This window comes from Trichococcus alkaliphilus, assembly GCF_003008695.1.
Taxonomy (GTDB): domain Bacteria; phylum Bacillota; class Bacilli; order Lactobacillales; family Aerococcaceae; genus Trichococcus; species Trichococcus alkaliphilus.
This window is the reverse complement of the sequence record NZ_PXZT01000009.1, coordinates 1-57,671: the sequence shown is the minus strand read 5'-3', so window position 1 is coordinate 57,671 and position 57,671 is coordinate 1. Positions and strand designations below refer to the sequence as shown.

At 45.7% G+C, this 57,671-nt stretch carries 40 protein-coding genes (1 of these 40 running past the window's edge); 13 read left to right on the top strand and 27 right to left on the bottom strand.

Annotation, left to right across the window (positions count from 1 at the left end):
- The 8 genes from pglZ to C7R73_RS08625 form a co-directional block, all read right to left on the bottom strand.
- On the bottom strand, window positions 1–686 hold the 5' end (the start) of the coding sequence (gene pglZ, locus C7R73_RS08660) for a BREX-3 system phosphatase PglZ (protein ID WP_106450122.1). It extends 1,201 nt beyond the left edge of the window; 686 of the gene's 1,887 nt are visible here — the first part of the coding sequence; it begins with the start codon at window positions 684–686; its stop codon lies off the left edge, out of view.
- 19 nt (window positions 687–705) lie between these two features.
- Window positions 706–3,510: a DNA methyltransferase gene (locus C7R73_RS08655; protein ID WP_106450121.1), complete on the bottom strand. Its 2,805-nt coding sequence runs from the start codon at window positions 3,508–3,510 to the stop codon at window positions 706–708.
- 15 nt (window positions 3,511–3,525) lie between these two features.
- Window positions 3,526–7,230, bottom strand: coding sequence for a DUF6079 family protein (locus C7R73_RS08650; protein ID WP_106450120.1), 3,705 nt, complete (start codon window positions 7,228–7,230; stop codon window positions 3,526–3,528).
- 15 nt (window positions 7,231–7,245) lie between these two features.
- Window positions 7,246–7,737, bottom strand: coding sequence for a BREX-3 system P-loop-containing protein BrxF (gene brxF / locus C7R73_RS08645; protein ID WP_106450119.1), 492 nt, complete (start codon window positions 7,735–7,737; stop codon window positions 7,246–7,248).
- A gap of 450 nt (window positions 7,738–8,187) precedes the next feature.
- Window positions 8,188–9,204 (bottom strand): LacI family DNA-binding transcriptional regulator, encoded by a 1,017-nt coding sequence (locus C7R73_RS08640; RefSeq protein WP_106450118.1) that lies wholly within the window; start codon window positions 9,202–9,204, stop codon window positions 8,188–8,190.
- 37 nt (window positions 9,205–9,241) lie between these two features.
- A complete protein-coding gene (locus tag C7R73_RS08635) occupies window positions 9,242–10,261 on the bottom strand; it encodes an aldose epimerase family protein (protein ID WP_161525909.1) in 1,020 nt (339 codons plus the stop codon).
- Between the two features lies 1 nt (window position 10,262).
- Window positions 10,263–10,928 carry a beta-phosphoglucomutase gene (gene pgmB, locus C7R73_RS08630; protein WP_106450116.1) on the bottom strand — a complete coding sequence of 222 codons (666 nt, stop codon included), beginning with the start codon at window positions 10,926–10,928 and terminating at the stop codon, window positions 10,263–10,265.
- A gap of 23 nt (window positions 10,929–10,951) precedes the next feature.
- Window positions 10,952–13,228: a glycoside hydrolase family 65 protein gene (locus C7R73_RS08625; RefSeq protein WP_106450115.1), complete on the bottom strand. Its 2,277-nt coding sequence runs from the start codon at window positions 13,226–13,228 to the stop codon at window positions 10,952–10,954.
- Window positions 13,229–13,483: 255 nt separating this feature from the next.
- Here C7R73_RS08625 and C7R73_RS08620 point away from each other — a divergent pair, with 255 nt between their 5' ends.
- Window positions 13,484–15,154 carry a PTS transporter subunit IIBC gene (locus tag C7R73_RS08620; RefSeq protein WP_106450114.1) on the top strand — a complete coding sequence of 557 codons (1,671 nt, stop codon included), beginning with the start codon at window positions 13,484–13,486 and terminating at the stop codon, window positions 15,152–15,154.
- Between the two features lie 15 nt (window positions 15,155–15,169).
- Window positions 15,170–15,988, top strand: coding sequence for an endonuclease/exonuclease/phosphatase family protein (locus C7R73_RS08615; protein WP_106450113.1), 819 nt, complete (start codon window positions 15,170–15,172; stop codon window positions 15,986–15,988).
- A 264-nt stretch (window positions 15,989–16,252) separates the two neighbouring features.
- On the opposite strand, the gene C7R73_RS08610 is transcribed toward C7R73_RS08615, so the two are convergent.
- The 6 genes from C7R73_RS08610 to C7R73_RS08585 form a co-directional block, all read right to left on the bottom strand.
- Window positions 16,253–17,020 carry a MurR/RpiR family transcriptional regulator gene (locus C7R73_RS08610; protein WP_106450112.1) on the bottom strand — a complete coding sequence of 256 codons (768 nt, stop codon included), beginning with the start codon at window positions 17,018–17,020 and terminating at the stop codon, window positions 16,253–16,255.
- Between the two features lie 100 nt (window positions 17,021–17,120).
- A complete protein-coding gene (locus C7R73_RS08605) occupies window positions 17,121–18,464 on the bottom strand; it encodes a 6-phospho-alpha-glucosidase (protein WP_106450111.1) in 1,344 nt (447 codons plus the stop codon).
- 60 nt (window positions 18,465–18,524) lie between these two features.
- Window positions 18,525–20,033 carry a PTS transporter subunit EIIC gene (locus tag C7R73_RS08600; RefSeq protein WP_106450180.1) on the bottom strand — a complete coding sequence of 503 codons (1,509 nt, stop codon included), beginning with the start codon at window positions 20,031–20,033 and terminating at the stop codon, window positions 18,525–18,527.
- Between the two features lie 308 nt (window positions 20,034–20,341).
- The gene (gene melA / locus C7R73_RS08595) at window positions 20,342–21,652 is read right to left on the bottom strand and encodes an alpha-glucosidase/alpha-galactosidase (protein ID WP_106450110.1); all 1,311 of its coding nucleotides are present in this window, start codon (window positions 21,650–21,652) and stop codon (window positions 20,342–20,344) included.
- Between the two features lie 97 nt (window positions 21,653–21,749).
- On the bottom strand, window positions 21,750–22,583 hold the full coding sequence (locus C7R73_RS08590; RefSeq protein WP_106450109.1) for an AraC family transcriptional regulator: 834 nt from the start codon (window positions 22,581–22,583) through the stop codon (window positions 21,750–21,752).
- Between the two features lie 532 nt (window positions 22,584–23,115).
- Entirely contained in the window at window positions 23,116–23,868 is a 753-nt protein-coding gene (locus C7R73_RS08585; RefSeq protein WP_106450108.1) for a MurR/RpiR family transcriptional regulator, read from the bottom strand.
- A 630-nt stretch (window positions 23,869–24,498) separates the two neighbouring features.
- On the opposite strand from C7R73_RS08585, the gene C7R73_RS08580 reads away from it, so the two are divergent.
- Together C7R73_RS08580 and C7R73_RS08575 are read left to right on the top strand one after the other, a co-directional pair.
- Window positions 24,499–25,995: a family 1 glycosylhydrolase gene (locus tag C7R73_RS08580; protein WP_106450107.1), complete on the top strand. Its 1,497-nt coding sequence runs from the start codon at window positions 24,499–24,501 to the stop codon at window positions 25,993–25,995.
- Complete coding sequence (locus C7R73_RS08575; RefSeq protein WP_161525908.1) at window positions 25,988–27,286, top strand: PTS sugar transporter subunit IIC; 1,299 nt, start codon at window positions 25,988–25,990, stop codon at window positions 27,284–27,286. The genes C7R73_RS08580 and C7R73_RS08575 overlap by 8 nt, the downstream gene beginning before the upstream one ends.
- 471 nt (window positions 27,287–27,757) lie before the next feature.
- On the opposite strand, the gene C7R73_RS08565 is transcribed toward C7R73_RS08575, so the two are convergent.
- The 3 genes from C7R73_RS08565 to C7R73_RS08555 all read right to left on the bottom strand — a co-directional run bounded on the left by C7R73_RS08565 (window position 27,758) and on the right by C7R73_RS08555 (window position 31,534).
- The gene (locus tag C7R73_RS08565; RefSeq protein WP_106450105.1) at window positions 27,758–28,630 is read right to left on the bottom strand and encodes a sugar ABC transporter permease; all 873 of its coding nucleotides are present in this window, start codon (window positions 28,628–28,630) and stop codon (window positions 27,758–27,760) included.
- A 4-nt stretch (window positions 28,631–28,634) separates the two neighbouring features.
- Complete coding sequence (locus C7R73_RS08560) at window positions 28,635–29,984, bottom strand: carbohydrate ABC transporter permease (RefSeq protein ID WP_106450179.1); 1,350 nt, start codon at window positions 29,982–29,984, stop codon at window positions 28,635–28,637.
- 275 nt (window positions 29,985–30,259) lie between these two features.
- The gene (locus C7R73_RS08555; RefSeq protein ID WP_106450104.1) at window positions 30,260–31,534 is read right to left on the bottom strand and encodes an extracellular solute-binding protein; all 1,275 of its coding nucleotides are present in this window, start codon (window positions 31,532–31,534) and stop codon (window positions 30,260–30,262) included.
- A gap of 297 nt (window positions 31,535–31,831) precedes the next feature.
- Here C7R73_RS08555 and C7R73_RS08550 point away from each other — a divergent pair, with 297 nt between their 5' ends.
- The 3 genes from C7R73_RS08550 (at window position 31,832) to C7R73_RS08540 (ending at window position 36,929) form a co-directional block, all read left to right on the top strand.
- A complete protein-coding gene (locus tag C7R73_RS08550) occupies window positions 31,832–33,595 on the top strand; it encodes a glycoside hydrolase family 13 protein (protein ID WP_106450103.1) in 1,764 nt (587 codons plus the stop codon).
- 68 nt (window positions 33,596–33,663) lie between these two features.
- Window positions 33,664–35,289, top strand: coding sequence for a glycoside hydrolase family 13 protein (locus tag C7R73_RS08545; protein WP_106450102.1), 1,626 nt, complete (start codon window positions 33,664–33,666; stop codon window positions 35,287–35,289).
- Window positions 35,286–36,929, top strand: coding sequence for a glycoside hydrolase family 13 protein (locus tag C7R73_RS08540; protein ID WP_106450101.1), 1,644 nt, complete (start codon window positions 35,286–35,288; stop codon window positions 36,927–36,929). Before C7R73_RS08545 ends, C7R73_RS08540 begins: the two co-directional genes overlap by 4 nt.
- 270 nt (window positions 36,930–37,199) lie before the next feature.
- Here the strand turns inward: C7R73_RS08540 and chvE are convergent, their stop codons facing one another.
- From chvE to xylA, 3 genes are all read right to left on the bottom strand, one after another.
- Window positions 37,200–38,288: a multiple monosaccharide ABC transporter substrate-binding protein gene (chvE, locus tag C7R73_RS08535; protein ID WP_106450100.1), complete on the bottom strand. Its 1,089-nt coding sequence runs from the start codon at window positions 38,286–38,288 to the stop codon at window positions 37,200–37,202.
- A 204-nt stretch (window positions 38,289–38,492) separates the two neighbouring features.
- On the bottom strand, window positions 38,493–39,986 hold the full coding sequence (gene xylB / locus C7R73_RS08530) for a xylulokinase (protein ID WP_106450099.1): 1,494 nt from the start codon (window positions 39,984–39,986) through the stop codon (window positions 38,493–38,495).
- Between the two features lie 52 nt (window positions 39,987–40,038).
- Entirely contained in the window at window positions 40,039–41,346 is a 1,308-nt protein-coding gene (gene xylA, locus C7R73_RS08525; RefSeq protein ID WP_106450098.1) for a xylose isomerase, read from the bottom strand.
- A gap of 145 nt (window positions 41,347–41,491) precedes the next feature.
- On the opposite strand from xylA, the gene C7R73_RS08520 reads away from it, so the two are divergent.
- The gene (locus C7R73_RS08520; RefSeq protein WP_106450178.1) at window positions 41,492–42,649 is read left to right on the top strand and encodes an ROK family transcriptional regulator; all 1,158 of its coding nucleotides are present in this window, start codon (window positions 41,492–41,494) and stop codon (window positions 42,647–42,649) included.
- A gap of 342 nt (window positions 42,650–42,991) precedes the next feature.
- Here the strand turns inward: C7R73_RS08520 and C7R73_RS08515 are convergent, their stop codons facing one another.
- Together C7R73_RS08515 and C7R73_RS08510 are read right to left on the bottom strand one after the other, a co-directional pair.
- Window positions 42,992–44,164: an NAD(P)-dependent malic enzyme gene (locus C7R73_RS08515; protein WP_106450097.1), complete on the bottom strand. Its 1,173-nt coding sequence runs from the start codon at window positions 44,162–44,164 to the stop codon at window positions 42,992–42,994.
- Between the two features lie 44 nt (window positions 44,165–44,208).
- Window positions 44,209–45,507: a 2-hydroxycarboxylate transporter family protein gene (locus C7R73_RS08510; RefSeq protein WP_239992608.1), complete on the bottom strand. Its 1,299-nt coding sequence runs from the start codon at window positions 45,505–45,507 to the stop codon at window positions 44,209–44,211.
- Between the two features lie 233 nt (window positions 45,508–45,740).
- Between C7R73_RS08510 and C7R73_RS08505 the strand changes: the two genes are divergently transcribed.
- Window positions 45,741–47,300, top strand: a complete 1,560-nt coding sequence (locus C7R73_RS08505) for a Spo0B domain-containing protein (protein ID WP_239992606.1) — start codon at window positions 45,741–45,743, stop codon at window positions 47,298–47,300.
- A complete protein-coding gene (locus C7R73_RS08500) occupies window positions 47,297–47,980 on the top strand; it encodes a response regulator (RefSeq protein WP_239992605.1) in 684 nt (227 codons plus the stop codon). Before C7R73_RS08505 ends, C7R73_RS08500 begins: the two co-directional genes overlap by 4 nt.
- A gap of 247 nt (window positions 47,981–48,227) precedes the next feature.
- Here the strand turns inward: C7R73_RS08500 and C7R73_RS08495 are convergent, their stop codons facing one another.
- The 4 genes from C7R73_RS08495 to C7R73_RS08480 form a co-directional block, all read right to left on the bottom strand.
- Window positions 48,228–49,658 carry a 6-phospho-beta-glucosidase gene (locus C7R73_RS08495; protein WP_106450095.1) on the bottom strand — a complete coding sequence of 477 codons (1,431 nt, stop codon included), beginning with the start codon at window positions 49,656–49,658 and terminating at the stop codon, window positions 48,228–48,230.
- Window positions 49,659–50,124: 466 nt separating this feature from the next.
- Window positions 50,125–51,594 carry a glycoside hydrolase family 1 protein gene (locus C7R73_RS08490; RefSeq protein WP_106450094.1) on the bottom strand — a complete coding sequence of 490 codons (1,470 nt, stop codon included), beginning with the start codon at window positions 51,592–51,594 and terminating at the stop codon, window positions 50,125–50,127.
- A gap of 36 nt (window positions 51,595–51,630) precedes the next feature.
- A complete protein-coding gene (locus C7R73_RS08485; RefSeq protein WP_106450093.1) occupies window positions 51,631–52,968 on the bottom strand; it encodes a PTS sugar transporter subunit IIC in 1,338 nt (445 codons plus the stop codon).
- 54 nt (window positions 52,969–53,022) lie between these two features.
- Window positions 53,023–54,429, bottom strand: a complete 1,407-nt coding sequence (locus tag C7R73_RS08480; RefSeq protein WP_106450092.1) for a glycoside hydrolase family 1 protein — start codon at window positions 54,427–54,429, stop codon at window positions 53,023–53,025.
- Between the two features lie 167 nt (window positions 54,430–54,596).
- Here C7R73_RS08480 and C7R73_RS08475 point away from each other — a divergent pair, with 167 nt between their 5' ends.
- Together C7R73_RS08475 and C7R73_RS08470 are read left to right on the top strand one after the other, a co-directional pair.
- Window positions 54,597–55,469, top strand: a complete 873-nt coding sequence (locus tag C7R73_RS08475; protein ID WP_106450091.1) for a MurR/RpiR family transcriptional regulator — start codon at window positions 54,597–54,599, stop codon at window positions 55,467–55,469.
- 166 nt (window positions 55,470–55,635) lie between these two features.
- A complete protein-coding gene (locus C7R73_RS08470; protein WP_106450090.1) occupies window positions 55,636–55,974 on the top strand; it encodes a YtxH domain-containing protein in 339 nt (112 codons plus the stop codon).
- A 74-nt stretch (window positions 55,975–56,048) separates the two neighbouring features.
- Here C7R73_RS08470 and C7R73_RS08465 read toward each other — a convergent pair whose 3' ends face one another.
- Window positions 56,049–57,035 (bottom strand): hydroxyacid dehydrogenase, encoded by a 987-nt coding sequence (locus tag C7R73_RS08465; RefSeq protein WP_106450089.1) that lies wholly within the window; start codon window positions 57,033–57,035, stop codon window positions 56,049–56,051.
- A 343-nt stretch (window positions 57,036–57,378) separates the two neighbouring features.
- Between C7R73_RS08465 and C7R73_RS08460 the strand changes: the two genes are divergently transcribed.
- Window positions 57,379–57,600, top strand: a complete 222-nt coding sequence (locus C7R73_RS08460) for a heavy-metal-associated domain-containing protein (protein ID WP_106450088.1) — start codon at window positions 57,379–57,381, stop codon at window positions 57,598–57,600.
- Window positions 57,601–57,671: the final 71 nt, after the last annotated feature.

The window sequence follows — 57,671 nt, the reverse complement described above, 5'->3', positions numbered from 1 at the left end:
CCGATGCTGTCCTCAGCTAACTGATCATCCACATAGCTCATTATGTATACCTTCCACTGTTCATTCAAGCGTCTTACCAAAACATCTTGGGAGGTAAAACAACCGAAAACCTCAGAAGATACATCCTTTGTCATCTGACTTAGATAGTTTATAAAATCTCTTGGCAACGGCTCACTAAATCCTTCAAAATATATCAAAGCAGCTTTCACCACGCTGACCTCATCTGCAAACTTAACGGCATCAATAGAAAAAACTTCTCGCAAAATAAAGTCAATTGTATCATTATCAGAGAGCAAACTTGAGCATCGTGAATGCGCTCCATACATTTTTTCGTACAGTTCAGTGGGGCATTGCAGAACAATTGAACCAGCAAATTTCGGAAAAATTGATGCTAACGATAAAGTAATGCAATTCGCATCTTGATATATATCATAGGGTATTTGATTGAACTGGCGGTCTTGAATTACAATAAGTGTAGTAGGACGGTTAGCTCTTTCAATGTGCCTCAACGTAGTTTCATACACATATCGAAAACAGATTGGATCATCATAAAAATAAATCTCAAATTTTTGCTTCTTAAGTAAGTCCTGTAATTTTTTATCATTCAACAGTCTATGTTCGTCAAATACAATATAGACTGATCCCTTATTAGCAAAATAATTAGTAATTTTCTCCTGCCAGTTCAATCAAATCACCTTCTTTCTATTACATATCTATACGGATTTGTGCATTATCATAATACATCAATAACTTGTCATCCTCTTGTATAACCGTTTCGGGTAAACGGTCACCTACAGTTACAATCTTGTTATAATCTTTCTCAGTCCACGCTTTTTTGAATCCTGCACGTACGGCTTCCGTACGGAAATGACTTAATTTCTTTTTATTTGTCCCAAGTTCTTCTACATAGCTTTCAAATTCACGTAAAAGAGTTTTCTCCCTTAATTTTTCTAAATCAGCTTGCTTATTCGGATCAGGAACATACCAACAATTCATAGCCCTTACTTTTAGCTTATCATTATCATTGTCAAGTCCACGATATTCATGATAATTACGACGTAAATAACCTGCAATTTGGTCGGGTACAGCTGTATCACCTTCATAGCGAAGAAAATTTTGTACGAGTAAATCATCTAATTCAGGTAATTGCTCATGCTTCGCAATGTGCTGTATTTCCTTCATAAACTGAGAATGTAAGTCTTGACGCGTCTGAGGTTTTTTCATCAATTGCTGACGAATCCACTCAATCGCGCTGTTCTCATCTGATACAAATAAACTGATTTGAGAAAAATCCTTTACAAGGATACGTTTCTTATCATATTCAGCTATTTGAGATTCCAAAAAGGCCATCCCATCACGCATAGGGAATCTTTGTGTTACACCCAGCTGGAATTCTGCTGATGAAATCGGGACAGGCAAACCATTTTGTACATGATATGCAATCATTCGGTCAAAAAGGATACGAGGTGTACGTTCGATAGAAATCGTAATTTGATTTTTATTCACAATAGGTAGCGCTAGATTTGAAATATGATTTTGTACGAAAATCCAAGGCAATTCACTTATGTTTTTTGGATCTTCAAAAGCATTCTTTAAATTTTTTGTTGGTTTATATGCTGAAATCACTAAATCTTGTTTAACCGCTGTTGTAGAAGTTATCGCATTAAAAGAACCCTGCTTTTTATCTAAAGAAGATACATTGGCAATAACAAAACCTGATTTCTCTAATGCTTCTCGTATGGCATTCCATACACTTGCTTTTGAATTACTAAATTCAATCGTTATCCAGCGATTTGGTTTTAATATTCGATGAAGTTCTTTAAAACATTCTAGCATTAAATTTTGATAAGAAAGAAGATTCTTATTCTGTGTTTTATTAATAATAGCTTCGCTATAATTATTTGTATAAACCCCTAGCCAAGAATCTGACAAGAAATTAAGTTCAGAATACATTAAATTTGCCCCAAAAGGGGGATCAATAAATATATAGTCTATAGATTCAGGCTTTATGTTAGATAAAGAACTTGTACTCTGATTTGAAATCACGTGTTCTCCTTTATAGTCATCAATTGTTGAAATCACGTTTTTCATTTTACTTTTAAGCGCATCTAACATTGATCTATCTCCATTTAAACTAGGTATATAAAAAGTACCACTTACGAATCCAAACGAGAAGATTCCCCCTTTATCCAATAGCCGAGGTATGTTAACTTTTACCATTCTATTAGAATAAGAACAACTACTTCTCATAATATTAAGGAATAAATTCTTATACTTTGAATGTTTTATTTTTTCACAAAAGCTAGACATTATTATTAGATTTCTTTTTGTATAAAATTGATGTATAAATTTTATGCCGCGTTTTCTTGGCTCTTCAGTCTTATCCCCTTGAGGTATTTCACTGATTGGTACAAATCCGTTGATTTTTATATTTTCAATTTTCCCTTGTAATTCATAATCAAATTTATCAGGAACTTTATTTATTTTATTTTTACCATCTGTGTAGTTAATTAATACCGGAGTTTGTTTAGCAACTTTAACTACTTTATCAAGTGCGGAATCATATTGATGCGTGAATACAATTTCTAATTCTCGCTTGTTCACTTGAGCGTTACAGTGGGTACAATGATATTCTTTCAACATGTTCTTCTCTTCTACATCAACAGAAATATCCCAAAAAATTAATTCTTTTTGACAATACGGACATACAAAATTATCACTCCACACCATATAATTTATTGGGAATTTTTTATGATTATCATCTGTGGTTTCGAACATCCAAGAATATTCTTCCTCAAGTTCTTGCATTATTTTTTTAGCTTCTTTTTCGAAATCGTCATTCTTTAACTCAGTATTATAACTATGTGAGATTAACGTAGCAGTAGGTGATAAATCAGATAAAATAGTATTACGAACACCAATTCGGGAAAAAATTTCACCATCTTCATCAATAATATTCCCTGTTGAATCCACTAAATATCCTAGCTTTTCCACTTCACTTTTGTCTGAACAGTATCTTGCAGCCACTCCCGTCATACCTGTACCTGAGAATCCATCCATTACAATATCACCAGGATTAGTGTAATGAAGAATATATCTCATTACAGCTTTGTGCGGAACCTTTGTATGGTAGCTGTGAACATTATAAATTTTGTCACTCTTTCCCTCACTTACATCTGCCGAAAATGGCCCCCTATGGTACTCTTCTCCTAAATTTTTATCATATCTCCCTATTTTTTCTTTTTCCCACTTTTCGATAAATTCGTTAATCCAGGGGTTTGGGCAAGCTGTATAATATGGAGGATCAGACAATGCGATAATATCCTCATCTTCTCCTATAGGATAACCGTCAATTTTTTTTAACTCTGGTAGTTTTTTTCGTAATTCTTCGCTGAAGTATTCTCTTCTTGCCTCTTCATTTTCAAACGTCATGCCTAGGCAGACAACAGTTGTATTGTCTGCTTTTGGCTGTTCATTTATTAATGAGAGCTGTTCCGAATTGTTTGTCATTTAGAATTGCTCCTTTTATTTTTTCAATGTGATGCGGACTTGATTTGTGGCGTTATTACCCACAGCGTGACTAATTAATTCGTCAAATCGTTTACGTAATTCTTCTATTGTCAGCGGGCTTCCATTGGCCATCATTTTTTCTAAATCATCAAGCGTAATCTCAATTTTATTGAATCCTTTTAATAGATCGTTAATCGCTTGAACGAAGCGAATATCTAGAGGCAATGGTAATTGCCCGGTCTGCATAAATTGTTCAACTAGTTCTTTTTGATTGGCTTGTAGTAGTTCAATGTTTTCCTTTACGGAGGGATCATGTAAACTCGTCAACATTGTATCCATCCAACGTTCATAAATTACGGGTAATTGTTCCTTCAGATTTCTTAGCATTACTTTTTCATTGGTTGATACTTCATTCATGCGATATCTGCAGTTATTGCATAATGGGGTATGTTGCAAAGACTCAGCTGTTACAGAATAACACTCCTTTAAAGATTGTAATGACTTCTCCCAATTTTGAATTTGTTCAGCAGGTAAAATCGAAATATGATTTGCTAACTGTTTTAAAACATTTAGTTCATTTGACGAGAGGAGTTTTTTCTTTAAATTATTTTCAGTCGCATTTAAACGTGATTTATCATGCTGTTCGATATAGGTGTGAATATATTCTTGCTTTAAATCAAGTAATCTTTGCAGCATTGGCATGTGATTCTGTTGGCTCTTTAATGCATGCGCTAATTCATCAAGTGCTTCTGTTGCTTGTTGGGCCCATTGTGTCTGTAATCCCATTGTAGGTTGTGCCAATTGAATATAATTAACAACCTGCATACATTCTTCAATGATTTTTTTGAGAGTTGTAAACTCTTTCAACCTGTTTAGTGCAACACCTTGTTTTTCGATAGTTGCAATATCGTATTTAAAATTATGCATTTTTGCAGGTGTATTATATCGTTTGATAGTTTCACAAAACTCTTTGAATTCCTCTAAATTTTGGACATTTTCTTGAATTTCTTGAGGAGATAACAATGTACCTTCCCACATAGGAAACCCAGTTTTTATGATTTGAATAGTCTTTAATGTGTCATCTATTTTATCATTTACAGTTGTTGTCAAAATCATAATTGCTCGCGATAAGGCATCTTCTTCATAATTTGGCAATGAGACGTCGAATAATCGTAATACCGAACTTAATTCCTGATAAGGAAGGTCTGTCGGTTTTTTTACATGACTAAAGTGTGTAAGTTTCGATATAGGCAATTGAATGTATTCGTTCAAGTTGGTCGCATTATAAGTCTTAGCATCAATTATTACCTCTAAGTCACCCGCACTTATCATTGCAGCCAATACAACGACAAGTAATTCAGGTTCCAGTCGAAACTCTTTCGTGTATTGCAAGTCTTCCACACCACGAATATAGATTGTTTCAATCAGTTCGTTATAATTTAATACTTGTCCTTGTCCTTTAGCTTCTATCAAGGCTTTAACCCACGTTGCATAACCTGATTTTTTTGTCGTGACTTTATTCGAATGATCCAATAAAACAAGGCCATTAAGTATTGCCTGTCCCATTTTTGTCTCAGTTCCTGTTACGTATTGAAGAGCATACCTTACATATGTTTCCAAATTTGATTTTGATAAATAACCATCTTTAATTTCGCTAAAAATAGGATAGTCAGGGTATTTTTGAGCGAACCAATCGGTAAGTAGTCCTTCTGCTACAACATTAATGATTTCTTGAATTGTTGCATCCCCAGGTATAAACATCCCGAAATCTAAAACGGATCCTTTTTTCCCTCTGTATGTAATGTTAAACGTAGTGACAAAATTATCATTCAGCCATTTCGTTAACTCTTTAAAGTAACTGTCTATTTTACGTTGGTAAAGGTTTTTCATCGCTGGCGTTGCATCTATTTTTAAATCGTCTGCGGCAGCATACCGTTTCAAAATTTGCTCAAAGCGGTCATCTGAATGGTTTAACTCGAAAAATATTTCATCTGGCTTTTGTTCATCTTTAAAGTTTGCTTTTAAGTATGGGCGAAGCATGTAGATATAAAAATCACGCTCGGGCTGAGCCGTTGATCGTTCATTTGGAGCACCTAGAAAAAGGTAGCCTTGTCGTTTCACATGGTGCGCATCCCAAGGCAGATCATATCTCCAGATTTTATATCCTGTGACATAGGTATTATCATCCAGGGTAATCGCTCTTTTTAATAGCTCAAAATAATAGCGATCGAGCTTATCTTCTTCGATCATTTCCGCTCTTTGTGTAATGAGGCTATCCACATCAATGTCTTTCTTTAGATCCAAATAATATTGACCATTCGATTCATTCGTTGATAAATATTGAAAACTGACAGTTTTTTGAATCTCTTTCGTAGCAACATCTATGGTGCCTTTTAAAAAATCAGATGGATCCTCTATTTCAATCAGCATTTCATTGTCTCCAGGAATACTAAGAAACAAGTCATCTCGTAATTCCTCTGCAGTTAACCCAACTGGATCATAGATATCAGCGGTAGAGAGCCTATTTAAGGCTAATGCATTAACAATTCGTAATGCCATTGGTTTATAAAGACGTTTCGCATAGGCATTTTGAACACGGTCTTTTACAATCTTGACTTTTTCCAATACCTCGGCTACTTCAGGTATTGCCTTATAGGAAGGATCTTCTTCAATGAAACGCCAATAGCTATCATACGAAATGATGCCTGTTTCATACTCCGGGACATCTTCATCAATGATTTGATTCATTTCAATACTGATTGTTTTTAAGGCCACACGCTTTTCGATGTTGTTCACTTTTTCAAAGGCTGCTAAATAGCTAGGGTGGATCGGATATAAATTTACAAATTTTTCCATGTCTTCGTTTAAGCGATTATACAAACTCTTATAACTTGATAAGTGTTCTCGAATCAGTGCTTTTTGTTCATCCGTTTTTTTCAATAGTCGTTCCGAAACGACATACGCAATATCTTCACGAATGATGCGAACTTGTTCGAACCTCTCCTTTACGCGGCGCAACGGTTCCGCTACGTAACTAAATCTTGGATTGTCAAAAAGCATCTCTTGAATACCTGCAATAAACCGGAATCTTGTATTATTACTGATTTCTCCAATTTCACGTAAAAACCCTAAATCGAGCGTTAATTCTTGTTCTTTACGGCCACGCAAATAATCTAAAAGCTCATCCACTACAATTAACAATCCATGATTTGGATACTTCTCATTAAATAAACCCATCATTTCTTCTAGCGAGTCTTTATTATTTGTTATTTTGTCAAAATCAGGAAATGTAAAATCCACATCCATATCTGCTAATCCATCTTCGATTGAGGAGCAAAGAATATCTCGTAATGAAGTACCGACGCTTCCAATTTCCAAACGTATAACTTTGAATCTTCCTTCAATATCTTTTGCCGTTTCAGCTACTACAGCATTTTGAATATGCTCACTAGCCCCTTCCCGCTCAGCAATTGTGGAAATAACACTCATTAAATGAGACTTACCTGTCCCATAATTACCTACAATCAATAACCCCTTATTATCAGTGGCTCTTTCAAATTGAAGCTGGTTGATAATCATATGATTTAATTGCTCAGCCATTCTGTCCGAAATGACATAAGTATCCAGTAAATGGAACGCTCTTTCTAAGTCGTTTGCATCCTTCAATTGAATCACTGATTCAATTGGTTCGAATTGAACTAAATCTCTATATTTGACCAAAACTGTTCCCCCTCATTAATAAATAATAGTCGTATCAGCAATCAATTCTTTTGTATATTCTGGATGCCCAGGTTTAGCATGTATCAAGTATCCATCCTTTATTTCATCTCGCCACGCAACCAACACTACTTTTCTTTTGCTAAGATTTTTAAAAATATCGAAAGCCTGCAGCATGAGTGAAGGTTCAAAAAGAATTTCAAAATAATCTAAACAGAGGATGTCATCCTCTGTATCACCAAGTAAATTCATAAGATCTACCACTTTATACGGACGTCGATTAGGTTTCACGTCAGCCAAATTTTCAGAAAGATACAGGTTCACATTAATATAAGGGACTTTATTTGCTTCACTATAGTATTTTAATGTGTCACCTTTTTTGTACTCGTAAAGATACAGCAGTTTATGATATTTATTTTTTAAATACGGCACTTCTCTATCCAACTGATTGAGGTATTGATAATTCAATAGAATCGACCACCTATTTTTCAACGTTAATTTATCTGGCATTATTTAGCATTCTAACCTTCAGCTACACCTTTTTCACATTCTAAATGCTATTAGAATTTAGGTAGACTAACTTAATTATAGCATTCCTTATACCATAAAAGAGCCCTCAATTTCCCTTCAAAAAAATTTTTTCACTTAGTTTTCCCATGATTTTACCGCGGCTATTTACTAAAGCGTAAAATGAGGTGTTCTAATGCATAAAAAAATCCAAGGAGCAACCTCAGCATGCACAGTACAAACTTATCCCGAAACCCCCATCTTCACGAACGGGCTGAATTCCCGTTTATGGAGCCACCTCACCGGGAATTCAGCTTCCGAAATGATCAGATTTCCCGACGAGATGGCTTTAACCGTGATACTCAATAATGAACGACATCAAAAAGCCCCTAGTCGCCGATCGGATATCGGAAGCTAAGAGCTTGCTGGTATAAGAATTTATCTATTAAGGAATTATTCCTCCCGCACCCTCATAACCGTCTCCCGCTCGATCACTTCATGCGGCACGATCATTTTCGGCAGCAAGGCGCTCGGTTCGTTGAGTTGGCGGATCAGGAGGGCGGCGGCTTGTCTGGCCAGTTCCTGGACATGGATGTCGATGGTCGTCAGGAATGGATGGGACAATGTCGCAAAGACGGAATTGTTGAAGCTGACCAAGGAGATGTCGTCCGGAACTTTGTACTTGTCCAGCTGCAGATACTGCAGGACCCTCAAAGCAAGGCGGTCATCGCCGACGACAAGTCCGGTCGGCTTGGTTTCTTCGAGGAACTCTTGGAAAGCCATGAAGTCATCCGGCGTTTCGAAGTAGAGTGACGGATGGACGGTCAGATCGGCGTCGCGCAAGGCATCGGAATAGCCCTTGTAGCGTTCCTTGTCGACCATTTGCGAAGGCGTCAGACCGACGAAGCCGATCCTTTGGTGCCCATGGCGGATCAGGCAGTCCGTCGCCGTTTTGCCGGACAGGCGGTTGTCGTTATCGATATAGATTGTTTCGTTCTCGTAGACATCGGGTTTCCCCAGCAAAGCGTAGGGAATCTTTTCATCATGCAGGAACTTGCGGATCGGGTCCTTCGCCTCCGAATACAACAGGATGAAGCCATCGACCAGTTTGCGTTGGTGCATCAGGCGCACGCTGTCCTTCAGTTCCGCCATCGTTTTACCGGTAGCCAAGGAAATCATGTATTTCTGTTCGTTGCAGACGACGCCGATTTCCTGGATCATCTCCAGGAAGAGTGGGTTCTGCGCAGGGTTCCCCATCGTCGCTACCGGCAGAATCACGCCGATCGTCTGCGTGGACTTGTTGGCCAGGTTCTGGGCAGCGAAGTTGGGCGTGTAGCCCAGTTTCTGCATCGCTTGGCGCACTTTCACTTTTGTGTTTTCGCTGATCAGCGGACTGTCCTTCAACGTGCGTGAAACGGTTGAAGTCGCGACACCTGCTTCTCTGGCGACATCTTTTATTGTAACTGTCATAGGCATTTTCCTCAGAGTTCATTTTTGTATCTTTAGATTACCATTTAAAAGTGTAATTTTGAACCCTTGCCGCCAAAGTATTTGGCGCCAGGACGATATTGTTCCAACCTTGATGGTGGATGGCATCCGGCACTTCCTGCGCTTCGATCGCCAAGCCCAAATGGCTCCGCATCGGGCGGCCGTTCACAAGGTACGGTTCGTTCATGTCCGTCGTCGAAAAAAGCACGATGCTGCTGCGGTTGCTGGAGAGTTCCAGTTGTCGGCCGCTCTCCTCATCGCTGAGGATCAGCTGCGGCTGTCGGCCCAGCTGCACCAGGAAAACATCATCAAATCCTTGCGGACGTTTGCGAATGGTTTCGCCGAGTACAGTCGCTTCGCGGAAATCAAAAGCTGTTCCTGTTACCGCCTGTTTCGTCCCGGTCGGAAGCTTATCGGCATCCAGCTCCAGCACTTCCTCGCAGGACAGCTGCAAAACATGGTCGGTTATCGGGTGCTTGGCGTCGCCACTCAGGTTGAAATAGATATGGCTGGTCGGATTGAACAGCGTTTCTTCAGTGTCCCGGCTGATGCCTTCCATCGTGATCGTCAGGCAGCCTTCCTTATCGAGGGAATAGCTGACTTTCGCCTGCAGACGGCCAGGATAACCAACTGTTTCCGGTGTTGATTCCAACGAAAAAGTGACGGTAATCGCTTCTTTAGTCTCTTCAGTCGTGAAGTCCCAGAACTGTTGGCCCCAGCCGCGATTGCCGCCATGGATATGGTGTTCGCCGGCATTCTGCTCGAGCTGCACCGTTCCCCACTTGCCGCCGGCGATCCGGCCGGCAACCGGTCCGACGGTGGCGCCGAAGGAAGCGCGGTCGTTTCCGTAGGCTTCGGCATCAGCCAAGCCCAGGACAACATTTTCACTCTGGCCTTCCCGGTCCGGAACCAGCAAACGGATCAGCCGGGCGCCGTAGTTGATGCAGCTGACGGACATCCCGTTCGGCTGGCTCAAGGTGATGCACATGACTTTTTCCGTTCCGATGTTGCCCCATTCGCGGATCGTTATGCTTCCCATTTTAAATCGCCTTCTCCCAGGTATCGCGCAAGGCGGCAAGCGACAATTCGCTCGTGTCCGCCAACACGCGGTCGGCATGCCCCAGCACGGCTGCATCACCGATTGCGACCGCGGTGATTTTGGCGGCTTTGATGGCATCCACGCCTGAAGCGGCATCTTCCACACCGATACACTCAGCCGGTTTTGCCCCTGCCAACTCCGCGCCGGCTAAGAAGATGTCCGGAGCCGGTTTGCCGGCAGCAACTGAGGCCGGGTCGACGATGCCGTCGAAGTAGTCCTTCACCTGCAGCAACGCCAGGATGCCGGGTGCATTCTTGCTGGCTGAGGTGATGATTGTCTTCAGACCCGCTTCGCGCAGTTCTTCCAAAAGCGGCAGGATCCCTGGCAGGATGTCGGCCGGTGTCATTTCCTGGATCAATTCCAGATAATGGTCATTTTTCTTTGTGCAGAAGGCTTCTTTTTCAGCCAAAGAATATTTGTCAGCCAAGCCGCCGTATGCGAGGATGCGCTCCAGCGAATCCATCCGGCTGACGCCCTTCAGTTCTTCATTGAAGGCTTCGTCGACGGTGATCCCCAAGTCCGCTCCGAGCTCACGCCAGGCCAAAAAATGGAATTTGGCGGTGTCGGTGATGACGCCGTCCAAATCGAACAATACTGCTTTCAACATTTCTTTCTCTCCTTTGGTGTCGCTCATACGGACACGGTCTTTTTCAGTGCGACTTTGATTTCATCTTTCAGCTGCAGCTCTTCGTCGTAGATGCGTACAGGCAACGCTTCGCCTTTCACCAACGTCAGGCTGACAGTTTCTTCGTTCACTGCGATCAGGATCAGGCGGCCACGATAGTTGATGTGGAATTGGTAGTTCGTCCAGTCTTTCGGCAAGAATGGCGCGAAACGCAGACCGTCTTTGGCGCGCATGCCGGCGAAGCCTTCCGCAATCGTCAACCAGCTGCCGGTCATCGATGTGATATGCAAGCCGTCTTCAGTATCGTTGTTGTAGTTGTCCAAATCCAAGCGCGCTGTGCGTCGGTAAAGATCCATAGCTTTTTCTTCTTTGCTCAGTTCGGCCGCAAGGATGGCGTGGATGCATGGCGACAAGCTTGATTCATGCACGGTCATCGGTTCGTAGAAGTCGAAGTTGCGTTCTTTTTCTTCCATCGTGAATTCGTCACCGAACAGGTAGATCCCTTGCAGGACGTCCGCTTGCTTGATGAAGCAAGAACGCAAAATCTTGTCCCATGACCAGTGTTGGTTCAAAGGCAAATCAGCCTTGTCCAGCGCGCTGACCGGTTTCAGATCCTTATCAAGGAAAGTATCGTGCTGCACGAAAACTTGGCGCTCTTCATCGTACGGGAAGTACATATTGTCGATGATATCCTGCCATTGTTCTTTTTCAGTTGCGGTGATGCCCAACGCTTCTGCGCGTTCCGGATATTTCTCCAGGCTTTCCAAGGTATAACGCAGCACCCAGACAGCCAAGCGGTTTGTGTACCAGTTGTTGTTGATGTTGTTTTCGTACTCATTAGGGCCGGTTACGCCATGGATCATGTAGCATTGCTTGTTTTGTGAGAAGTGTACACGGTCCGCCCAGAAACGGCTCACAGCACTGAGCACTTCCAGCCCTTCTTCGGCCAAATAGCTTTCATCACCTGTATAAGCTGTGTAATTGTAGATTGCGTAAGGGATCGCACCGTTGCGGTGGATTTCCTCAAACGTGATTTCCCATTCATTGTGGCATTCCACACCGGTGAAGGTCACCATCGGATATAACGCGCCCTTCAATCCTTGTTGCGCGGCATTGTGGAAAGCTCCCGGTAATTGATTGTGGCGGTATTTCAAAAGGTTGCGGGTAACTTCCGGCTCGGTTACCGCCAAGTAGAACGGCACGCCGTAAGCTTCCGTATCCCAGTAAGTAGCACCGCCGTATTTCTCGCCGGTGAAGCCTTTCGGTCCGATGTTCAAGCGTTCATCTTCTCCATAATAAGTGGAGAACAGTTGGAACAGGTTGAAACGAATGCCTTGTTGCGCTTCGTCATCGCCGCCGATTTCGACATCCGCCAGTTCCCAACGTTTGGCCCACAGATTCGCTTGTTTTGCTTCCAACGCTTCGAAACTTTGGCCTGCTACTTTTGTTGCGTAGATTTCTTCAGCAGTTGCTGCAAGTTGGTCCTTCGCATGATCGCGGCTCGTTGTCAGCGTCACGTATTTCTCTAATGAAAGGACTTGGCCGTTTCCAGCTTCCCCTTCGAATACTTGGGAGACGAACAATTCCTTGCTGTTGTTGCCTTTTGGATTGAAGCCTGTCGCTTTGTGGTGCATCGTGGCAGCTACGCTGAAACGTTCGATGCCGAAGTTGTTCGGGATCGTTTCGACGACCAACGTATCGTCAGTCTGTTCGACCCATTCCCAGAACATTTCATCATAGTTGGCATCCTCGTTTTGGACATTCCCGTCCAGAGCGCTTTCGATGCGGATTGCGGCATTTTCGGAAGCCGTGATTTCCACTTTGATGGCGCAAAGTTCCTTAATGTCGATGCTCAGGAAGCGCGTGAAATGGACCGTGACTTCTTTACCGTTCTTCACTACCGTAAAGAAGCGTTCCAAGCGGCCTTTTTCCATATCCAACGTCAAGGCAAAGTCTTTCACTGTATCCTTATGCAGATCGATTTCTTCCCCGTCCACAAAGATGTGCATATACAGGAAATTCATCGCATTGATCACTTTTCCGAAATATTCCGGATAACCGTTTTTCCACCAGCCGACGCGGGTTTTATCCGGATACCAGACGCCCGCCACATAAGTACCTTGATGGTGATCGCCCGAGTAGGCTTCCTCGAAGTTTCCGCGCATGCCCATATAGCCGTTGCCGAGGCTGGTCAAACTTTCCTGCAGGCGGCGGTTTTCTTTATCTAATTGTCTGGTTGTCACTTTCCATGGATCGATCTCAAAAATTTGTTGTGTCATCATTGCTTCCCCCTTATTTGTTCTTCCCCCTTAGTTTAAGTGCAATCGGTTGCATTGTCAATGCAAAAGTTGCATTATTATTTCCGTTGCGTTATTTATCGGGATTTTCGTTTTTCCCTTCATCTATTCGCTGAATAACCGTTGAAAAAACCGAATTATTCTGAAATAGAACGCTTGCATAATTTCTGGATATGGTCTATACTTCGAATCGTAAACGTTGCAATCGATTGCACTGGCAAATTTGAGAGGAGTTTTAAAATGAAGAAAATATTTACGTTTGATTTTTGGCAAAAATTCGGTAAAGCTTTGATGGTTGTTATCGCGGTCATGCCGGCAGCTGGTTTGATGATCAGTATCGGCAAGATGATCGCTATGTTCTCGGGGGATGTCCAATTGTTGCTTACAACGGCTGGGGTCATCGAAGACCTGGGCTGGGCTGTCATCGTCAACCTGCATATCCTGTTCGCCGTCGCCATCGGGGGATCTTGGGCGAAAGAGCGTGCCGGCGGAGCCTTCGCAGCTTTGCTTGCCTTCATCCTGATCAACCGCACGACCGGTAAACTTTTCGCAGTAACCGGAGATATGTTGGCTACGGACGGCGCGACAACCAAAACCTTGTTCGGCCAGGATATCCTGGTCAATGGCTACTTCACTAACGTTTTGGGCGCACCTGCCTTGAATATGGGGGTTTTCGTCGGTATCATCGCCGGGTTTGTCGGTGCGGTTATCTTCAATAAGTACTATAACTACCGCAAGCTTCCTGATGCGTTGTCCTTCTTCAACGGCAAACGCTTCGTGCCTTTCGTCGTCATTGGTTGGTCCGTTCTAATATCCCTTGTCTTGGCAATCATCTGGCCAGTTGTTCAGACCGGCATCAATAATTTCGGGATTTGGATCGCTGACTCCGCAGATACAGCACCGATCTTGGCGCCGTTCGTCTACGGTACACTGGAACGTTTGTTGTTGCCTTTCGGATTGCACCACATGTTGACGATTCCGATGAACTATACTTCTTTGGGTGGAACCTACACAATGTTGACAGGCGCTGCCGCAGGTTCACAAGTGTTCGGCCAAGATCCGCTTTGGTTGGCTTGGGCCAGCGATTTGGTGAACTTGAACAATGCCGGCGATACCGCAGGCTACAATGAGTTGCTTAACGCATTCACTCCGGCCCGCTTCAAAGTCGGTCAAATGATCGGCGCAGCCGGCAGCTTGATGGGCTTGGCTTATGCTATGTACCGCAACGTCGATGCTGACAAACGTCCGAAATACAAATCCATGTTCTTCTCGGCAGCCATCGCTGTTTTCTTGACAGGTGTTACTGAGCCGCTTGAGTACATGTTCATGTTCGCTGCACCGCTGCTTTACGGCGTTTACGCAGTCCTGCAAGGAGCCGCATTTGCCATGGCCGACATCATCAGCCTGCGCGTCCACTCCTTCGGTACGCTGGAATTCCTGACCCGCATCCCGATGTCCTTGAAAGCTGGCTTATGGTTGGATGTCGTCAACTACATCTGGGTGACGCTCGCATTTGCTGTGATTATGTACTTCGTTGCCAACTTCATGATCAAACGCTTCAAATTCGCAACGCCTGGCCGTTTGGGCAACTATACGGACTTCGATGGAGAAGGCGAAGAAGCTGTTCCTTCCACTGCAACAACGGCAGGCAACGCTGATGCATCCGATAACGACAAACTTGTTTGGAACATCATTGGCGCATTCGGCGGGCAGGACAACATTTCTGAAGTCGATGCGTGCATGACACGTTTGCGCGTAACGGTCAAAGATGAAACACAAGTTGCGGAAGACAAAAAATGGTCCACATTGGGCGCACGCGGCGTCATCCGCAAAGGAAAAGGCATCCAAGTCGTGTACGGCCCTCAAGCAGATGTCCTGAAATCTGATATAATAGATTTATTAGGAAAATAGAAAGGTGAGGACCACATGAAACTACTGACTTTGAATACGTACAGCTGGGTCCAAACAGCAGATCCTAGCCTGTTTGCCCCTCTTGTTGCCGACATCCTGGAAAACCAATATGACGCAATCGCATTGCAGGAAGTGAATCAGCTCTCTTCCGGCCCGGTCATCAGTGAACCGGAAGGGTATCTGCCCACCCAGAACGAAATCCCGATCAAATCGGATAACTTCGCCTACTTCTTGGTGAAAGCCCTGGCGGAGAAAGGCCTTGTCTACCATTGGTCGTGGGTGCCGTGCCACCAAGGCTACTTCCGCTTCGATGAAGGGGTCGCCATCCTCAGCAAAGCGCCGATTCAATCAGTCGATCAGGTCCAACTTTCTATAGTCAATGATTTCGAAAGCATCCACACACGCCGCGCTTTGGTCCTCGAGACCGAAGCAGCCGCATTCGTCTCCGTCCACCTGTCCTGGTGGAAAGAGGAGGAAGAAAATCCGTTCCTGAGGGAGTGGGCTTCCGTTGAGGCCGGCATCAAAAAACTGCGCGGCATCAAGCCCATCTACGTGATGGGTGACGTCAATAACCCGGCCGATGTCCGCAACGAAGGCTACGACCTGATCACGAATGCCGGCTGGCAAGATGCCTACGCCGTCGCTGCAACGCGAGAAGGATCCGTGACAGTCCCACCGGCGATTGACGGTTGGGAAGGAAACGAATTGCCGCTGCGCATCGACTACACCTTCTCGGATCAGCCGCAAGCGGTCGAAAAATATGAAGTCAAGTTCGACGGGAAGAAGTTGCCTTGCGTGTCTGATCATTACGGGGTTGCTGTAACGTACGCCTGAACTTAATCTATTTGGATGAAAGAAGGTCTACCTCGCGCGAGGTAGACCTTCTTTTTACATTTAGTCTTGTTGGGCACGGAGGCGGAGGGCGCCGTGAAATGCGGAATTCCCCGCCAAAAGCATTTTGGCGGGAAAAAACACAGCGAGCTCCACAGAAATAACCTTCCAAAGCAGTTTTGGAAGGTTATTTCTGGTCGAATCCGGTCCAAAAAGCCCGCCAAATCACGTTTGGCGGGCTAAGTCGCAGCGTTATCCGCTCTGACGTCACTGCTTGAGTAGGCTATTGGTGTAATCCACATATTTCCTGTACAAGCTGTCCAAAGTCAGGTGGATGGGCAGGAAGGAAACAATTTCGGTATCGCCCTGCATGACCGGAGTGCTTTGGAAATATAGATTATGTTTTCCTAGCGATGCCAGACTGTTATTGCTGAGGCTGGTGATCGAGACAATCGGAATACCTTTCAGCTTCAAAATGCCCATTTCTTTTTCGACTTCGCGTATGTCCCCGCTCAATGAAACCACGATCAACAAATCAGATGGCTTGATGTCGCTTTTGGATGCCATTTCCAATTCCCTTTTGGCTTCTAACAGAATGGGATATCTGCCGACAGAGATCATGGAGCGCAAAAAGTCAGCCAGTACATTCCGTTGCCCCCAGCCGGTCCCATAGCAAAAAATCCGCTCCGCTTCCTGCATTTGCTTTAGGATCGGTGTCAATTCAGTTTGTTCAAAAATTTTCTTTGTCGCTTCAATGTCTTTGATCTGCATGCTGTACAAATCGTATTCCTGTCCAACGATAGCTTGCTTGGAAATATCTTTTCGGATGCTGTATTTGAACTCACTGTATCCGCTGAATCCCAGCTTTTGCGTCAAGCGCAAGATGGAGGATTTCGATGTCAGCGTCGCTTTCGCCAATTCGATGATGGTCAGTTCTTGGCAATCCGCCTTGTTCTTGATGATGTATTCAATAATGGCTTTTTCATTTTCATTCAGTTCGTTGAAGTGCTGATTGATGATGCCTTCTAATTCCATCCCTATCCCTCCGAAAACAAAGAGTCGCCTACCAAGAGCAACTCTCTTTGGTGTGCGACTCTATTGTATCATATGAAGTGTCTGTTTCAGGAGGGTACTCTTAGTTTAAAGTTGGCCAAAACTCCGTGTTGACAGCAATGAAATCATCCAGAATGTTTTTGGCTACACGCGCATTCGGCACGATGCGGGAAACAGTCAGTGCCTGCCACAATTTTTGGTAGGAACCTTCTTCCCAAGCTTCCACAACCAGTTTTTCCACAGCGACTTGCTGTTCCATCAAGCCTTTTTGGAAACGAGGAATTTCGCCTTGAACTAGTGGCTCCGGACCATTCGAACCAACGATGCACGGAATTTCCACCATCGCTGTCGGATCAAAGTTGGAGATAGCGCCATTATTCGGCACAATCAGCAGCATGCGCTCTTTTGTGTTGTACGCAATCGCCCGCGCCAGATCGACGATGTAAGAAGCGTGATCGTCCATTTCCAGTTCTGAATTCACCGCTGTCCCAAGTTGCGCAATGCGATTGCATTCCCCAAAGACCATCTTCTCGCGGTGATCCATCACCTCGTTGGCGCGCGTATATTCAGGATTGGCTTTTTCGACTTCATCTTGCGGGAATAAGTAGTACTTCAAATAAGTATTTGGCAAGGTTTTTGGATCCAGTGGATAAACTTCTTTAGCTTTTCCGAATGTGTGCACCCAGCTTGCTTCCACTTCCTCGCTGCCCTTTCCTTCCAGCTCGGCAGGCGTGATATAGCCGTGCTCCTTGACATGCTTTTGGATTGCAGGCATCAGGTCATTGCCGTCTTTATCACGGATATCTGTCCACCAGCCGAAGTGGTTCAATCCATAGTAGCGTATGGAAAGTTCTTTGCGGGATTTCATTCCAAGAATTTCCGCCATGCGATGTTCGATACCTACAGGCATGTCGCATATGTTGATGATTTTGCTGTTCGGACGCAGTTTACGCGTTGCTTCGGCTACAATCGCTGCCGGATTGGAGTAGTTCAGCATCCATGCATCAGGAGAAAATTGCTCCATGTAATCCACCAACTCCAGCACGCCCCCGATCGAACGCATGCCGTACGCAATCCCGCCCGGTCCACAAGTCTCTTGGCCGATGACACCGTATTTCAAAGGGATTTTTTCATCTTTCTCACGCATCGCGTATTTGCCGACGCGGATATGGGCCATCACGAAATCGATATCTGTAAAGGCCGTTTCGGGATCAGTCGTTGCGACAAAAGTGATTTCAGGTGCACGTTCTTTTAGGATAATTTCGCATGCATCCGCGATTTGCTTTTGTCTCTCCGGATCATTGTCATAGAATTTGATTTGTCTGATCGGAAAAATCTCCAGATTTTCCAACAACATCATGATGATTCCCGGTGTAAAAGTACTGCCTCCGCCTGCGATAGCGATCGATTGTTTTTTTAATTCCATGTTTATTCTCCCTTTCTATTGTTAACTTAGTTTTTTATGATGAATCTGTTGGATATGTTGTTAAATCGGTTTTTGTGCGACCAGCTGATCGAATGCTTCCCGGACCTGCGGAACATCCAGCCCCACTATCACTTGGAACGCCCTTCCATTTCTGACGAGTCCATGTGCGCCACCTTCTTTGAATTCCGCATCAGGCGCCACCAATGCTTCATCCGCCACCGTGACACGCAACCTTGTCGCACAGTTGTTCACTTCGACAATATTATCAGCACCGCCTAACGCTTCCATATAATGCGCAGCACTTACAGCGTAAGGATTGCCTGCCAGCGCGCCAGCATTTTTCTTGGCTTGCTTATCCCGATATTCTTGTTTGCTGTACATCTTGACCTCTTCCGCATCTTCACGACCAGGTGTTTTCAGGTCATATTTCAGAATGGCGAATCGGAACACAAAGAAGTAGATGACACTGAAAGTAAAGCCGACTGCGAATAAGGTTAGGACCGATCCCATATGATTGATCGACATCGGAATGATGAACTGCGACAGGTTTGTGATCAACCCGCCACCGATATCTCCGACAACTCCGAAAGCATATACGGTCGCGCCTAAAGTTGCTGCCAACAAGGAATGTACCAAGAACAACTGCGGTGCAATGAAAAGGAACGTGAATTCGAACGGTTCCGTGATCCCGGAAAGAATGGCGGTCAACGCCGTTGGAATCAACAGTGCCAATGTTTTCTTGCGCTTCTCAGGACTGGCTGTCGTATAAAAGGCAGCTGCAATCCCCAGCGGTGCGAACAGTTTGGAAACATTATGCAAAGCGAACCCACCTTCGACTACCGCTGGCCCAAAAATGAACGGTTGGTAAATGAAGTGGTGCAAGCCCGTCGGAATCAAAATCCGTTCGAGGAACACGTACAACCAAACACCGAATGTACCGGAACTGGCCATGAAGCCTTGAGCAGATCCGATACCACTTTGAATGATCGGCCAAATCCATGCCGTCAAGAATGCTATAGGCAGCATCAGGAAGAACCCGATGATCACAACCAGTGATGAACCTTGGAAAATACCAATCCAATCAGGCAGTTTCTTTTCGAAATAGCGATTGTGGATCCAGACAACGATTGCTGCAATCAAGATTGCGCCGATTAGATTGGTGTCCAGCGTCTTAGTACCGGCAATCATTTTCAATCCACTGTTACCACCGACTTCTTGGGTGAAGTCAACATTGAATGTCGGTCCCATCAGCTGAAGAATTTTGCTTAAGAAGTTGTTGAATGTCGTATAGACAACGAAGGACTCTAAAGCTGCGCGAGCATTTGCTTTTTGCGCCAATCCCATAGGTAAACCGATAACGAATAATAACTCAATCTGATTAAAAACTGTCCACCCACCGGATTCAACAACCGCCCAGAAGTTTTTCCATATTGTCCCTTCCGCAGCGATACCACCAACTAACATTTCATTTTGGAACATGATCGAGAGCGACAAGATAATCCCTGCAAAAGCGAATAATAAAACAGGTGTAAACATGGCGCCACCAAAGCGCTGCAATTTCTGCATCATCATTTTTCATCTCCTTTTGTTTTTTGAAATCCTTTTCATGTGACTACTATAGCACGGGCAAAAAGCCCCAACAATGCCCAGAGCCCCTTTAGGGAAAGCGTTCTCACACTGGCCTTTTTACCATTTCCCGGGAAATTTCTCAGGCCAACCACGCGCATCCGAAACATGCGAAGCCTAATTCAAAATAAACAAAAAAACGAAATGGAGAGCACAACAGGCTGCTCTTCATTTCGTTTTGTTGTATTTCAAGACGTTCTATTTATCAGATGGTGCGCTGAAGCCAATCGCCTGGGCGCACCTGTTTTCTCTCATTTATAAGTCGGCAGATAATCGCCATGGGCAGCGATCAATTCGTCCACCATTGCTTTTATTTCTGAAATGGACAGTTCTGAACTCGCATGCGGATCCAACAATGCCGCTTGATAGATTTTATCCTTTTCCAGTGTCATTGCAGCTTCAACCGTCAGTTCCTGGACATTGATGTTTGTTCGATTCAATGCTGCCAATTGCGTAGGAAGCTTGCCTACATAGGTAGGTTGAACGCCATTTTTGTCCACCAGACAAGGAACTTCCACACAGCAATCTTCCGGCAAGTTGGTGATCAGACCTTTATTCAGAACATTTCCAGCAATCACAGTCGGATTTCCTGTTGTAATCGCATCCATGATGTAAGAGGCATATTCGCGGCTTCTTGTATGTTCCAGCGAACCGTTATTGACGATCTCTTCTCTTTGAAGTTCCCAACCTTCGATTTGGGTAACGCATCTTCTTAAATATTCATCAATCGGGATTTGCAATTGATCAATCAGCTGCGGATAATTCTTTTTGATAAAATAAGGATGGTACTCTGCGTTATGCTCACTGGATTCCGTGATATAGTAGCCAAAATGTTTCATCAATTCAAAGCGCACAGAATCCTTATGTGGATTAGCGATTTTTGAAGCCAGACTGCGAATTTCAGGGTAGAAATCTTTTCCGTTTCGGTTAATTTCCAACAGCCACGCCATATGGTTGATGCCGGCGATTTTCCATTGGAATTCATCCAGATTGTATTGCTCTTTTATCCCCAGATGTTCGAACAGTTCCGGCACACACACTTGGACACTGTGGCACAAGCCGACAGTTTTGATTTTCGTCCCTTTCAGCATGCCCATCGTTAAAATAGCCATCGGATTGGTGTAGTTCAATAACCATGCATCCGGACAAACCTCCTCCATGTCTTTGGCAAATTCAAACATGACTGGAAGTGTGCGCAATCCTCTGAAAATGCCGCCGATACCGGTCGTGTCCCCGATCGTCTGCTGCAAGCCGTATTTCTTGGGGATCTCAAAATCAATCACAGTGCTCGGTTTGTACCCGCCCACTTGAATCGCATTGATGACGAAATTCGCATCTCTCAAAGCTTCTTTTCTATCGCTGAAAGATTGTATGTTGGCGCGGTTTTGGTTCGAGTTTTTGTTGATAGCCTTAAGCATCAATTCGGATTCATTTAATCTTTTCTCATCAATATCGTATAATGCGATTTCTGCATATTGAAGACTCGGCGTCAACATCGCATCCCCTAAAACATTCCTTGCAAAAATTGTACTGCCTGCACCAATAAAACAAATTTTAACCATATCCATGCTCCTTTTTCCATTTGATGTCTTCAGTATAGTTTATTCTTACTGAAACAAAAGTGCATGATTTTAGCTGCAGGGTACAATTTTGTAGGTCTTATTTTTCAGCCTTATATTCGGTCGGCGAACTGTGAAATCTGCTCTTGAAGGCCCTCGAAAAAGAGTGCCTATTCTGATATCCTACCGCGCTTGCTATTTCCTCCACCGACAATTCCGTCGTTTTCAGCAGTTGGCTGGCTTTGTTCATGCGGTACAGGTTCAAATATTTGAGGGCGTTCAAACCCAACTCCTCTTTGATCACCTGGCTGAAATAGGAGGGATGCAGGTACATCGATTTCGCAATTTCTTCGATCGTCAAATCCTCGCGATAATAATTATTTTCCACATACAACAAAAAGGCTTCGCTGTATTTTTTCGTTCGGCTGACTCGGACCCCCATTTCCATATTTTCATTATGGATTTTGAAGAACGAAAAAATGTCATAGAAGAGCGCCTGATTTACTAGTTTTTGAGAATCATCAAAAAAGTCGGATTGCATAAAACGCTCGAATTTTTCCCGCAACGCTTCTTTCCTGCCAACTTGGCCTATATAGTCTTTAGCCCCGATGCCGTTTGTATGGAGTATTTCTTTCACCTTGCTGCCCGAAAATCCTATCCAATAGTATTCCCAGGGCTCTTCCGCATCCGCTTCATAATCGACCAGTTCATTCGGACGGATCAGAAAAAAATCACCCGCACCCAAGTGATGTGTTGTATCGTTCACGGTATACCGCCCTTTTCCGCTGATCACAAAATGCACGATGTAGTTGTCCCGTAACGAAGGGCCAAATCGATGCCTGCTCTGGCATTTCTCGTATCCCACATTAAAAAAATAAAAATCCGAGAAATAATATTCTTTAAAAAATAGATCCTTTAATAGTTTTTCGCTCATGGGGTATCCTCTGTTATCTGTTTATTTATCACACTTTGAATGGTCGACCAACGCAGCTTTCCCATAGGACCGGATTCGAGCGTGTCATTCATCAGTATCATTATACACGTAGATTTTAGCACAGCACCTGTTAATGGTGATAGAAAAGAATCAGACACTCCGCTATATAGACAAGACTACCTTCCTGGGCAATCACCAAATCCCCCGCTTCCCAAACGAGGTCATTTGATAGTAAAAAAATTAGTTTTTACACTGTCCAGAAAATGGTTTATTTCTGGACACTATATTTTTTGGTCGGGAACTGTATGAAGGAATTTTCTACATCTGAACCTTCATTCCCTGAAGAAAGGGTTCACACTCTCTTAGACAGATAGATTCTCCAATAATTCGCTTATCTTTTTTTAGTGCGCTCTTATTCCGGTTAATAGCAGTGCCTCATAGGCATTAGCTGCATAAACAAATAAACTGGGATGTTGTTATACCAATGGTTTGAATTCGGTTTCAGGTTTCGAAATTTGAGTTATATTATATTTCACAAAAAATTTACTCTTGATTTATAAGCGCTACAAATAAGATCCATTAAGTATTCTACTGCATATTTTGAAGAATTATAACCATAATTAGGGCCTAAATTTAAGATAAAATCAAAATAGTCGAATGAAGAACAATCTTGTATTTGGGTAATGAGAATGCTTTTACAGTTTTTAGTATTAATTATGGTTTTCAAATCTTTGTTCGCAATACTTCTTCCAGAAATACTAATACAAATGATTAAATCATCTTCATCTACTTCCTTAATTAAATCCATTTGTCTTAAAATATCAATTCTTGAAATACTATACTTTCCATTTAACATAAGCTCAACTTGAGTTTTAAGTGTAAAGTTCAAGTTTTCACCATATGCGTAAAATATTACTTGTTTACTTTTAAAAATATAATCAGCGATTTCATTAAAAACTTCTAAATCTATTTTATTTATATTATCCAATGTTTGTTTAATTGCTTCAACAGCTTTATCCATTGAGTCGGAATTTAAACGTATGCTTTTATATTCTTCATTATAGTAAATTATTTCTTTCATTCTCGAGAAATTCTTATAGCCTATATCATGAAAAAAACGATTTAAAGTAGAGACAGATACATTACAGCAAATAGCTGCATACTCTAAACTCCAATTAGATATTTTATCAATATTATGTGTAAGTGTTTGTGCTATGTAGTAATTAGTATCTTTTTTAAATGAATTATTCAAATAGTTCATTAAAATATATAGTAATTGTGTCATATCGTTCTTCTCCTTTGATTTTAAAGTATTAAAATGTCTAAATGTTTTAAATAATAATTCTATTAATTATAGTACAAGAAAAACATATAGAGAATGCCAAAAAGTATTAATCATACTTTTTTTATACTGTTCAAAATTTGACCAGTTAGCGTTATTTTGTTGAACTTCCAATAAATTTTCCATTTGTTAAACTATTAACGAAGACTAGCTAGCAATTCTTTAATACATAAGAGAGGAGAAGTTTGAAAATTCTACAGCTTCTTAAACGGTCATTTTTCGATTAAGACGCACATTCTCTGTACGATAAAGAGAAGAAGCATGTAATAAATGGCAGTAAGCAACTTGCGTGAAATAGCAATAATTGCTTTTTATGACTGCACCGTTTCTTCAGTTGCAGATATTTATTCCGGCGTTCTAGATAGTTCTCACTCCGTACGATGGTATTAGCAATTTGAACAAGAAGCGGTCTTAAATAGTGCGCTGCTTTTAGCAAGCGCTTACTATTCTCTCCGTGATTTGTAGTATATGTAGATTATTCCAAAATGAATAGTACAATAAAACGCCGAAGGCATAGCACCATCTTCATCCCGTGGTGTGCCTTGAGCGAAGCGAAAGGAATGAATTATAAAAATGAGTTTTTCAAAAGATTTTCTATGGGGTGGAGCAACGTCAGCTCACCAATTCGAAGGAGGTTATAATTTAGGTAATCGTGGTTTAGCGAATACTGATTATTTAACTTCTGGGAATAGACAAAATCCTCGTAGGATCACACTTAAATTAAGTAATGGGGAAAGATTTGATGCAAAAAAATCATTTCATGGAATAAGTATTCCAGAAGGTGCGAAGGGATGTATATATGATGATACATATTACCCTAGTCATAATGCAGTAGATTTTTATCATCATTACAAAGAAGATATTAAATTAATGGCTGGTATGGGCTTGAAATGTTTCAGATTAGCTATTTCATGGTCAAGAATCTTTCCTAAAGGTGATGAAAAAGAACCTAATGAAGAAGGATTAAAATTCTATGAAGATGTTTTTAAAGAATGTAAAAAGTATGGAATTGAACCACTGGTTACTATGTGTCATTTCGACATTCCCGCTTATATTTCACAAACTTATGATGGATGGTTGAATAGAAAAACTGTTGATTTCTTTGTGAATTATTCAGAAACAATTATGACTAGATATAAGGATCTAGTAAAATATTGGTTAACTTTCAACGAAGTAAATATTTTACATGACTATGAGTGTACTGGAACAACTAAAAACAGTCTAGATGCAAGATTTCAAGTAAATCATCATATCTTTTTAGCGTCTGCTAAAACAGTTATCATCGGACATAAGATTAATCCTAATTTTAAAATTGGGATGATGGAAGCTAATTTCTATTGGTATCCAGAAACATGTAATCCTCTTGACTCTTTAAGAAGAATTGAACTTAGTAGAGAATGGAGAGATTATGCTATTGATATACAAGTTAGAGGAGCATATCCTAATTATTTATTAAAATATTTCGAAAGAAAAAATATAAATATTCATATTCAACCTGAAGATGACGATATATTAAAAGAAGGTACCGTTGATTATTTAGGATTTAGCTACTATAACACTAGTGTTGCAACAACGCGTGTCAATGCTGATGAAACAGGTGGAAATGTAATTAGCGCAATTAGAAACCCTTATTTAAAAGATTCTGATTGGGGATGGCAAGTAGATCCAATTGGACTTAGAGTTATTTTAAATGATCTTTATGATAAATATCAAATCCCGTTATTTGTAGTTGAAAATGGCATAGGTGCAGTAGATAAACTAGAAGATGGAAAAATTATTGATGATTATCGTATAGAATACTTTCATGATCATTTTGTTCAATTAAAAAAAGCAGTTGAAGAAGATGGTGTACCAATAATGGGTTATACATCTTGGGGTATTATCGATTTAGTCTCTAATGGTGGAGGAGAAATGGACAAAAGATATGGGTTTATTTATGTTGATATGGATAATGAAGGGAGAGGGACAAAAGAACGTATTATAAAAAAATCATATGGATATATGAAACAAGTATTTGAATCAAATGGAGAAGACTTAAATATCAGAGGGGAGTATGACATTTATGGATAAAATAGTTTCGTTTATGAATGAGAAAGTTGAACCGTCAGCTAGAAAAATTTCCGAAAGCGATTTCATGAAAATTATCAGTTCATCTTTCACAATGATTATGGGAGTTATCATTGGAGGAGCGTTTTTTTCTTTAATTAGTTCGTTAAATATTGGCTCATATCAAGAGTTTTTAACATCGTTAGGTGTTAAACCATTTCTATCAGTGGTAGAAAAATTTACAACAGGTTTAATGGGAATTTATATTTCTTTCTCTTTTGGTTATAACTATATGAAAGTAAAAAAATTAGATGCACAAGCAGTTGGTGCAGGATTATGTTCAATTATTGCATTTTTAGTATTAACACCATTAGCTGTAGTAGAAGAAACAAGCTATATTTCTTTTGACTTTTTAGGAGCTAGTGGTATTTTTACAGCAATCTTAATTGGATACATCGTTGGTATGATCTATACCTTTTGTATTAAAAAAGATGTTAAGATTACTATGCCAAATGGTACACCTCCAGCAGTATCTGACGCTTTTACTGCAGTAATTCCTAGTGTATTATCAATTTCTGCTGCAGTTGTAATTAACGCTTTATGTGTGACCTTCTTGAAAACATCGGCTACAGAATTTATCTATAATATGATTAAAATTCCATTTGCTGGATTCTCCGGAAATATTATGACATTAGTAATATTCTCATTTTTTATCAGTTTATTCTGGTTGTTTGGTGTTCATGGCGGACAAATCTTTACACCATTTATCTTAATGTTATATTTACAAAATGGTATTGCTAACCAATCTGCATTTGCTAGTGGACAATCTCCTACACATATTTTAACATTCTCATTCTTCCTTATAACTTTAATTGGTGGAAATGGAGGTACACTAGGTTTATCAATTAACATGTTATTATTCTCTAAAAGTAAACGATATAAAACACTGGGTAGATTATCAATTGCACCATCTTTATGCGGTATTAATGAACCATTACTATTCGGTATGCCTATTGTATTGAATCCTTATATGGCAATTCCATTTTTAGTAGTACCAATTGTCAATGTATTAGTTGCTTATTTTACAATGAGCATTGGAATTGTTTCAGTTCCACAAATCGCTACCTATGTCATAGGGACACCAGTTTTATTAGATGGATTCCTAGTATGTGGCATTACAGGTATTTTACTTCAAATGGTTCTAGTAACTCTTTCTGTTTTAATCTATTATCCATTTTTTAAAGTTTTAGATATCAAATCAGTTGATGAAGAAGCATTATTAGGTGTTGAAGAAGCATTATTAGGTGTTGAATAGTCATTGAATTTCTAAAATCATTCAGAAATAAAGTAGATGCGGTGCCGGCGTTCCGGATTTCGTCATCCCGATCCTGCTCGCTATCCAAAAGAGCATCCGCGAAGGTTCGTTGGATGTCGAAAGCGATGATTTCGAAAAATTGCTCGGCCACCCAGCCACTCCGATTAATGAAGCATTAGCTCAAATCGTGAAGGGCTTGGCGCACGCTGTCTGATTGAACGCGCGGTGAAATGTCGATTGAAACCATGAATAAATGAAAAGTATTCATCTTTTCGGGCCTGAATACTGTCCTAAACATGAATAAATCCAAAGTATTCATCTTTTCGAGCCCGAATACCGGCCTGAACATGGATAACTCCAAAGTATCCATGTTTACACGACAAAATCGCTCCACGCCACAAAAATAAAACGCAGAAAAGCCCAAAAGGCGCTCCGGCAAGAGCGCCTTTTGGGCTTTTCTGCTATACATTTTTATCCTTTGACTGATCCGGAAGTCACGCCTTCTACATAGAAACGTTGCATGAAGATAAACAGGATCGTGATCGGGATGGCGATCAGCACGCAGCCTGCGGTGAACGCCATGAACAGCGAGTTCGCGGTCGTGCGGGTCATCATCGTGAACAGCCCGATCGCTATCGTGTAGTTCGGGATGTTGTCGCCCATGATGATTTTGGCGAAGATGAAGTCCATCCACGGTCCCATGAAAGCCAGCAAAGACGTGTACACGATGATCGGTTTGGACAACGGCAGCGTGATTTTCGTGAAAATCTGCCATTTGTTGGCGCCGTCGATCATGGCCGATTCATCCAGCGCCATCGGGATTGTATCGAAGAATCCTTTGGCGATGTAGAAGCCGAGCGCGGAGCCCGCGGAGTAGACCAAAATCAAAGCAAGCAGGCTTTCCGTCAGATTCAGGGCTTTCAGGATGTAGTACACGGCGATCATGCTCATGAATCCGGGGAACATGTTCAGGACCAACGCAACTTTCAGGAACGGTTTCCGCATCTTGAAGCGCAGGCGCGACAATGCGTACGCCATTGCGATTGTGATGAAAGTCGACAGGATGCAGCTGATCACGGAAACAAACAGCGTGTTCAGGAACCAGCGCACAAACGGATAATTGCCGGTTGTGTTCTGCAGCAGAATCCTGTAGTTTTCCAACGTGAATGATTTTGGAATGATGTACGGAACGAACGCCCCGCCCTCTGCCCGGAAGCTAGTCAAAACGATCCATACGATAGGGAACAGCCAAACGACCGACAGGACAGCCAGGACTGCGTAGACTGCAGCCAGCGAATACCGCCGCTGCGCTTTGTATCCTGTTGTTTTCTTTGCTTTTGCCATGTTTTTAGCCCTCCTTGAATGAATTCGTTCTTGTGTAGGCCAGCAGACTGAACGCTGCGGACAGGATGAAGATCAGGATACCGATGACGGATGCCAAGTTGTAGTCCATCGTGTTGACCGTCAAGTTGTACAGCCACGTAACCAGCAAGTCCGTCGAACCCGCTCCGTAAAAGTCGGAATTCGAAGGTCCGCCTCCGGTCAACAAGAAAATGACGTTGAAGTTGTTGATGTTTCCGATGAACTGTTGGATCAACGCTGGCATCATCACGAACAGAATTTGCGGGAAAGTGATGTTCCTGAAAATCTGCAGTTTGTTCGCGCCGTCGATCCGTGCAGCCTCGATCTGATCAGTCGGCAGATTTTGGATGATCCCCGTCGAAACCAGCATCGTTGCCGGAATCCCGATCCACATATTGACGACAATGACCGTAATTTTTGCCCAAATCGGATCCGTCAAAAACGGAATGGCCGAATCGATCAGGCCCAGGTTCAGCAGCGTTGCGTTGATGGGACCCGCGCCATTCAAGAGATTGCGCATAACCAGCAGCGAGATGAACTGCGGCACTGCCATCGTGACGACGAAAATCGTGCGCCAAACGCCTTTGAATTTCAGGCCTTTGGTGTTGATCAAAAGTGCCAGCAGGATGCCGAAGAAAAAACAAGTGACCGTCGCCAGAGTAGCCCAGATCAGCGTCCAGCCCAAAACCGGGAAGAAGGTGTCTGCCATATTTCCGGAAATGACGTTACCGAAGTTCACCAAGCCGACCCAAGTGAAGAGGTTTTTCGGCGGCAAATGCGTGTGGTCATAGTTAGTGAAGGCGATCGAGATCATGTAAAGCAACGGCAGGACCGTAAACAGCAGTACGCCCAACAACGGAATCGTCATCAGAGTAAGATAGAACCGTTCGTTCAGCAGACTCGCCAAATCATCCATCGTGCTCGGAATCTTTTCATCCGCTACTTTAAGCTCATGGATATGCCGTGCACTTTTCAGATTGATGATGTACAAACCAACAAGGAGTACACAAATTACAATGGCAGCAATGCCGAATAATAGCAGTAACATCGAGTTGTCGCCCTCTTGCAGCACTTCAATCCCCAAGCGTTCATCAAAAACGAGCCCTTGCCCCTGAGTACCCAACGTCGCCAACATGGACAGCGCGTGCACTCCGTTGCGGATCAGCCAATAGAAGAAGGCGATCTGCGAAAACAGAAAAATCAAACCCTTTAAGTATTGTTTATTGGCAAGATTGGCAGCTCCCATGACAACAAAGGAAAGTTTTGTTGCGACGTCCCCTTCTTTGAACAATTCCCGAAAGGTCATCTGCTGGCCGTAACTTTTTTTCTTGAACATGGCTTCCCCACTCACTTTCATCATTTAAATAAGAGGGACGAAAGATGCGTGATCTTTCGCCCTCCCTGCTTGATATATTGTTGGCTAGCTTCACGGGTTAGCCCTTCTGAAATTAGATAAATCGTACCTATTGCGCTCTTCGATGCTCAGTTGCATGGGACTCTAAGGGATTCATCCCTTAGAGTCCCAGTACAAGGTGACCGTAGGGAACGTTGCGTGGCACGATTTCCTAAATTTCTTTCAGTGCTGAACGAACCCGTTCCGCTTTTCTTGCTTTATTCTTTTTCTTCTTTAGGTTCTGTTACTTTGGATGTGTCTTCGACCAATTTGTCCAGTTTTTCCATGTACTCGGATTCTGTGATGTTGCCTTTGTATGCATCATTAATGATGGCATCCATTGCTGGCCAGAACGAAACGATTTCCGGAACTTTAGGCATTACGACTGAATGAGTGGGTTGAGACATTTCCATAACCGCTTTTGCAACAACGTCTTCTTGCACTTCCGCTGTTTCCTGAACGACTTTGTTAGATGGGATGACGCCCATTTCCTGGAATTCAGTCAATTGGGAAGTTTCGTTGGATAGGTAGTTAGCCAAAGCCATGGATGCTAAAGGAGCATCTGTCTGTTGGTTTACAGCAAACAATTTGACGCCCAAGAAAGCTTTCATCTGAACTTCTCCGCTGCCGAAATCGACTGTCGGATAAGCCGCAACGCCCATGTTTTCGCCCAATGCTTTGGTGACATCATTTTTCGACCAAGGACCGGAAAGGAAAGCATCGGAAACGCCTGCTTCCAAGTTGGCCAAAGCTTCAGCACCAGATTGGATCACGCCTGGATTGTTCTTTTGAGCTGCGATCCATGCAAGCACTTCAGCACCTTTTTCGCTGTTAAAATTGGTTCCGCTTGGATCTTCACCGGTTTCGCCGTACAAGTAAAGACCGTTACTCATGAACAGCGGTCCGAAGATATAGTTGGCTCCGGCTTCAGCAAAGTTTGTGCCGATTTTGCCTTTTTCAGACAATGTCGTCCAGCTCTTCACATCGTCTTCAGTCAGTTTCGCTTTGTTATAGTAGAGAACTTGCGATTCAACGCCGTATGGGTAGCCGTAAAGCTCATCGTTCCACGTTACGCCTTCCACAGCCGATTCCACGTTGTTTGCTTTTACTTCATCTGCGTATTTTGTATTCGGGTACAACAGACCGGCTTCAGCCATTTGACCGACCTGGTCATGCGGCATCATGAAAACATCGGCAGCCGCTTTCGGATCTTTCGAGACATCTTTTTTTGCATCCGCTGAGCTTCCTGCTGCCACTTCAACGGTAACTTCAGGGAATTCTTTTTCGAAGTCAGCCACGATTCCTTTGAAGACTTCCACGTGATCCGTGTCCACCCACAATTTAACATCGCCTTCTACAACGACTTCCCCGGATGTATTCTCAGCCGAGCCTGTGTCGCTTGTATCAGCTGTGCCTCCGCATGCGCCCAAGATTAATGCAGATGCCCCCAAGATTAAACCGCTTCCAAAATATTTTTTCCAATTCGTCTTCACTTACTTGTCCCCCTTGAAATGAATTTCCTTTACAAGTCTGATTATGCAACCGATTGCTTAAATAGTCAAGCGTTATTTCTCATAAAAAGAAAACGGTTTATTTTTTTGATGAGTCAGATCGATTGCGAAAAGTTTAATTACATATGTATACCAAGGGTTTTCAATAGTCCACGAGCCAATGCACATGATTCTCCACCCAAAAAATAAAATGCAACCGATTGCTAAAAGTTCTTGCAACCGATTATCTGTTGTGCCACAATGTGGGAAAACAAAGAGTGAAAAGGAGCCGATACTACTATGAACACTTCAGCACTTTACCATCGTCCCGAAAGCGAGTTTGCCTATCTATATGACCCAGAAACGATGCACGTCCGTTTGCGTACCGCCCGTGGAGACGTTAGAGAGATGGGGCTGCTTTACGGGGACCCTTATTTTTTGGACAAAGAGGAGTGGTTCCGCAAACCGCTTCAGATGATCAAAACACTTTCCACCGATCTTTACGATTACTGGTTTGTGCAAGTGAACGCACCTTTAAAACGCTTATCCTATGCGTTCGCCTTAACAGGCCATGACGGAATCTCCGTCTTCTATGGCGATCACGGTGTTTACCCATTAGAAGAGGAGTATTTGCGGATGCCGAATAATTACTTCCGGATGCCCTTCTTCCATGAAGTCGATCGCTACAAAACACCTGAATGGGTCAAAGAAACCATTTGGTATCAGATTTTCCCGGAGCGTTTCGCCAACGGAGATCCTAGCAACGATCCGGAAGGCACGCTGGCTTGGGGCTCGGAAGACCCGAATAGACAGAACTTCTTCGGCGGCGACCTGCAGGGGGTCATCGACAAGCTTGATTATTTGGAGGACCTGGGAATCAACGGGATATATTTCTGCCCGATTTTTGAAGCTTCTTCCAACCACAAGTACGACACGATCGATTACCTGAAAATCGACCCGGCCTTCGGCGATGCCGAAACGTTCAAAAAACTCGTGGACGAATGCCACAGGCGCGGCATAAAAGTCATGCTGGATGCCGTCTTTAACCATATCGGTGACTCTTCTCCGCAATGGCAGGACGTGCTTAAAAACGGCGAAGATTCGAAATATGTCGATTGGTTCCACATCAATGAGTTCCCGGCTTCGTACAAACGGGGCGAAAATTTTGAGGATGCTTATGACATCAACTACGATGTTTTTGCCGCCAACCCGCATATGCCGAAACTGAATACGGCCAATCCGGAAGTTCAGGATTATCTGCTGAACATCGCCCGTTACTGGATCGAGGCCTTCGATATCGACGCTTGGCGTTTGGATGTCGCGAACGAAGTCGACCACGCTTTTTGGAAAAAATTCCGGATCGTCTGCGATGAAGCCAAAAAAGATTTCTACATTCTCGGCGAGATTTGGCACTCTTCCCAAAACTGGCTGCAGGGCGACGAATTCCATGCAGTCATGAACTACGCCTTCACCGATGCGATCATGGGCTATTTCGTGAAGAATGAACTATCATTGAGTAAAATGGTGTCGGAAATGAACAACCAGTTGATGCTCTACCGCGATCAGACGAACCAGATGCAGTTCAACATTTTGGATTCCCATGATACGCCGCGGCTGTTGACGGAAGCCAATGAGGACAAAGACATCATGAAACAAGCAATGGCGTTTACTTATATTCAGCCTGGGGTCCCATGCCTGTACTACGGGGATGAAATCGGCTTGACCGGCGGGATGGACCCGGATTGCCGCAAGTGCATGGTCTGGGAAGAAGAAAAACAGGACCGCAATCTGCACCAATTCGTAAAACAACTGAATGGCCTCCGCAAAGAGCAGCAAAGGATCCTTTCGGAAGGCACCGTTTATTGGCGTCAAGTGTCCGAAGAATCGGGCGTGATCATTTTGGAGCGCATGCTGGGCGGCGAGGTCATCCGCGGTGCCTTCAATACCGGCGAACACACGGCACGGGTCGAGCTGATCGGGGAGGCTTTGTTCTCGAACCTTGCGGACGTGTCGGACGGATCGGTCGAATTGGAACGCAAAGGTTTTGTGTTGATGAAAGAATAATCCCTGCCCGTTGCGGCGTGCAGTTAGGCAATAGATTTTATCAAATGACTAAGGAATGAGGTTGCAGCATGGAAAAACATTGGTGGCAAGAGGTTGTCGTTTATCAGATCTATCCGCGGAGCTTCAAAGACAGCAACGGCGACGGTATCGGCGATATCACTGGCATGACCGAAAAGTTGGACTACCTGGAAAAATTGGGGATCGGGACGATTTGGCTTTCGCCTGTCTACCAGTCGCCGAACGACGACAACGGGTATGACATTTCCGATTACGAAGCCATTCTCGATGAATTCGGCACGATGGCAGAGATGGAGCATTTCATCGCGGAAGCCGACAAGCGCAACATCAAAGTGGTGATGGATCTGGTGGTCAACCATACTTCGGATGAGCACGCCTGGTACGTTGAAGCCAAAAAAGGCAAAGACAATCCTTACCGCGACTATTATGTTTGGGCTGATCCCGCCGCGGACGGCGGCGTGCCGAATGGATTGGGCTCAGCCTTCTCCGGTCCGGCATGGGAATGGGATGCCACGAGCGGACAGTATTATTTGCATCTTTTCAGCAAAAAACAGCCGGATCTGAACTGGCAGAATCAAAAGATGCGCCAGGAAATCTACGCGATGATGAACAGCTGGATCGCTAAAGGCATCGGCGGTTTCCGAATGGATGTCATCGACCTGATCGGCAAAATACCCGAAAAGGGGATCACCGGCAACGGCCCGCAGCTGCATGAATTCCTGCAGGAAATGCATCATGCGACTTTCGGCAATCACGATCTTTTGACCGTCGGCGAAACCTGGGGAGCGACCCCGGAAATCGCCAAATTGTATTCCGCTCCCGAACGCAAGGAACTGTCCATGGTTTTCCAATTCGAACACATCGGCTTGGACCAAAAACCGGACGGCGAAAAGTGGGATCTGCAACCGATGCGGGTGGCCGAACTGAAGCGGATCCTCGCGAAATGGCAGACGGAACTCGGGCAGGACGGCTGGAACTCTTTGTTCTGGAACAATCACGATTTGCCGCGGATGCTCTCGCGTTGGGGGAACGACCAGGCTTACCGCTCGCAAAGCGCCAAAATGCTGGCGATCCTGTTGCACATGATGAAGGGCACCCCTTACATCTATCAAGGCGAAGAAATCGGCATGACCAATACACCGATCACATCCATTGCGGAAGCAGGGGACATCGAAACGATCAATATGTACCACGAGCGCTTGGCGAAAGGCTATTCCGAGGCGGATATCCTGGCATCAATCAACACCAAAGGCCGCGACAATGCCCGCCGCCCGATGCAATGGGACGCTTCCTCGAACGGAGGATTCACGACAGGCACCCCTTGGATCGGCGTGAATGAAAATTATCCGGTCATCAATGCCGAGGCTGTATTGGCGGACCCGGATTCGATTTTTTATACGTACCAAAAGCTAATTCGTTTGCGCAAAGAGCATCCGATCATCGTTTGGGGCGATTTCGAGCTGGCGGATACCGTCGACGAAGTCATCAGCTATTACCGGGAATATGAAGGCGAGCGTTGGCTGGTCATGACCAATTTTTCCGATGAGACGCAGCCGTTCTCAGTCGATGATGAGATAGTCGAAGTCATCATCCAGAATGACGGGGATGAGATTACGAGTTTGAAGGACCTGCAGCTGAAACCTTGGCAAGCCTTTGTTGTGAAGGTGAAAGCATGAGTGGATGGTGGAAAAATGCGGTAGGCTATCAGATTTACCCGCGGAGTTTTCGGGATGCCAACCACGACGGCATCGGCGACCTTCAGGGGATCATCGAAAAGTTGCCTTATCTGAAGTCATTGGGCGTGGATTTCATTTGGTTGAACCCAGTCTATGCTTCGCCGAATGTCGATAACGGCTATGACATTTCCGATTACCAGGACATCCATCCCGATTTCGGGACGATGGCCGACTTCGAGGAACTGTTGGACACGGCCCACACTGCAGGCATCAAAATCATCATGGATCTGGTCGTGAACCATACAAGCGATCAGCATCCTTGGTTCTTGGAAGCGAAAAAAGGCAAAAGTAACCCGTACCGCGATTATTATTTGTGGGCGGATGCCACGGAAAACAAGATGCCGAACGCTTGGAAAAGTTTCTTCGGCGGATCGACCTGGACTTACGAAGGTTCGGGCCAGGCCTACTTCCATGTCTTCGCACCCGAACAGCCCGATCTGAATTGGAAAAACCCGAAAGTGCGGGAGGAAATCTACGGGATGATCCGCTGGTGGCTGGACTTGGGGATAGACGGCTTCCGTTTGGATGCGATCAGTCATATCCAGAAAGAACCGTGGGATTTCAAAATCACCGATAATCCTTGGGCACCCTTCATGAATGTCTCGGGAATCGAAGTCTATATGCAAGAACTGAAGGAAATTTTTGATGCGTACCCCATCATGACGGTCGGAGAAGCAAGCGGTGTTTCCAGCAAAAAAGCGGTGAATTGGACCAAAGAAGACGGCTATTTGAACATGATCTTCGAGTTGGAGCATAACGTGCGCGAAGGTCAGCCGGGTGCAGAACGGCTCAATCTGTTGGGATTCAAAAAGGTGCTTTCCCGTTGGCAAAAGGACTTGGGGTCGAATGGATGGAACGCCTTATACGTGGAGAATCATGATAATCCGAGGATCGCTTCGATTCTGGGTGATGAATCGCCCAAATCTGCCAAAGCGATCGCCACGATGTACATGCTGCTGAAAGGGACACCCTTCATTTACCAAGGCCAGGAAATCGGTATGACCAATTTCGCTTTCGAGTCGATGGAGCAAGTCGACGCCCAGGATTCGCACAATCTCTACCGCATTCTCTTGGATAGCGGCTCTTCCCCGGAAGATGCATTGCGGAACGTCACCCATTGGACGCGGGATCACTCGCGCACGCCGCTGCAATGGGAAGGCGGCATGTTCGGTGGCTTTTCTGAGTTGTTGCCATGGATGGCAGTGAACAGTAACGCTGAACATTTGAATATCGCCGAGCAGGAAAAAGATGAACAATCCGTTTTGAGTCACTACAAACAATTGATCCGGTTAAGAAAAAATCAGCCCGTATTTTCCGATAGTACCTTCGAACTGATTCTGAAAAATCATCCGCAAGTATTCGCTTATTTGCGGAAATCGGATACAAAACAGGTCCTCGTTCTCACGAATCTGAGCCGGAAACCTTGCCAAATCGATCTACCGACACGGGTATCCAACAAAAACTGGCACTTGCTGCTGACGAATTCCGAGCAGCAGGTTATCGAAAAGCGGGTGCAGCTGCAGCCCTATGATGCTTGGGTGTTTGAGGAAGTGGCTGAGGTGGCCGCTGACCGGAGTTGAGCGACCGGATCGGATGCCCTCCTCCGGTGAGGCTTCCCACACCGGGGTACAGCGGTATCTTGCGGGCTCTTCTCCTGCGAGCCTGTCCTCGTCGGAACACAGAATTCAAATGTGGGGCGTCCTCCGGCGTAGCCTCCGTTCACTGGAGGAGAACGTTCGCGGTATTTTTCTCGCATCCATCACACCAAATAAAGTTTTACAAAACGCTAAAATGAATGCACGAAGAAGGGGCTGTCCCGAATGAGACAACCCCTTCTTCGTGCATTCTGCTTACTGTGCTAAATCTTCTTCTGTGTAATATTCCGTATCGATCAGTTCAGCTTTATAGTTCTCTTTATCGACAGAGATTGGGTTTGCCAAATAGGTAGGCACTACTTTAACACTGTTATCGTAGGTTTCGGTATCATTAACCGGCACTTCTTCACCCTTGAAAATAGCTTCGATCATTTCGATTGTATTTTTTGCCAAGATACGCGTATCTTTGAATACTGTCTGCGTTTGTTCGCCTGCAATGATTGATTTCACACCAGCTTGGTCTGCATCTTGCCCGGTGATGACCGGCATCGGTTTGTCTGCCGATCCGTAGCCTACCCCTTTCAAGGAAGAGATCACCCCTAAACTGATCGTATCATTGGGAGACAAGACGGCATCCAATGTTTCATCTGAATAGTTTGCGCTCAACAGATTATCCATCCGTCCTTGTGCAGTCGATCCGTCCCAACGCAGTGTAGCAATTTGGCTGAATTTTGTTTGACCGGAACGAACAACCAGTTGGCCGCTATCAAGGTATTGTTGGAACACGGACATCACACCATCGTAATTGATCAAAGCATTATTGTCATCTGGAGATCCACTGAATAATTCAATATTATAAGGGCCTTCACCTTCGCTCAAGTTCAATGCATCTTCGATATAGGAAGCCTGCAGGACCCCAACGCCGAAGTTGTCGAATGTAGCATAATAATCCACGTGCTCGGAATTCATCAACAGACGGTCGTAGGCGATGACTTCAATATCCTCGTTCGCAGCTTTTTCCAAAACGTTTGTTAAAGCAGAGCCATCGATGGGGGCTATCACCAAAAGATCCACGCCTTTTGTGATCATGTTCTCGATTTGCGCTATCTGATTTTCGACTTTGTCTTCTCCGTATTGCAAGTCCGTTTTATAGCCCAGCTTCTCCAATTCCGTCACCATGTTGTTGCCGTCCGAAATCCATCGTTCCATCGATTTCGTTGGCATCGCAATCCCGACATAACCACTTTCTCCGGTAGAAGCGTTACCACTTCCGCAAGCTCCCAAGACCACTGCAGATAACAAAGTTGCTGTTGCAAGGATACCTTTTTTCAAACTGAATTTCATTCCAAATTCCTCCACTGCTGATTAATTTTACATCTGTACCACGCCAATAAAAAATAACGCTTACATTAAATGGATTGTCCGTTCCTTGGCATCATTTCGCGAATCATGGCTGGATAGTTTCATACCATCCAGCCATGATTCGTTCCCATGATTCAAACCCAATACCTTAAGGTTGCACGCTCAAATTTCTGCACAAATAGACTGTTATTCTTTCGCCAACACATGACACAATTCTTTTGTAGCTCCGTAAACTTGCGTATACAGTGCATATATTTTTTGGTAGGCTGCAACGTTTTCCGGAATAGGCCGTACGACATCTTTGTAGGCAACAAATATGTCCGCGCACGCAGTCACTGTCGGGAACCAGCCGAGTCCGACCGCAGCCAGCATTGCAGCACCTAACCCAGGTCCCTGTTCAGTTTCCAGACAAGTGATTTCGGCATCGAAAACATCTGCTTGGATCTGCAGCCAATCCGGATTTTTGGCGCCCCCACCAACGGAAACGATCCGTTTGAAGGATTTGCCTGCCACTTTCTCCATCAATACTTGCGAATCCTTCAAGGAGAAGGTGATACCTTCCAGGACCGCTCGCGCAAAATGTTTGATCGTATGATTCGTGTCCATCCCGATAAAACTGCCGCGGATCCGGCTATCGACATGCGGTGTCCGTTCCCCGACGATATAAGGGGTGAACAACAAACCATCCGCACCCGGTTTGATCGCATCCATCCCTTCCAGCAGTTCCTCGAACGTACTGTTCGGTGCGAACGTCTCCTTGAACCAGTTGAGGCTGTGGCCAGCTGCCAAGGTGACTCCCATCGAATAGTAGCCATCCTCTATCGTGTGGTTGAACAGGTGCAATTTGCCTTGATAATCCTGATCAGCCGAATCCTCGAATGCGAGGAACACACCGGATGTTCCGATGCTGGCCATACCTATCTCAGCGTTCACGATACCGGCGCCAATCGCAGCGCAGGCGTTATCCGCCCCACCCGCAAATATTTTTACTTCCTTTTCAAATCCGAATCGGTTCGCCAGTTCCGGCCGCAGGTTTCCGGTCGTGCCCGATGATTCGATCAATTCAGGCAAATGGGTTTCCGGGATGCGGAATTTTTCGAGAACAGCTTTGGACCATTCTTTCTTTTCCACATCCAGAAGCAGCGTGCCGGCTGCATCCGAGTAATCCATATGCATAGTGCCGGTCATCCAATATCCCAGATAATCCTTTGGAAGCAACATATGCCGCACCTTGTCCCAGATTTCCGGCTCGTTTTCCTGGATCCACAGAATTTTCGGCAAAGTGAATCCTTCCAACGCGATGTTTTTTGTGATCGCAAGCAGTTCTTCTCCGAAGGCATCCGTGATCGCCTTGCACTGTTTGGTTGTCCTGACGTCATTCCACAGAATCGCATTGCGGAGGACATTATTCTCTTCATCCAACACAACCAAACTGTGCATCTGGCCGGAGAAGCTGATCCCCTCCAATTTTTCGGTGAAGTCCGCAACCTCCTCCTTCAGCCTGTCCAGTACATATTCGCAGGCCAGGATCCATTGTCCCGGATCCTGCTCGCTGTAGCCGGATTTCGGATGGATCAGCGGATACTCTTTTTGGGCGGAAGCCACTGATTTGCCTTGCTCATCCAGCAGCAGACCCTTCAATGAACTTGTTCCCAAGTCAATTCCTAACACATACGCCATAATTTCTGCTCCTCTTCTGTTGCATCCATCAGCCGAACGACTTTGGAATGGATTATACTAGGTAATCGTTCAAGCGGGATTTGACGAATTCAAGATGGCTCGACTCCAGTTTGATGTCTCCGTTTTGCATGGAATACTCTGTCAATGATTCCAACGTTTCTTGATCCGACAAGATCCTTGCACCGACACCATCGTTGTAGCTAGCATAGCGTTTGTCTTTCAGATCATCGAAGAAACGTTCCTCTTTCAACTTGGCAGCAGCTTTCAATCCGCGGGCAAAAGTGTCCATCCCGGCGATATGTGCCAATAACAGATCTTCCATCTCGAATGAGGAGCGGCGTACTTTGGAATCGAAGTTGATTCCGCCTGGCGCAATCCCACCGTTCTCAAGGATTTCATACATAGCCAATGTCGTATCGTAGATGTTCGTCGGGAATTCGTCTGTATCCCAGCCCAACAACATGTCGCCTTGGTTGGCATCGATCGATCCTAGCGCATCGTAGCAACGGGCCACATTCATCTCATGCTCAAACGTATGTCCAGCCAATGTCGCATGGTTTGCTTCCAAGTTCAGTTTGAAGTCGCCTTCCAAACCATATTTTTGGATAAAGGCCATTGTTGTTGCAGCATCGAAGTCGTATTGGTGTTTGGATGGCTCCATCGGTTTTGGTTCAATCAGGAACTGTGGTTTGTGGCCGATTTTCTCGCCGTAAGCAACTGCCATTTTGAACAAACGAGCAATGTTGTCCTGTTCGAATTTCATGTCCGTATTCAATAAGGACTCATAGCCTTCACGGCCGCCCCAGAAAACATAGTTTGCGCCGTCCAATTTCTTGCTGATGTCCAAACCTTTTTTCACTTGTGCCGCTGCATAGGCAAAAACTTCAGCACTGTTGGAGGAAGCTGCCCCGTTCACATAGCGCGGATGGGAGAACATGTTGGCTGTATTCCACAACAGTTTGATGCCGGTTTGATCCATTTTCGCTTTGATCAGATCCGTGATCTCATCGATATTATTGAAAAATTCTTCCAGTGAATTTCCTTCTGGTGCGATATCGACATCGTGGAAGCAGAAGAATTCAACATCCAATTTTTCCAAAATTTCAAAGAAAGCTTCCACACGGTTTTTTGCAGTTTCCATCGGAGTGGACCCTTCCCATGTGCGGATATTCGTAGGGCTTCCGAAAGGATCAGAACCGTCCTGCGTCATTGTGTGCCAGTAAGCGACACCAAAGCGTAAATGCTCCTTCATCGTTTTGCCCATCACGACTTCTGACGGATTGTAATGGCGGAACGCAAACGGATTTTCCGCGGAAGCGCCTTCATATTTAATTTTATTTACTGTTGAAAAATAACTCATTTCTTTTCCTCCTCAAAAATGTTATCTTGTCTTTGGGTTAGTTCGCTCAACTAACTCATGAACATAATATAAACGATTATTTTTTTGTTGTCAAGCGCTTTCAGAAGATATATGATAGATAACGAAGGAAGAAGGAGTGGTTTTATTGATTCATAGCAAATATACGATCCGAGAAAACAACGAGGCCACCATTTTGAATGCAATCATTGGCCAAAAAGAAATTTCCCGTGCTGAATTATCCGTCCATATCGGACTGAACAAAGCTTCCGTGTCCGCGATCACCAAGAAACTGTTGGACGACGGATTGATCCATGAGGACCGGGTCGGCGACGCAGCCCGAATCGGCGGCAGGAAGCCCATCATGCTCACTTTCAATGGAAAAGCTGCGCTTACCCTTTCCTTGGATGTCGCACCCAATTACATAGAGGGGCTCATCGCTTATATCGATGGAAAGGTGCTTTATGAATCCGAAATCAGAGGCATCAAAGTTTCTTCCGAAAATGTCCTCGACTATATCACGGAAATGGTTGAAAAATTGACCCAACATGCTGTGGAAACGCCGCACGGCATCACGGGAGTCTGCGTTGCGATCCACGGACTCGTCAATCAGGAAGAGATCATCTTTACGCCCAACTATACTTTGCAGAGCGATCTGAAGTCTCAATTAGAAGAAATTTATCCCTTTTATGTGTATTTGGAAAATGAAGCGAATCTGGCGGCGCTCGGTGAATATACTTTTGGATCCATTTCGGACAGCGTCGTCAGCCTGAGCATCCATACGGGCATCGGAGCCGGAATTGTCGAAAATGGGAAGCTGAGGACCGGGAAAAAAGGTATAGCCGGTGAAATTGGCCACAGTATCCTCTACCCTGATGGCCGGAAGTGTCCATGCGGCAATGAAGGTTGCCTCGAACAATACGCATCCCACCAGGCCATCTACAGCGAATTGGAACAGATGCTTGTGTTGCCGGACGTCAATTCGTCGGTAGTGATCGAACGCTACAAAAAAGGCGATCCCATTGTCCAAGAAACACTTCGGACCAATGCGCATTATTTGAGCATCGCCGTTAATAATCTGGCGGTGATCTACGAACCAGATCTCGTGGTTATCAACAGTTCCATTTATTCGCAAATCCCTGAATTGATCAGTATTCTTAAGGGTGATCTCAAAGGTAAATTTTCATGTGACACCAGTGTCGTCAGCAGCTCGCTCAAGCGAAAAGCGACCTTGTTCGGGGGTGTGGCCAGGTCCACGCAGAACTTCCTGAACATCCAGAACCTGAAAATGAGAACAGACAACTAAAATCAAAACCACCCGTTATGTTGCTACGGGTGGTTTTGATTTGTATTTTGAGTTGTTGTCTCGTTCTAATATCCCAACCGCTTCAATTCCGCTCCCAGGCTGGCGTTCGTCGGCTGTTTTGCTATCATATTTTTCTGTTTAGCCGACGCCATCGAATCGTCTCGGCTGTTCTGCATTCTCCGTCCTCCGTTCAGTCGACGCCCCCGAATTGTCTCGGTTGTTCTACATTCTTTGTCCTCTGTTCAGCCGACAATCCTCCGAACCAACCCTAAAATTACCGAAAACCGCGAAAAAAGAAGGCGCCGACGCTGATCGGCACCTTCTCTGCTCTAAATGTATCTTCTAAACAAGTACTTCCTCTTTTTTGACTGCGTTCCTAACGCTGGCGGCTACGATGTCCGCCACTCCCGGAGTGAAGACATCCGGCATGATGTAGTCGACGTTCAGTTCCTCATCGCTGACGATGCTAGCGATGCCGCGCGCTGCGGCAAGCTGCATTTCGATCGTGATGTCTTTAGCACGGGCATCCAGTGCGCCGCGGAAGATTCCCGGGAATGCGAGCACATTGTTGATTTGGTTCGGGAAGTCGCTGCGGCCAGTGCCGACGATATAGGCTCCGCCTGCTTTTGCTTCATCCGGGAAGATTTCCGGTGTCGGGTTCGCCATCGCGAAGATGACCGGTTTTTCGTTCATGGTTGCGATCCATTCCTTCTTCAGGACGCCTGGCGCGGATACGCCGACGAATACATCCATCCCGACAACTGCATCCTCCAAAGTGCCGGTCCGGAAGCTGCGGTTCGTCACTTTTGAGATTTCCACATGGCGTTCGGCCAATTCAGGATCGGTTTCGGAAATGATGCCGGTGCGATCCACGACCATCAGATTCTTGATGCCTGCGGAAAGGAACATTTGGCTGATGGCGATCCCTGCAGCACCGCCGCCATTGACGACCACTTGAATCTCATCGATTTTTTTGCCTGTCAGGCGCAAGGAATTATAAAGGGCAGCCAGCACAATGATCGCGGTCCCGTGTTGGTCATCATGGAAGACCGGAATGTCCAACATCTCTTTCAAGCGGCGTTCGATTTCGAAGCAGCGAGGCGCGCTGATGTCTTCCAGGTTGATCCCGCCGAAAGAAGGTGCGATGGCAGCAACGTGCGAGATGATTTCTTCAACATCCTGCGTATTCAAGGAAATCGGCACAGCATCCACATTCCCGAAGCGTTTGAACAAGGCCGCTTTGCCTTCCATAACCGGAATGGCTGCTTCCGGTCCGATATTGCCCAAGCCCAGGACAGCCGATCCATCCGTTACGACGGCAACGAGGTTCTTTTTAGTGGTATAAGTATAGACGGATTCTTTGTTGTTCGCGATTTCCATGCAGACAGCTGCGACACCCGGTGTATAGGCGATGCTCAGATCTTCCATTGTTTCGATCGGCACTTTTGAGATGACCTCCAATTTACCGCCGAATTTTTTGCTGATAGCCAATGCTTTTTCATTTACATTTGTCATAATGAACACTCTCTCTTTCTTCTCGTTTTAGTTTTTTTATGTTGTTAGAATAGGAAACGCAATAAGGATGTCATGGAAATGACGGTGATGGCTCCACCCAAACGTGTAGCTACTTGGGCAAACGGCATCAGATTCATACGGTTGGAAGCAGATAGGATGGCGACATCCCCGGTTCCGCCCATGCCGCTTTGGCAAGCCGTTACGATTGCTGCTTCGATCGGGTTCATATTCATTTTCCCACCTACGAAGAAACCGGTCAGCACTACAGTCAACACGACTGAGATCACGACCACGAAATACTGCCAAGAAAGCATGCCAACGACGTCTTTAAGCGGGATGTACAGCAAGCCCAAGCCGACCATCAACGGGAAAGTGAAGTTGCCGGAAACGAATTTGTACAACTGTTTCGAACCTTTTTCAACATCTTTAGGCAACAGGCTCAAGTATTTGATGCTTGCAGCGATCAGGATCATCAGGACCGGTCCCGGGAAACCCGTAAGTCTTTCCAAAAGTCCGCCTGCGATGAAGAGTGTGCAGGCCGTCAACACGCCAGCGCCCATCAATTTGATGTCCAGCGGGCTCTTGTCTTCCTGCATGGCATCAGCCATATCAGCGTCGCCGCCGAATTTGATCAATTGGCCTTTGCCGCTTTTCTCAGGATATTTTTCGCCCAAACGGTTCAAAATACCGGAGCAGATGATCGCGAAGAAGTTACCGATGATGGTCGCTGGAATCAATTGTCCTACCAATTCTCCACTAGGGATGCCGGTGATGGCGCTGTAACCTAACGATAGTGGCAATATGCCTTCGCCGATTCCGCCGGCGATGATCGGTGTCACGATGTAGAAGAGCGTATGCTCAAATCCCAATCCCAACAAAGTTCCGACTGAAGTTCCGACAATCAAGGCAGAAATCATCGCCACTGCCATCGGGATGATCATCCGGATCAAGCCTTGCACCAGAATCTTGCGGTGCATCCCCAGAATACTTCCGCAGACAAGACAAGCGATGTAGAAATACAGGAAGTTCGCTTCCCTCATCAGCATGTTCGCTGCATCCAGCGTATTTTGATTGAATATATTCATGAATACCATGATTGATGGTACCATCAACGAAAGGATGGCCGATCCCCCGAAATTTTTCAATCCCGGAATGCTTGCGCCGATTCCTCCTAAAAGCCAACCCAAACTCAAGATGACTGCGAAACCGCCCAACATGTTGACGGGCAATTCGCCCAGATACGCAGAAGCTATTATAATGGCTGACATCACGAGATAAGTCGGCAACGGAATCGCGCCTACCTTCGCATTCTTGAATCTGTCGAAAACCGTCAACTCTGAAATGCCCGGGAGCTGTTCAAGCTCCAATTCTTTTGTCGTGTCTCTCACTTTCCTTCTCCTCCTTTTGATTAACCGCAATCTTGAAGCGCTTTCTTTAACATGGTTTCATTATGCTACCGCTTACAGATTTAAAATAGATTATTTAATTAATTTAAGTGTTATTCAATTAATTAAATTGAGAACGCCTACTTTTCGTTTGGTATAATGGCTGTGTAATAGGAAGGGAACATGGACGAATGATCAAACTGAAGCAAAAATGGAAAAACCAGCGCTTATGGGTGAAGCTCACCTTGATGGTATTGGTCACGGTGGCTCTGACTGTCAGCGTCCTTTACCTCTCGCTGACGAACCGCATCTATGAAGCGACGCAGACGCAGGAAGAGGAACAGCTCCTTTCCATCGCCGAAATCGTGGCCGCGCAACCTCTGGTGATCCAGACGCTTAGCGACGGAGCCACCAATCCGGAAGTGCAGGCCTACGCTAATCAAATAACCGAAACCTACCAGTTGGACTTCGTCGTGGTCATGACGATGGACCGCATCCGCCTGACCCATCCCGATCCGGAAAAAATCAACGCCCCTTTCCAGGGCGGCGATGAAGAAGCGGCGCTTTCGGGACAGGAGACGACTTCAATAGCGCAAGGCACGCTTGGCCAATCATTGCGCGCCTTCGTCCCTGTCTTCAATGCGGAAAACGTGGAAATCGGCGTCGTCGCGATCGGCATCAAAACGACAACGCTCGCTTCGATCGCCAAGAAAACGATGCAGCCCTTCTCCGTCAGCTTCGCGGTCAGCCTGCTGTTCGGCGCGGCCGCCGCGATCTTCACGGCTTTCCAGCTCAAAAACCAAATGTACAATCTGGAGCCCATCGAAATAGCCCGATTATTGGAGGAACGCAATGCGATGCTGGAGAACACGAAGGACGCCATCATCGTCACCGACAAGGACAACCGGGTCGTCCTTTCCAATCTGGAGGCGAAAAAACTGTTCCAACGGGACGAGTTGGATGAGGCCATCATCGGCCTGCCCATCCAATCGCTCTTGCCTGTTGCACAGGACCTAAGGCTGTTAAGTGGAAAAAACAAAACGACCGACCAGATCTATCATCAGGACGGCGTGGACTACTTGCTTTCGACCGCTCCGATCACTGTCGCCAAGAAGGTCATCGGCCAGATCATCCTGATGCGCGACGCCACGGAGCTCTATCTGCTGACGGATCAGTTGTTCAACGCAGCCACTTACACCACCACCTTGCAGACGCAGTCGCATGACTTCCTGAACAAGCTGCATGTCATCTACGGCTTGGCGGATCTGGAGGAATACGAGGAATTGAACGACTACCTCGGCAAAATCCTCGAACCGGAGCAGGAATTTTCGCACCGCATGATCTTCCTGGTCAAAAACCCGGTCATCGCAGGCTTTCTGATCGGCGAGCGCAGCAAGTTCACGGAGCAGAACTATCCGTTCATGATCGAAGTCTACCCGGATGTGCCGCCGACCACCGATCATACGGCTGTCCAGTGCTGGATCAACATCATCCGGTTCCTGGACCAATTTATTTTGGAAAACAGGTTGGCGGATGACCTGCAGATCCATTTCGGCTTCTGGAACGACCAGTTGGAGACCGTTTACGAATTGCAGCTGGAGCCCGCCATGAAGGAGCGGCTTACCGAAGAACTGCACGCGCCGGTCATTGCCCAACTGCTGAAAAGAGTGGACGGACAACTGGAAATCGAAAGTAATGAGCGCCGTATTAAGATTTCTTTGAAGACGGCGTACCGAAAGGATGGTAAATGATGGTCTATCATGTATTGATTGTGGAGGACGACCCGATGGTATTGTCCATCAATCGTCGTTATCTGGAGAAAATACCCGGCTTCGTCGTATCGGGGACTTGCGGCAGCTTTGAGGAGGCCATCCGGCTGACCAGTAAGCACACTTACGACCTGCTGTTGGTCGACGTCAACATCCAGGGGAAAAGCGGCTTAGATCTGATCCGGGCGCTGCGGAAAAGGGATTACCCGGCCGATCTGATCATGATCACGGCAGCCGGCGAACAGGAAGCCATCCGGATCGGCCTGCAGTGCGGCATTGTCGACTACATCCTCAAGCCTTTTCAGTTCAAACGCTTCGAGAAGAGTATCGAGGCTTTCGTGCAGCGCCAGGAACTGCTCAATTCCCGGAAGCCAATTACGCAAAAACAGCTGGATCAGTTCCGATCGCTGGATAATCAACCGGAAGAAAAGGATGATGACGCCATCGACAAAGGCCTGACCCCATCGACGTTGACCATGATCATGTCCTGCATCGACCAACAGAAAGGTGATTTCACCGTGAATGACATCACCAGTCTGGCGAACCTGTCGCATGTGTCGGTCCGGAAGTATCTGCGCTATCTGGAGGACAAACAGGTCATCGAAATGCGGCTGGAATACGGGACGGTCGGAAGACCGACCGCATTTTACCGGAAAAAATAAACGGAACGGCTTCATCGGAGCTGACTGGTCGGTTTCAGTCGCCAACTCCGATGAGCGGATTCTCGCCGAAGATAGCGATCAGGTTTTATTCATCATCTCCGATGAACAGGCCCTCGCGGGAGTTGACAACCCCAGCGGCGATCACACCACAAAAAAGAGCAGCAGAGAGGCAAAAAATGCCTCGCTGCTGCTCTTTTTATTGTCTTATGCATTATCCGCTTGCGTCAGCAAGCGAAACAATTGGTCCTTAGACGGACAAATCTTCTCCGTTGCTGGCGATGACTTGTTTGTACCAGTCGAAAGATTTTTTCTTCGTACGTTTCAGCGTGCCGTTACCTTCGTTGTCGCGGTCGACGTAGATGAAACCGTAACGTTTCTTCATTTCGCCTGTTCCCGCGCTGACAAGGTCGATACAGCCCCAGCTAGTGTAACCCAACAGATCAACACCGTCCAAGTTCACGGCATCTTTCATAGCTTCGATATGCGCAGCCATGTAGGCGATGCGGTAATCGTCTTCGACATAGCCGTTTTCGTCCGGCACATCGACAGCTCCCAAGCCATTTTCAACGATGAACAATGGTTTTTGGTAGCGATCGTACATCGCATTCATCGTGATGCGCAGTCCCAATGGATCGATCTGCCAGCCCCATTCGCTCGCATCTAAATAAGGATTTTTCACGGATTCAAAAATGTTGCCTGCTGTTTTTGCGTTCACTTCAGGATCAGCGGAAGCTACGCGTGAAGAATAGTAGGAGAAGGAAATGAAATCGACTGTGTTTGCTTTCAGGATTTCTTTGTCGCCTTCCTCCATCTCGATTTTGATGCCTTCGCGCTCCAATTTTTTCAGTGCGTAAGCAGGGTATTCGCCGCGTGATTGCACGTCGATGAAGAAGTAGTTTTCACGGTCTTCTTCTTGCGCTTTGAATACGTCTTTAGGATCGCAAGTATATGGATAGTAGTTCCCGGCAGCCAACATACAACCCACTTGGTTTTCAGGATCCACTTCATGCGCGATGCGGGTAGCGATTGCGCTAGCCATCAACTCATGATGCGCAGATTGGAATTTGACTTGTTCTTCGTTTTCGCCTTCTTCGAAGTACAGACCGGCACCCATGAATGGTGCATGCAAAATCATGTTGATTTCATTGAAAGTCAACCAATATTTAACAAGACCTTTGTAGCGGTTGAAAATCGCATGGCACAGATTCTCATAGAATCCGACCATTTTACGGTTGCGCCAGCCGCCGTACTCTGTGATCAAGTGCATTGGGCAATCGAAATGCGTGATTGTCACTAATGGCTCGATTCCGTATTTATGGCACTCTTTGAATAAGTCTTCGTAGAATTTCAGACCTTCTTCATTCGGCTCTTGCTCGTCGCCTTTAGGGAAGATGCGTGTCCACGCGATTGATAAACGGTATGTTTTGAAGCCCATTTCGCCAAATAATGCGATGTCTTCTTTATAGCGGTGATACATGTCGATAGCTTCCAATGCAGGATAGAAATGCTCATCGTCAAAATCGAACATTTTCATTTTGCCTGTGATGACGGCCCCTCTGTCCTTGCCGACGGGAACAACGTCAACGTTCGCCAAACCGCGTCCACCTTCGTTGTATCCACCTTCACACTGATTGGCAGCAGTAGCGCCGCCCCATAAAAAGTCTTCTCTTAAAGCCATTGTCCATCCTCCTAGATCTTTTTATACTAAAATGTTACATACAGTTTCATTGCTTTCGCTTATGCAAAAGCTTTCAGCAACCGCTACCAATCATTTGAATCTTCCCGGTATCGGTTACATTAATAATACTAACACTTTTGGATGGACAATGTAAATATTGTTAGACAAGAAGTCGAATTATTGTGGACTCTCAGACAAAATATAGGCGAGCTTGTTTTTCTCCGGGGAACCCCTCTCTGCCGGAGATAGGGCTCTAAAAAGATCATCACCTCCGACCACAGCGGCTTCGCCGGAGGGCAGACCCCCGCAAGACATCCAACTCCGGCCAGCATCCGCTCATCGGAGTTGAGCAATCGGAGAAAAATGATTTTCTCACATGTTCGAAGCGCAGCCACATCGCCAAACAAAAAGACGCCCCGATGAAGAGCGCCTTACCTTTCCTATCAAAAACCCTTACAATCCTTAATCATTCGTACAGGCTGGCACCGTTCGTTTCGATGACATCCTTGTACCAATGGAAGGATTTCTTTTTGAAGCGGTCGTAAGTGCCGTTGCCGAGATCATCGGCATCCACATAGATGAAGCCGTAGCGTTTCGTCATCTGGGAAGTCGAAGCGCTGACGATGTCGATGCAGCCCCACGAAGTGTACCCCATCAATTCGACCCCATCCTTGAGGGCCAAGTTCATTTGTTCGAAATGGTCGCGGAAATAAGCAATCCGGTAATCGTCAATAACCGTGCCGTCCTCGGTCAGCACATCGGTCGAGCCGATGCCGTTCTCGACGATGAACAGCGGGATGCGGTACTTATCATAGAGATCGATCAGGGAAATGCGCAGCCCGACCGGATCGACTTGCCAGCCCCATTCAGAGGTATCCAGGTATGGATTCTTCACGCCAGTCATCAGGTTTCCGCCGACTTTTTCGCGTTGGGACGCATTTTTCGATACGACCATCGACATGTAGTAGCTGAAGGAAAGGAAGTCGACCGTGTATTCTTTCAATAACTTCAGATCTTCCTCTGCCCTATCGATCTTGAAACCGTTCTCTTCGAAATAGTTCAATACATGCTTCGGATATTCCCCGAAAATCTGCACATCCGCGTAGAAATGATTGTCGCGGTTGGCTTTTTGCGCCATCAGCACCTCATCCGGATCGCAAGCTTCGGCATAGGTCATCGTCTTCGTCAACATCGCGCCCATCTGCGCACCCGGGATGATTTCGCGCAACAGTTTGGTCGCTTCCGCACTGGCCACGAATTGGTGATGGAGCGCTTGGTAGATGGCTTCCTCTGCGGCTTTTTTGTCAGCGTATTTCTCTTCGAGCACGCCGACTGTCGTGAACGGATGGCGGAAGACGCTATCGATTTCATTGAAAGTGAGCCAGTATGTCACCAAGTCCTTGTACTCACGGAAGACAGTTTCGCTGAATTTGGTGAAGAAGCCGACGACTTCACGTGAAACCCAACCATCGTAGTTATCCACCAGATAAAGCGGCATTTCATAATGCGACAGCGTCACCAACGGTTCGATGTCGTGCGCACGCAGCGTCTCCAGCAGCTCGCGGTAGTAGTCCAAGCCTTTTTGGTTCGGCTCTGCTTCGTTTCCGTTCGGGAAGATCCGCGTCCAGGCAATCGAAACGCGCAGCACTTTGAAGCCCATTTCACCAAACAAAGCAATATCTTCCTTGTAGCGGTGGAAGAAGTCGATGCCTCTTCTTTTCGGATAATAAACGACATCGTCGGTCTCCTTCGCGATGGCGATGTCCTCCAACGAAACATGCCATTGCGATTTGTAGTCCTCGACCGAGATGCTCGGTTTGAAACGGGCGACATCGGCTACCGACATGCCTTTCCCGTCCACGTTCCAGGCACCTTCCGCCTGGTTGGCGGCGATGGCGCCGCCCCAGAGAAAATCTTTCGGATAGTAACTTTTCATTTATATGTCCCCTTTTCTGTTTTGGTTATGCTTTGCTTAGAATTTTTCTGTGGCAATTTGGCTTTCAGTTTCGGTTTCCGTTTCCTCTGCTGCAACCGTCGCTTTATTTGCTGCCAGGACGAACGGCATATACATCACGACACCCAAGGCCATGATCAGCAGCTGCACGATGACGCCGTTGATGCCGTAGCCAAGGAACGCGCCTACGCCAAGCGGAAGCCCGAACGGCACGTCTACAGTGTTCGGCTGCAGGAAGCCGATCTGGTTGAAGAACAGCGCGATTGCCGTGCCGATGCTGGAGGCGAAGACGAACGGAATCGCAAACACTGGATTCAATACTAAAGGCAGGCCGAAAACGACAGGCTCGCTGATCCCGAACAAACCGGGCATGAAGGATACTTTGGCGACGGCCTTATGGTCATCGCGCTTGGAAGCAATCAGGATGGCAATCAGCAGCGATAACGTCAATCCGGCACCGCCAGGAACGATGAAGGACATCCAGAATCCCATGGTTACAGGATTCGTAGCTGTTTCTCCAGCTTGTACGGCTGCGATATTGTTCGCCAAAGCAGCGATCAATAACGGATTGCGGATCGGCGAAATGATCAAGCCGCCGTGGATACCCACCAGCCAGAAGATTTGGCTGACGATAACCAGTAGCATGATGCCGCCAGGGCTTTGGACCAATCTTTCCAGTGGCGCCTGCACGATTTTGTAGATGAATTCGTTCATGTACATGCCTGTGGAGTTCAGGAACAACTGGGCTGTAAGTGCCACAATGATCAGGGTCACAAAAATCGGCAGCAGCACGTTGAAGGATGCGACGATTCCGCCCGGAACGCTCGGCGGCATTTTGATGCGCAACGCCTCCACATTGGATAATTTCGTGAACAGTTCGACGACAAGGATTGTCAAGATCATGCCGATGAACAAGCCGGAAGCGTTTGTGCTGGTTGCAGGCAAACCTTTGACGACCTGCTGCACGCCATCGACTGTCGTAGTGAAGAATTGCGGAACCACAATGACGTAAGCGATCAATGCGACCGCGCTTGTGATCAATGGATTCGTATTATTGCTTTTTGCAAGATTTGACGCCAAAAATAAAGGAATGAGCAGGGACATGATGTCCATCGTTGCGAAATTGATCGTGCTGAATGCCGGTGCCAACGCGGTCAAGAAACTGAACGGCGCGAACTGGGCAAGTCCGGTAGTCGGGCTGGTCAGCAGCACATTGAAAAGCAATGCGAACGAGCCGATGATGATGAAAGGCATGTAGGCGGTGAACGCATCCTTGATGGCGCGGAGATATTTGTTCCCCTCGACCTTTTCGGCGACGACATCGATCCCTGAGCTAAGTTTGTCCATGAAACTCATTAAAATTCCTCCTTCAACTGTTTCGAACTGTCTTGCTATGATCAACCTGTCCTATTAGAACAGGCTTTCTCCGTTTGTTGCGATGACTTCCTGGTACCAATAGAAGCTGTCCTTCTTGAGGCGCTTCAGCGAGCCATTGCCTGCATTGTCCTTGTCGACGTAGACGAAGCCATAACGTTTCTTCATCTCGCCGGTACCGGCGCTGACGATATCGATCGGTCCCCAGTAGGTGTAGCCCATAATCGGAACGCCGTCCTTCAATGCCTCGGCCATTTCGACCAGATGTTTCTTGGTGTAATCGATACGGTAGTCGTCATGGATTTTGTTGTCCTCCGTCACCTCGTCGTTGCTGCCCATGCCGTTTTCCACGATGAATAATGGTTTTTGATAGCGGTCGTAGAGCTCATTGCAGACGTAACGCAGTCCCAGCGGATCGATCTGCCAGCCCCAAGGCGTTTCATCCAGGTATGGATTCTTCTCGCCGATGATGCCGCCCGTGTTGCCCAGGATCTTCATGCCGTCCTTGTAGGTCGTGCTGCGGTAATAGCTGAAGCCAAGGTAATCGCTCGGATAAGCAGCGATTTCCGCCAGATCGTTTTCGTCCATCTCGAGCTGGATGCCGTACTCCTCAAAAATGCGGTTGGCATAGGACGGGTATTTCCCTCGCAGCATCACATCGCTGAAGAACAAGGAACGTCTTCGCAACGACATCGCCCCGAAGATGTCCTCCGGTTTGCAGGTGTTCGGGTAGACCGCGCTCAAGGAAAGCATGCAGCCGATCTGCGCTTCCGGCATGATTTCGTGGCAAAGCTTGTTGACCCGGGCGCTGGCGACGAACATGTTGTGCGAAGCCTGATAGATGACGCGCAGCTTCTCGTTCTCATCCGTCTCATCCAAAATCACGGCGCCTGCCGCAAAAGGGATCGTGTGCATGTTGTTGATTTCGTTGAAGGTCATCCAATAGCTGACTTTGTCCTTGTAGCGTTCGAATACGGTGCTGCAATATTTCTCGAACAGCCCGATCAGCTCGCGGCTTTCCCAGCCGTTGTATTTCTGCACCAAGGCGTAAGGCGTTTCGTAATGCGACAAAGTCACCACCGGCTCCATGCCGCGCTTCAGCATTTCCGCAAACAAGTCATCATAGAACTGCAGCCCTTTTTCGTTCGGCTCAGCTTCTTCGCCTGTCGGGAAGATGCGCGCCCAGGAAATCGATGTCCGGAAAGCCTTGAAGCCCATTTCCTCCATATACTGCAGGTCTTCCTGATAGCGGTGGTAAAAGTCGATCGCTTCATGGCTCGGATAGAATTTATCCGGATCGATTGTTTCATCAGGTTGCGACAGCACCCCGCTCGTCAACACATCGGAGATGGCCAAGCCCTTGCCATCCTCCAGATAAGCGCCTTCCGCCTGATTCGCGGCGATCGCCCCGCCCCACAAAAATCCTTTTGGAAATCTACTCATTTTTTTCCTCCTCTAAAGCCGTTATTAATGCTATCATAACGATTAAGAGAACCCGCGTATATACTTCCGGAAGCATTCGGAAAGCGGTTACATAATTTGTTTTTATCCTGCCGTTTGCTTGTAACGGCATTACGGATTACAGCATATCGAATGAGGTGAAGAGCAGAATGGATTTGCAGACGAAGCTTGCTTCGGAATCTTTTTCCGGAACGGAAAAGGCAGTAGTGGAATATTTCATCAATCATTTTGACAGTGTCGTCGATATGACGACTTTACAAGTGGCGAAGCACACCTTCACGTCGAACGCCACCGTCGTCCGAGTCTGCCAAAAGCTCGGTTACAAAGGCTTCAACGATTTCAAACTGAAGTACTTGACGGAACAAAAGTCGGACTTTCCCTCGTCCGAAAAATTGGATGCCAACTTTCCGATCCAAAGAGGCGACAAAGTGCAGAAGATCGCAACCAATATCGCAGCCTTGAAGGAAGCCGCCATCGAAGAGACAAAAAGCTTTTTGGATTACGCATGTTTGCAGGAGGCCATCGCGCTCTTGGAGTCGGCCGAAACAATCAACGTCTACTGTTCCCATTCGACGATTGCCCATGCCAAGGAGTTCCAGTACCATTGCATGCGCATCGGCAAACGCGTGATTGTCGCCAGCGGACCGGGCGAACAGGACTATTACGCCAGCCGTTCCTCCGAGGAAAACGTGGCGATTCTGCTGTCCTATACCGGCGAAACCCATGAAACGATCGGCGATGCCAAATTGTGCCGCTACGGCGGAACGAAGACGATCTCGATCACGTCATTCGGACAGAACAGCCTCAGCGAAGCCTGCGACTACAATTTCTTCATCCCGCCTTGGGAAAAATATTATTCAAAAATCGGCCAATTCGCTTCATCCGCCGGTTTCAGCTATATCCTTGATCTTTTCTACAGCGGCATCTTCGAAAAGGATTACTTGGCCAATTACGAATACATGCTGGAGCACACCGGCCGCTTGAGCATGGTTCAGATCAACAAGAAGATGAGCGATATTTAGTGCAGTTGGTGGTTATTGTTTTGCTTAATTTTTGGTGTGTTATATACTGATGGCAGAAGGAAATGTTGGTACTGCACACATTCAGATAGGTTTTTGGTCAACACTCGTTTGTCTTGATGTCCGACGGCAGCGTTCGCGTTGCCGCATGAAAAAGGAGGAACCAAGAATGGGAAAATTTTCTAGTTTCGTCAGAGGGCTTGTGATTGGCGGAGGAATCGCCCTACTATTGTCACCTAAGCCAGGAAAAGAAATTCGCAAAGATTTGGCCGACAAAGCCGATGAGACGTTGGACAAGGTGATGGACTACACCGATAAAGCCAAGGAAACTGCAAAAGAAGCCGTCGATCAAGCCAAAGAAATGGCCCAAGAAACGACAGACACGGTGAAGCAACAATTCGCCTCGAAGGCTGCTGAAGTTGAGGAAAAATTCGATGCCGAAACGGAAGCCCACGTGACCGAAGTGGATGAACTTGATCCGATCGAGGAAGCAATGAAGACATTGTGAGTATAAACAAATAGAGTGGAAAAGCCATCCAGTCCGGATGGCTTTTCCACTCTATTTTCCAGCTTATTTCCGCTCTATTGAACCTGTTCTGCCACAGCCGCTTGCACCAAGCGCTCCTGCCATTGCGATTGTCTGCCGTTCAGCACATCATCGATTCCGACAGCAGCGTGGTAGCCCATCAGATCCATCGCTTCATGCGTGATGATGGCGTTATGCGGTGTCATGATCAGGTTGTCCAATTCGAAGAAAGGATGATCCTGCGCAATCGGCTCCTCTTGAAAGACATCCAGGGCAGCACCGTTGATGACGCCGCTCTTCAAGGCTTCATGGAGCGCCTCCTCGTTGACGAGTTCTCCGCGGGCGCAATTGATTAAGTAGGCGTTCGGTTTCATCAAGCGTAGGGTTTCCTGATTGATCATTCCTGTTGTTTCCGCTGTGACAGGGACATGCAAGGAAACGAAATCGGATTTTGCCAAAACTTCCTCGATCGAACTAGCGCAAGTCACAAAGCCTGCGTATTCATTTTTCACAAGAAATTCATCATAAGCAATCACCTTCATGTCGAATCCGTTTGTCGCTTTGCGGGCAACCAGCGAACCGATGCGTCCAAGGCCGATCAATCCGAGTGTCTTGCCTTTCAGCTCCGTACCCTTGTGCTCGTAGCGCGCGCCCCAATTGTCATGGCGCACTTGTTGGTCCATGAACGGAATCTGATGCGCGAGGCTCATAATGAACCCCAACGTCCGTTCTGCTACCGCATTGCAAGTCGCTGCAGGCGTTGTTGTGATCGGGATTCTCCGTTTGACGCAATAACTTGTGTCGACATTGCCGTAATCTACGCCATGGACACCGATGACTTTTAACTTTTTGGCGGCTGACAGAACTTCTTCAGGGTATGGTGCATTTGGCCTGACCAGAATGGCATCAGCATCGGCAACCAATTCCTTCAGGTACTCGACGCTGATGTTCCCGTTTCCGACGACGATCTCGTACCCTTTGTCTTGCAGAAAGTCCTTTCCTAATGCACTGATATTTTCTGGGATGACAACTTTGTAGGCCATGATGATTCCTTCTTTCTCATTTTGATGGACCAGCAAAGAACACGCATAGCTGTTGGCTGCCGAGTCGTTCCAAACGCTCCGGAATGCGGATGTGCCGCAGTTACCGGTTGCTGATTGATGTCATTAGTATAGGCCAATCAGACAGGCAAAGATATGTCCCGGAAAATAAGAATGTACCGCTTACAAAGGCTGTTTGTTGTTCCGCAAAACAAAGGAACAGTGCAGCTGCACAGCTGGAATCTCAATCCTCAAAAATGATTTCGAATACTTGATGCCGGTCAAGTCCTTTCTAGGATTTTCCGCTTATACTATAGTCATACCAGACAAATAGGAGGAATAAACCATGAGCCAAGCCGTTATCCAATTAGGACCCGTCACTTGCCCATCCTGCATCAAGAAAATCGAATCAGCCGTCAGCAAAATCGATGGGGTCGAAACCGTCAAAGTGTTGTTCAACTCCAGCAAAGTCAAAGCCGAATTCGATGGCAATAAAACTTCAGGGAACGACATCAGCGAAACAATCCAAAAGTTGGGGTACGAAGTCCAATCGGTCAAAGAATCCTAGCTTTTTAGGGGTCACCTCAATTTGATATGCTCCCTCTATATAGGACAATGAATTACTTCAAGTCTTATATA

Bases quoted from the DNA above. Each gene is read 5' to 3' on its own strand.
- C7R73_RS08655 (WP_106450121.1), bottom strand. From the start codon at position 3,510: ATGACAAACAATTCGGAACAGCTCTCATTAATAAATGAACAGCCAAAA.
- brxF (WP_106450119.1), bottom strand. From the start codon at position 7,737: ATGCCAGATAAATTAACGTTGAAAAATAGGTGGTCGATTCTATTGAAT.
- C7R73_RS08640 (WP_106450118.1), bottom strand. From the start codon at position 9,204: ATGACAGTTACAATAAAAGATGTCGCCAGAGAAGCAGGTGTCGCGACT.
- C7R73_RS08635 (WP_161525909.1), bottom strand. From the start codon at position 10,261: ATGGGAAGCATAACGATCCGCGAATGGGGCAACATCGGAACGGAAAAA.
- pgmB (WP_106450116.1), bottom strand. From the start codon at position 10,928: ATGTTGAAAGCAGTATTGTTCGATTTGGACGGCGTCATCACCGACACC.
- C7R73_RS08625 (WP_106450115.1), bottom strand. From the start codon at position 13,228: ATGATGACACAACAAATTTTTGAGATCGATCCATGGAAAGTGACAACC.
- C7R73_RS08620 (WP_106450114.1), top strand. From the start codon at position 13,484: ATGAAGAAAATATTTACGTTTGATTTTTGGCAAAAATTCGGTAAAGCT.
- C7R73_RS08615 (WP_106450113.1), top strand. From the start codon at position 15,170: ATGAAACTACTGACTTTGAATACGTACAGCTGGGTCCAAACAGCAGAT.
- C7R73_RS08610 (WP_106450112.1), bottom strand. From the start codon at position 17,020: ATGGAATTAGAAGGCATCATCAATCAGCACTTCAACGAACTGAATGAA.
- C7R73_RS08605 (WP_106450111.1), bottom strand. From the start codon at position 18,464: ATGGAATTAAAAAAACAATCGATCGCTATCGCAGGCGGAGGCAGTACT.
- C7R73_RS08600 (WP_106450180.1), bottom strand. From the start codon at position 20,033: ATGATGCAGAAATTGCAGCGCTTTGGTGGCGCCATGTTTACACCTGTT.
- melA (WP_106450110.1), bottom strand. From the start codon at position 21,652: ATGGTTAAAATTTGTTTTATTGGTGCAGGCAGTACAATTTTTGCAAGG.
- C7R73_RS08590 (WP_106450109.1), bottom strand. From the start codon at position 22,583: ATGAGCGAAAAACTATTAAAGGATCTATTTTTTAAAGAATATTATTTC.
- C7R73_RS08585 (WP_106450108.1), bottom strand. From the start codon at position 23,868: ATGACACAATTACTATATATTTTAATGAACTATTTGAATAATTCATTT.
- C7R73_RS08580 (WP_106450107.1), top strand. From the start codon at position 24,499: ATGAGTTTTTCAAAAGATTTTCTATGGGGTGGAGCAACGTCAGCTCAC.
- C7R73_RS08575 (WP_161525908.1), top strand. From the start codon at position 25,988: ATGGATAAAATAGTTTCGTTTATGAATGAGAAAGTTGAACCGTCAGCT.
- C7R73_RS08565 (WP_106450105.1), bottom strand. From the start codon at position 28,630: ATGGCAAAAGCAAAGAAAACAACAGGATACAAAGCGCAGCGGCGGTAT.
- C7R73_RS08560 (WP_106450179.1), bottom strand. From the start codon at position 29,984: ATGTTCAAGAAAAAAAGTTACGGCCAGCAGATGACCTTTCGGGAATTG.
- C7R73_RS08550 (WP_106450103.1), top strand. From the start codon at position 31,832: ATGAACACTTCAGCACTTTACCATCGTCCCGAAAGCGAGTTTGCCTAT.
- C7R73_RS08545 (WP_106450102.1), top strand. From the start codon at position 33,664: ATGGAAAAACATTGGTGGCAAGAGGTTGTCGTTTATCAGATCTATCCG.
- C7R73_RS08540 (WP_106450101.1), top strand. From the start codon at position 35,286: ATGAGTGGATGGTGGAAAAATGCGGTAGGCTATCAGATTTACCCGCGG.
- chvE (WP_106450100.1), bottom strand. From the start codon at position 38,288: ATGAAATTCAGTTTGAAAAAAGGTATCCTTGCAACAGCAACTTTGTTA.
- xylB (WP_106450099.1), bottom strand. From the start codon at position 39,986: ATGGCGTATGTGTTAGGAATTGACTTGGGAACAAGTTCATTGAAGGGT.
- xylA (WP_106450098.1), bottom strand. From the start codon at position 41,346: ATGAGTTATTTTTCAACAGTAAATAAAATTAAATATGAAGGCGCTTCC.
- C7R73_RS08515 (WP_106450097.1), bottom strand. From the start codon at position 44,164: ATGACAAATGTAAATGAAAAAGCATTGGCTATCAGCAAAAAATTCGGC.
- C7R73_RS08505 (WP_239992606.1), top strand. From the start codon at position 45,741: ATGATCAAACTGAAGCAAAAATGGAAAAACCAGCGCTTATGGGTGAAG.
- C7R73_RS08500 (WP_239992605.1), top strand. From the start codon at position 47,297: ATGATGGTCTATCATGTATTGATTGTGGAGGACGACCCGATGGTATTG.
- C7R73_RS08495 (WP_106450095.1), bottom strand. From the start codon at position 49,658: ATGGCTTTAAGAGAAGACTTTTTATGGGGCGGCGCTACTGCTGCCAAT.
- C7R73_RS08490 (WP_106450094.1), bottom strand. From the start codon at position 51,594: ATGAAAAGTTACTATCCGAAAGATTTTCTCTGGGGCGGCGCCATCGCC.
- C7R73_RS08485 (WP_106450093.1), bottom strand. From the start codon at position 52,968: ATGAGTTTCATGGACAAACTTAGCTCAGGGATCGATGTCGTCGCCGAA.
- C7R73_RS08480 (WP_106450092.1), bottom strand. From the start codon at position 54,429: ATGAGTAGATTTCCAAAAGGATTTTTGTGGGGCGGGGCGATCGCCGCG.
- C7R73_RS08475 (WP_106450091.1), top strand. From the start codon at position 54,597: ATGGATTTGCAGACGAAGCTTGCTTCGGAATCTTTTTCCGGAACGGAA.
- C7R73_RS08470 (WP_106450090.1), top strand. From the start codon at position 55,636: ATGGGAAAATTTTCTAGTTTCGTCAGAGGGCTTGTGATTGGCGGAGGA.
- C7R73_RS08465 (WP_106450089.1), bottom strand. From the start codon at position 57,035: ATGGCCTACAAAGTTGTCATCCCAGAAAATATCAGTGCATTAGGAAAG.
- C7R73_RS08460 (WP_106450088.1), top strand. From the start codon at position 57,379: ATGAGCCAAGCCGTTATCCAATTAGGACCCGTCACTTGCCCATCCTGC.